The sequence below is a fragment of the Micromonospora sp. NPDC005252 genome (genome assembly GCF_042872475.1).
Classification (GTDB): domain Bacteria; phylum Actinomycetota; class Actinomycetes; order Mycobacteriales; family Micromonosporaceae; genus Micromonospora.
The window spans coordinates 1-57,671 of sequence record NZ_JBIAKN010000010.1; the positions used below are offsets into that span (position 1 = coordinate 1).

Annotated in this window: 44 protein-coding genes and 1 pseudogene (1 of these 45 running past the window's edge); 23 read left to right on the plus strand and 22 right to left on the minus strand. The window is 71.9% G+C overall.

The genetic code is table 11. The features are described 5' to 3' along the window. Nucleotides 1-153 precede the first annotated feature (153 nt). The 4 genes from ACFYPH_RS24475 to ACFYPH_RS24490 all read left to right on the plus strand — a co-directional run bounded on the left by ACFYPH_RS24475 (nucleotide 154) and on the right by ACFYPH_RS24490 (nucleotide 5,050). Nucleotides 154-1,200 (plus strand): sugar ABC transporter permease, encoded by a 1,047-nt coding sequence (locus ACFYPH_RS24475; protein ID WP_355066088.1) that lies wholly within the window; start codon nucleotides 154-156, stop codon nucleotides 1,198-1,200. Between the two features lies 1 nt (nucleotide 1,201). Continuing rightward, nucleotides 1,202-2,170: a carbohydrate ABC transporter permease gene (locus tag ACFYPH_RS24480; protein WP_354863136.1), complete on the plus strand. Its 969-nt coding sequence runs from the start codon at nucleotides 1,202-1,204 to the stop codon at nucleotides 2,168-2,170. A 67-nt stretch (nucleotides 2,171-2,237) separates the two neighbouring features. Next, a complete protein-coding gene (locus ACFYPH_RS24485; RefSeq protein ID WP_354863137.1) occupies nucleotides 2,238-3,284 on the plus strand; it encodes a LacI family DNA-binding transcriptional regulator in 1,047 nt (348 codons plus the stop codon). A gap of 95 nt (nucleotides 3,285-3,379) precedes the next feature. Further along, nucleotides 3,380-5,050: a glycoside hydrolase family 13 protein gene (locus tag ACFYPH_RS24490; protein ID WP_387185108.1), complete on the plus strand. Its 1,671-nt coding sequence runs from the start codon at nucleotides 3,380-3,382 to the stop codon at nucleotides 5,048-5,050. Nucleotides 5,051-5,373: 323 nt separating this feature from the next. Here the strand turns inward: ACFYPH_RS24490 and ACFYPH_RS24495 are convergent, their stop codons facing one another. The 3 genes from ACFYPH_RS24495 to xylA all read right to left on the minus strand — a co-directional run bounded on the left by ACFYPH_RS24495 (nucleotide 5,374) and on the right by xylA (nucleotide 9,687). After that, entirely contained in the window at nucleotides 5,374-6,807 is a 1,434-nt protein-coding gene (locus tag ACFYPH_RS24495; protein ID WP_355066086.1) for an MFS transporter, read from the minus strand. Between the two features lie 258 nt (nucleotides 6,808-7,065). Further along, nucleotides 7,066-8,490 carry a xylulokinase gene (gene xylB / locus ACFYPH_RS24500; protein ID WP_387184905.1) on the minus strand — a complete coding sequence of 475 codons (1,425 nt, stop codon included), beginning with the start codon at nucleotides 8,488-8,490 and terminating at the stop codon, nucleotides 7,066-7,068. A gap of 9 nt (nucleotides 8,491-8,499) precedes the next feature. Continuing rightward, complete coding sequence (gene xylA / locus ACFYPH_RS24505) at nucleotides 8,500-9,687, minus strand: xylose isomerase (RefSeq protein WP_354857007.1); 1,188 nt, start codon at nucleotides 9,685-9,687, stop codon at nucleotides 8,500-8,502. 78 nt (nucleotides 9,688-9,765) lie between these two features. Here xylA and ACFYPH_RS24510 point away from each other — a divergent pair, with 78 nt between their 5' ends. The 3 genes from ACFYPH_RS24510 (at nucleotide 9,766) to ACFYPH_RS24520 (ending at nucleotide 12,271) form a co-directional block, all read left to right on the plus strand. Beyond that, complete coding sequence (locus ACFYPH_RS24510; RefSeq protein WP_354857006.1) at nucleotides 9,766-11,004, plus strand: ROK family transcriptional regulator; 1,239 nt, start codon at nucleotides 9,766-9,768, stop codon at nucleotides 11,002-11,004. A 344-nt stretch (nucleotides 11,005-11,348) separates the two neighbouring features. After that, complete coding sequence (locus ACFYPH_RS24515) at nucleotides 11,349-11,795, plus strand: hypothetical protein (protein WP_387185124.1); 447 nt, start codon at nucleotides 11,349-11,351, stop codon at nucleotides 11,793-11,795. 20 nt (nucleotides 11,796-11,815) lie between these two features. Further along, on the plus strand, nucleotides 11,816-12,271 hold the full coding sequence (locus tag ACFYPH_RS24520; protein WP_387185111.1) for a PP2C family protein-serine/threonine phosphatase: 456 nt from the start codon (nucleotides 11,816-11,818) through the stop codon (nucleotides 12,269-12,271). A gap of 1 nt (nucleotide 12,272) precedes the next feature. On the opposite strand, the gene ACFYPH_RS24525 is transcribed toward ACFYPH_RS24520, so the two are convergent. Beyond that, nucleotides 12,273-12,914, minus strand: a complete 642-nt coding sequence (locus tag ACFYPH_RS24525; RefSeq protein ID WP_387184909.1) for a MarR family winged helix-turn-helix transcriptional regulator — start codon at nucleotides 12,912-12,914, stop codon at nucleotides 12,273-12,275. A gap of 96 nt (nucleotides 12,915-13,010) precedes the next feature. On the opposite strand from ACFYPH_RS24525, the gene ACFYPH_RS24530 reads away from it, so the two are divergent. Then, nucleotides 13,011-14,141 carry a PP2C family protein-serine/threonine phosphatase gene (locus ACFYPH_RS24530; RefSeq protein ID WP_354857003.1) on the plus strand — a complete coding sequence of 377 codons (1,131 nt, stop codon included), beginning with the start codon at nucleotides 13,011-13,013 and terminating at the stop codon, nucleotides 14,139-14,141. A gap of 10 nt (nucleotides 14,142-14,151) precedes the next feature. Here ACFYPH_RS24530 and ACFYPH_RS24535 read toward each other — a convergent pair whose 3' ends face one another. The 8 genes from ACFYPH_RS24535 to ACFYPH_RS24570 all read right to left on the minus strand — a co-directional run bounded on the left by ACFYPH_RS24535 (nucleotide 14,152) and on the right by ACFYPH_RS24570 (nucleotide 24,560). After that, nucleotides 14,152-15,636 (minus strand): sugar transferase, encoded by a 1,485-nt coding sequence (locus ACFYPH_RS24535; protein ID WP_354857002.1) that lies wholly within the window; start codon nucleotides 15,634-15,636, stop codon nucleotides 14,152-14,154. A 214-nt stretch (nucleotides 15,637-15,850) separates the two neighbouring features. Further along, entirely contained in the window at nucleotides 15,851-17,605 is a 1,755-nt protein-coding gene (locus tag ACFYPH_RS24540; protein WP_355066074.1) for a substrate-binding domain-containing protein, read from the minus strand. 164 nt (nucleotides 17,606-17,769) lie between these two features. Next, a complete protein-coding gene (locus ACFYPH_RS24545; RefSeq protein ID WP_387184913.1) occupies nucleotides 17,770-18,807 on the minus strand; it encodes a lactonase family protein in 1,038 nt (345 codons plus the stop codon). Between the two features lie 151 nt (nucleotides 18,808-18,958). After that, entirely contained in the window at nucleotides 18,959-19,561 is a 603-nt protein-coding gene (locus ACFYPH_RS24550) for an ATP/GTP-binding protein (RefSeq protein ID WP_355066070.1), read from the minus strand. Next, nucleotides 19,542-19,931, minus strand: a complete 390-nt coding sequence (locus ACFYPH_RS24555; RefSeq protein WP_354856996.1) for a DUF742 domain-containing protein — start codon at nucleotides 19,929-19,931, stop codon at nucleotides 19,542-19,544. Before ACFYPH_RS24555 ends, ACFYPH_RS24550 begins: the two co-directional genes overlap by 20 nt. Further along, nucleotides 19,921-20,343, minus strand: coding sequence for a roadblock/LC7 domain-containing protein (locus ACFYPH_RS24560; RefSeq protein WP_354856994.1), 423 nt, complete (start codon nucleotides 20,341-20,343; stop codon nucleotides 19,921-19,923). The genes ACFYPH_RS24555 and ACFYPH_RS24560 overlap by 11 nt, the downstream gene beginning before the upstream one ends. Beyond that, nucleotides 20,343-22,826: a nitrate- and nitrite sensing domain-containing protein gene (locus tag ACFYPH_RS24565; RefSeq protein ID WP_387184917.1), complete on the minus strand. Its 2,484-nt coding sequence runs from the start codon at nucleotides 22,824-22,826 to the stop codon at nucleotides 20,343-20,345. The genes ACFYPH_RS24560 and ACFYPH_RS24565 overlap by 1 nt, the downstream gene beginning before the upstream one ends. Before the next feature lie 243 nt (nucleotides 22,827-23,069). After that, the gene (locus ACFYPH_RS24570) at nucleotides 23,070-24,560 is read right to left on the minus strand and encodes a catalase (RefSeq protein WP_363940346.1); all 1,491 of its coding nucleotides are present in this window, start codon (nucleotides 24,558-24,560) and stop codon (nucleotides 23,070-23,072) included. Between the two features lie 232 nt (nucleotides 24,561-24,792). Between ACFYPH_RS24570 and ACFYPH_RS24575 the strand changes: the two genes are divergently transcribed. The 5 genes from ACFYPH_RS24575 to ACFYPH_RS24595 all read left to right on the plus strand — a co-directional run bounded on the left by ACFYPH_RS24575 (nucleotide 24,793) and on the right by ACFYPH_RS24595 (nucleotide 29,241). Further along, nucleotides 24,793-25,392: a hypothetical protein gene (locus ACFYPH_RS24575; RefSeq protein WP_354856988.1), complete on the plus strand. Its 600-nt coding sequence runs from the start codon at nucleotides 24,793-24,795 to the stop codon at nucleotides 25,390-25,392. Between the two features lie 11 nt (nucleotides 25,393-25,403). After that, nucleotides 25,404-26,531, plus strand: coding sequence for a hypothetical protein (locus tag ACFYPH_RS24580; protein ID WP_354856986.1), 1,128 nt, complete (start codon nucleotides 25,404-25,406; stop codon nucleotides 26,529-26,531). 226 nt (nucleotides 26,532-26,757) lie between these two features. Beyond that, nucleotides 26,758-28,416: a sodium:solute symporter family protein gene (locus tag ACFYPH_RS24585; protein WP_387184921.1), complete on the plus strand. Its 1,659-nt coding sequence runs from the start codon at nucleotides 26,758-26,760 to the stop codon at nucleotides 28,414-28,416. Between the two features lie 14 nt (nucleotides 28,417-28,430). Continuing rightward, complete coding sequence (locus ACFYPH_RS24590) at nucleotides 28,431-28,739, plus strand: hypothetical protein (RefSeq protein ID WP_354856983.1); 309 nt, start codon at nucleotides 28,431-28,433, stop codon at nucleotides 28,737-28,739. A gap of 118 nt (nucleotides 28,740-28,857) precedes the next feature. Next, nucleotides 28,858-29,241 carry a hypothetical protein gene (locus tag ACFYPH_RS24595; protein ID WP_354856981.1) on the plus strand — a complete coding sequence of 128 codons (384 nt, stop codon included), beginning with the start codon at nucleotides 28,858-28,860 and terminating at the stop codon, nucleotides 29,239-29,241. A 122-nt stretch (nucleotides 29,242-29,363) separates the two neighbouring features. Here ACFYPH_RS24595 and ACFYPH_RS24600 read toward each other — a convergent pair whose 3' ends face one another. After that, nucleotides 29,364-31,169, minus strand: coding sequence for a glycoside hydrolase family 6 protein (locus ACFYPH_RS24600; protein WP_387184925.1), 1,806 nt, complete (start codon nucleotides 31,167-31,169; stop codon nucleotides 29,364-29,366). Nucleotides 31,170-31,759: 590 nt separating this feature from the next. Between ACFYPH_RS24600 and ACFYPH_RS24605 the strand changes: the two genes are divergently transcribed. Together ACFYPH_RS24605 and ACFYPH_RS24610 are read left to right on the plus strand one after the other, a co-directional pair. Next, nucleotides 31,760-33,211: a hypothetical protein gene (locus ACFYPH_RS24605; RefSeq protein WP_387184928.1), complete on the plus strand. Its 1,452-nt coding sequence runs from the start codon at nucleotides 31,760-31,762 to the stop codon at nucleotides 33,209-33,211. Nucleotide 33,212: 1 nt separating this feature from the next. Then, on the plus strand, nucleotides 33,213-33,920 hold the full coding sequence (locus tag ACFYPH_RS24610; RefSeq protein ID WP_354856974.1) for a class F sortase: 708 nt from the start codon (nucleotides 33,213-33,215) through the stop codon (nucleotides 33,918-33,920). Between the two features lie 72 nt (nucleotides 33,921-33,992). On the opposite strand, the gene ACFYPH_RS24615 is transcribed toward ACFYPH_RS24610, so the two are convergent. Continuing rightward, nucleotides 33,993-39,074, minus strand: coding sequence for an NAD-glutamate dehydrogenase (locus tag ACFYPH_RS24615; RefSeq protein WP_387184931.1), 5,082 nt, complete (start codon nucleotides 39,072-39,074; stop codon nucleotides 33,993-33,995). Nucleotides 39,075-39,360: 286 nt separating this feature from the next. On the opposite strand from ACFYPH_RS24615, the gene ACFYPH_RS24620 reads away from it, so the two are divergent. Then, the gene (locus ACFYPH_RS24620) at nucleotides 39,361-41,325 is read left to right on the plus strand and encodes a penicillin-binding transpeptidase domain-containing protein (protein WP_363940469.1); all 1,965 of its coding nucleotides are present in this window, start codon (nucleotides 39,361-39,363) and stop codon (nucleotides 41,323-41,325) included. A 573-nt stretch (nucleotides 41,326-41,898) separates the two neighbouring features. Here ACFYPH_RS24620 and ACFYPH_RS24625 read toward each other — a convergent pair. From ACFYPH_RS24625 to ACFYPH_RS24650, 6 genes and pseudogenes are all read right to left on the minus strand, one after another. Continuing rightward, nucleotides 41,899-42,865 (minus strand): annotated as a pseudogene (locus ACFYPH_RS24625) (arginase family protein); the annotation flags it as partial. Between the two features lie 85 nt (nucleotides 42,866-42,950). Further along, nucleotides 42,951-43,874: a tetratricopeptide repeat protein gene (locus tag ACFYPH_RS24630; protein ID WP_387184934.1), complete on the minus strand. Its 924-nt coding sequence runs from the start codon at nucleotides 43,872-43,874 to the stop codon at nucleotides 42,951-42,953. A 163-nt stretch (nucleotides 43,875-44,037) separates the two neighbouring features. After that, nucleotides 44,038-45,726 (minus strand): methylmalonyl-CoA mutase, encoded by a 1,689-nt coding sequence (locus ACFYPH_RS24635; RefSeq protein ID WP_387184937.1) that lies wholly within the window; start codon nucleotides 45,724-45,726, stop codon nucleotides 44,038-44,040. A 95-nt stretch (nucleotides 45,727-45,821) separates the two neighbouring features. Beyond that, nucleotides 45,822-46,232 carry an Asp23/Gls24 family envelope stress response protein gene (locus ACFYPH_RS24640; protein ID WP_355066050.1) on the minus strand — a complete coding sequence of 137 codons (411 nt, stop codon included), beginning with the start codon at nucleotides 46,230-46,232 and terminating at the stop codon, nucleotides 45,822-45,824. A gap of 94 nt (nucleotides 46,233-46,326) precedes the next feature. Beyond that, entirely contained in the window at nucleotides 46,327-47,331 is a 1,005-nt protein-coding gene (gene meaB, locus ACFYPH_RS24645; RefSeq protein WP_387184940.1) for a methylmalonyl Co-A mutase-associated GTPase MeaB, read from the minus strand. Then, nucleotides 47,328-48,527 carry an acetyl-CoA C-acetyltransferase gene (locus ACFYPH_RS24650; RefSeq protein ID WP_354856959.1) on the minus strand — a complete coding sequence of 400 codons (1,200 nt, stop codon included), beginning with the start codon at nucleotides 48,525-48,527 and terminating at the stop codon, nucleotides 47,328-47,330. Before ACFYPH_RS24650 ends, meaB begins: the two co-directional genes overlap by 4 nt. Before the next feature lie 62 nt (nucleotides 48,528-48,589). Between ACFYPH_RS24650 and mce the strand changes: the two genes are divergently transcribed. The 4 genes from mce to ACFYPH_RS24670 all read left to right on the plus strand — a co-directional run bounded on the left by mce (nucleotide 48,590) and on the right by ACFYPH_RS24670 (nucleotide 54,718). Then, the gene (gene mce, locus ACFYPH_RS24655; protein WP_354856957.1) at nucleotides 48,590-49,063 is read left to right on the plus strand and encodes a methylmalonyl-CoA epimerase; all 474 of its coding nucleotides are present in this window, start codon (nucleotides 48,590-48,592) and stop codon (nucleotides 49,061-49,063) included. A gap of 381 nt (nucleotides 49,064-49,444) precedes the next feature. Then, on the plus strand, nucleotides 49,445-50,800 hold the full coding sequence (gene ccrA, locus ACFYPH_RS24660; protein WP_354856955.1) for a crotonyl-CoA carboxylase/reductase: 1,356 nt from the start codon (nucleotides 49,445-49,447) through the stop codon (nucleotides 50,798-50,800). Nucleotides 50,801-51,085: 285 nt separating this feature from the next. Further along, complete coding sequence (locus ACFYPH_RS24665) at nucleotides 51,086-52,348, plus strand: cell division protein DivIVA (protein WP_354856954.1); 1,263 nt, start codon at nucleotides 51,086-51,088, stop codon at nucleotides 52,346-52,348. A 177-nt stretch (nucleotides 52,349-52,525) separates the two neighbouring features. Then, nucleotides 52,526-54,718 carry a hypothetical protein gene (locus tag ACFYPH_RS24670; protein WP_387184945.1) on the plus strand — a complete coding sequence of 731 codons (2,193 nt, stop codon included), beginning with the start codon at nucleotides 52,526-52,528 and terminating at the stop codon, nucleotides 54,716-54,718. Nucleotides 54,719-54,807: 89 nt separating this feature from the next. Here ACFYPH_RS24670 and ACFYPH_RS24675 read toward each other — a convergent pair whose 3' ends face one another. After that, nucleotides 54,808-55,119: a hypothetical protein gene (locus ACFYPH_RS24675; RefSeq protein ID WP_363941481.1), complete on the minus strand. Its 312-nt coding sequence runs from the start codon at nucleotides 55,117-55,119 to the stop codon at nucleotides 54,808-54,810. A gap of 334 nt (nucleotides 55,120-55,453) precedes the next feature. On the opposite strand from ACFYPH_RS24675, the gene ACFYPH_RS24680 reads away from it, so the two are divergent. The 3 genes from ACFYPH_RS24680 to ACFYPH_RS24690 all read left to right on the plus strand — a co-directional run bounded on the left by ACFYPH_RS24680 (nucleotide 55,454) and on the right by ACFYPH_RS24690 (nucleotide 57,657). Beyond that, nucleotides 55,454-56,233: a helix-turn-helix transcriptional regulator gene (locus tag ACFYPH_RS24680; RefSeq protein WP_387185113.1), complete on the plus strand. Its 780-nt coding sequence runs from the start codon at nucleotides 55,454-55,456 to the stop codon at nucleotides 56,231-56,233. Beyond that, nucleotides 56,224-56,412: a DUF397 domain-containing protein gene (locus ACFYPH_RS24685; RefSeq protein WP_354856950.1), complete on the plus strand. Its 189-nt coding sequence runs from the start codon at nucleotides 56,224-56,226 to the stop codon at nucleotides 56,410-56,412. The genes ACFYPH_RS24680 and ACFYPH_RS24685 overlap by 10 nt, the downstream gene beginning before the upstream one ends. A 150-nt stretch (nucleotides 56,413-56,562) precedes the next feature. Further along, nucleotides 56,563-57,657: an AI-2E family transporter gene (locus tag ACFYPH_RS24690; RefSeq protein WP_387185116.1), complete on the plus strand. Its 1,095-nt coding sequence runs from the start codon at nucleotides 56,563-56,565 to the stop codon at nucleotides 57,655-57,657. A gap of 3 nt (nucleotides 57,658-57,660) precedes the next feature. Here the strand turns inward: ACFYPH_RS24690 and ACFYPH_RS24695 are convergent, their stop codons facing one another. Further along, nucleotides 57,661-57,671, minus strand: partial view of an alpha/beta hydrolase gene (locus tag ACFYPH_RS24695; RefSeq protein ID WP_387184948.1) — the end only. Its footprint extends 787 nt past the window's final position; the window shows 11 of its 798 coding nt (coding positions 788-798); its start codon lies beyond the right edge, outside the window; its stop codon occupies nucleotides 57,661-57,663.

A 57,671-nucleotide genomic window follows, 5' to 3' on the forward strand; every position in this document is an offset into this window, starting at 1 on the left:
CGTGGAGGGCCGTGGCCCCGGCGCTCACCGCCCCGCCGCCCCCCCGGGGCCCCCCGGGACCCAACACCAGCGGCCCCAGGGCACCGGGGGGGGGCCCGGGCCCGGGGGCGCGGGCCGGGCCACCGGCCGAACCGGACCCGGAAGGGAGGGTTGATGGAGTTCGACTTCGCCGATGAGCAGCCGAAGCTCCTCATGCTGATGTACGGGCTGGTCGCCTTCGTGGTGGTGGTGGGCGGTCTGCTCCTGCTGCTCGACGTCGTCCCGGCCTGGTTTGCCCGGCGACGGGAGGCGCAGCTCGTGGCCGCCTCGGTGAGTGGAGCTCCACTTCCCCGCCGCCCCCGGCAACGGGAGGGGATCTTCGCGCTCTTCTTCCTGCTGCCCACGCTGCTGCTCCTCACCATCGGCCTGGTCGTGCCGGCCATTCGCACCGTGCTGCTCTCCCTGATGGACGGGAGCAGCACCAGCTGGGTGGGGCTGCGCAACTACGGCTGGATGTTCTCCGACGACTCGATGCTCCGGGTCCTGATCAACACCCTGGTCTGGGTGGTTCTGGTCCCGCTGGTGGCGACCGCGTTCGGCCTGATCTACGCCGTCCTGGTGGACAAGGCCCGGTTCGAGGCCGTGGCCAAGTCGCTGATCTTCCTGCCGATGGCGATCTCCTTCGTCGGCGCCAGCATCATCTGGAAGTTCGTCTACGCCTACCGCGGCGAGGGCGACCAGATCGGTCTGCTCAACCAGATCGTCACCAGCCTCGGCGGCGAACCCAAGCAGTGGCTGCTGGAATCACCCCTGAACACGCTGCTGCTGATCGTCATCATGGTCTGGATCCAGGCCGGCTTCGCCATGGTGGTGCTCTCCGCCGCGATCAAGGCGATCCCCGGCGACATCGTGGAGGCCGCCCGGCTCGACGGGGTCAGCCCCTGGCAGATGTTCTGGCAGATCACCATGCCGAGCATCCGGCCGGCCCTGATCGTGGTGGCGGTGACGCTCACGATCGCCACGCTCAAGGTCTTCGACATCGTCCGGACCTCGACCAACGGCAACTACGACACCAGCGTCATCGCCAGCGAGATGTACAACCAGGCGTTCCGGTACGGCCAGAACGGGCAGGGCTCCGCGCTCGCGGTCTTCCTCTTCATCCTGGTCATCCCGGTCGTGATCTACCAGATCCGCAACCTCCGTCAACAGCGGGAGGGCTGAGATGACGACCGCAACGCCCACCGTCGCCGCCGGCGTCCAGAAGACCGACGGCACCGCGTCCACCGCCGCCGGGCGGGTACGTCGGCGACTCAACAGCCGTACGGCCACGCTCGTCTCGATCGTCATCGCGGTGGTCTGGACCATCCCGACCTTCGGCCTGTTCGTCTCCTCCCTCCGTCCGGAGGACGAGATCAAGACCACCGGCTGGTGGACGGCCTTCACCAACCCGCAGTTCACCCTGGAGAACTACCAGCAGGTCCTCTTCGGGCGGTCGGCGTCGTCCGGGCAGCTCGCCAGCTACTTCATCAACTCGCTGGCGATCACCATCCCGTCGGTGCTCTTCCCGCTCGCCTTCGCGGCCCTGGCCGCGTACGCGCTGGCGTGGATCAACTTCCGCGGGCGGGACTGGCTCTACATCGCGATCTTCGCGTTGCAGATCGTCCCGCTGCAGATGGCCCTGGTGCCGCTGCTGAAGTTCTTCTCCACCGGCGTCACCCTCGGCGGCGTCACCCTGATGCCGGCATGGGACTTGGTCGACGAGCAGAAGTTCGCCCAGGTGTGGTTCGCACACACCTGTTTCGCGCTTCCGTTCGCGGTCTTCCTGCTGCACAACTTCATCTCGCAGCTCCCCGGCGACCTGATGGAGGCGGCCCGGGTCGACGGGGCCACCCACCCGAAGATCTTCCGCACCATCGTGCTGCCGCTGATCACCCCGGCGCTGGCCGCGTTCGGCATCTTCCAGTTCCTCTGGGTCTGGAACGACCTGCTGGTCGCGCTGATCTTCGCCGGTGGCGGCAACGAGACCGCCCCGCTCACGGTTCGGCTGGCCGAGATGGCCGGCACCCGGGGCAACGAGTGGCAGCGGCTGACCGCGGGCGCGTTCGTCTCGATCGTTGTACCGCTCGTCGTATTCCTGTCCCTGCAGCGCTTCTTCGTGCGAGGTCTGCTCGCCGGCAGCGTCAAGGGCTGACCCGCTTGCCCGCCGCCGCCTGGCCCCTGAGGGCGGCGGCGGGCGACGGGTACCGAGCGGGGGAAGCATGACGAAGATTGATGATGTCGCCCGGTTGGCCGGGGTCTCCACGGCAACCGTCTCGCGGGCCCTGCGCGGGCTGCCGACGGTCTCGGCCGCCACCCGACGCAGAGTCCTCGCGGCCGCCGAGCAGCTCGACTACGCGGTCTCGCCGAGCGCGTCCCGGCTCGCCGGTGGCCGCACCGGCACGGTGGCGGTGGTCGTACCCCGGATCACCCGCTGGTTCTTCAGCACGGTCGTCGAGGCGGTCGAGGAGTATCTGCACCACTCCGGCTACGACCTGCTGCTCTACAACCTGGGCGGTCGGGAGCAGATCCGCCAGCGGGTGCTGCGTACCGCCAACCTGCACAAGCGAGTCGACGCCATGATGCTGGTCGCCACGCCGCTGCGCCCGGCGGACCTGACCGCGCTGGCCGCCCTGGACCTGCCCGGCGTGACCATCAGCTCGGGGAGCAGGGTGCCCAACTGGCCGTGCGTACGGATCGACGACGTGGCCGCCGCGCGGATGGCCACCCGCCACCTGCTCGATCTCGGCCACCGGCGGATCGCGCACATCTCCGGAGACCCCGACGACGAGCTGGCCTTCACCACCCACCTCGACCGGCGCCGGGGCTACCAGGCGGAGCTGCGGGCCGCCGGCCTGCGACCCGATCCGAGCCTGGACGTCGAGTCGTCGTTCACCATCGACGGCGGCAACCGGGCCGCCGCCGAGCTGCTGGCCCGCGGTGTTCCGCCGACCGCTATCGTCGCCGCCTGCGACGAGATGGCGATGGGCGCGATGACGGCGCTGCGCGACGCCGGGCTGCGCGTACCGCAGGACGTCAGCGTGGTCGGCATCGACGACCACGACCTCGCCGGCGTGCTCGGGCTCAGCACCATCGCCCAGCCGGCCGCCGAACAGGGCCGGCTGGCCGCCCGGATGCTGCTCGACCCGCTCGGGGCCCGCAACCTGAGCCCGATCGTCGGTCAACGAACCGCCGGCGGCGACACATCGGTGATCCTGCCCACTCGGCTGGTGGTCCGAGAGTCCACCGCGCCGCCGCGGGCACACTGAACCCCAACCATCCGCCGCCGGCCGGCGGCTGGCGGCGACGCGGCCGGCAGCAGCACCGCCGGCAGTCCACCCACCGCGCGACACGGGAGACGACCCTGAACACCGATCCGACGCAGCAGACCTCCTCCGGTCACCCGATCACCGGCTGGTGGACCGAGGCCGCCATCTACCAGATCTACCCACGCTCGTTCGCCGACTCCGACGGTGACGGCATCGGGGACCTGCCGGGCATCACCGCCCGCCTCGACCACCTGGTCGAGCTGGGCGTGGACGCGGTGTGGCTCTCCCCGTTCTATCCGTCCCCGCAGGCCGACGCGGGCTACGACGTGGCCGACTACCGGGACGTCGACCCGCTGTTCGGCACCCTCGCCGACGCGGACAAGCTGATCGCCGAGGCCCGCTCCCGCGGCCTGCGGGTGATCGTCGACCTGGTGCCGAACCACACCTCGTCGGCGCACCGCTGGTTCCAGGCCGCGCTGGCCGCCGCGCCGGGCAGCCCGGAGCGGTCCCGGTACATCTTCCGCGACGGCCTCGGCCCGGCCGGCGACCAGCCGCCGAACGACTGGCAGAGCGTCTTCGGCGGTCCGGCCTGGACCCGGACGGTCGACCCGGACGGCCGACCCGGCCAGTGGTACCTGCACCTGTTCGACACCGGCCAGCCCGACCTCAACTGGGACAACCCGGAGGTGCACGAGGAGTTCCTGGACGTGCTGCGGTTCTGGCTGGACCGCGGTGTGGACGGCTTCCGCGTCGACGTGGCGCACGGCCTCGTCAAGCAGGCCGACCTGGCCGACTGGCAGGAGCCCCAGGAGATCCTCTCCGGCAACGAGATCGACAAGCCGCGCCCGCCGATGTGGGACCAGGAGGGCGTGCACGAGATCTACCGGCAGTGGCGGCGGGTCCTGGACAGCTACCCCGGCGAGCGGGTACTGGTCGCGGAGGCGTGGGTGGAGCCGGCCGAGCGGCTGGCCCGCTACGTCCGCCCGGACGAGATGCACCAGGCGTTCAACTTCGAGTACCTGCTCGCCGCCTGGACCGCGCCGGCCCAGTACGCGGTGATCACCCGCTCCCTGGAGGCGACCGACTCGGTGGGCGCGCCGACGACCTGGGTGCTGTCCAACCACGACGTCGTACGCCACGCCTCCCGGCTCGGCCTGGCGATCGGCGGCGGCCGGCCCAACGGCATCGGCATCGGCGACCCGCAGCCGGACGCCGCGCTCGGCCTGCGCCGGGCCCGGGCGGCCACCCTGCTGATGCTCGCCCTGCCCGGCTCGGCGTACCTCTACCAGGGCGAGGAGCTGGGCCTGCCCGAGCACACCACGATGCCCGACGAGGCCCGGCAGGACCCGACCTGGGCGCGCAGCGGGCACACCCAGCGGGGCCGCGACGGCTGCCGGGTGCCGATCCCGTGGGAGGCCGACGCCCCGTCGTACGGCTTCGGGCCCACCGATGCCAGCTGGCTGCCGCAACCCCCGTCCTGGGCGGAGTACGCGCTGGACCGGCAGCGCGACGTGCCCGGCTCGACGTACGAGCTGTACCGCACGGCGCTGCGTCTGCGCCGTGCCCACGGCCTGGGCCGGGGCACGCTGGAGTGGCTGTCCTCCAACGACGAGGTGCTGACCTTCCGCAACGGCGAGCTGACGGTGCTGACCAACTTCGGCGACGCTCCGGTGCCGGTTCCGGCCGGCGCCGAGGTGCTCGCCGCCAGCGCACCGCTGGACGAGGGCGCGGTCCCGACCGACGTCACGGTCTGGCTCCGCGGCTGACCGGTCCGGTCGTGCCCTCTCCCGCCGCCGCGGCCTGCTCCGCTGCCGTTTGAATGGAGTCCGCCCCACCGCCCCACCGCTTTCCAGCGCCGGGCCGGTGGGGGGGTCGGGGACGGGGACCGCTGCGCATCACGTCCTTTGCTCTGCTTCAACCGAGGCGACAGTCGGTGCCCTTATGTGTTGCGTGGGTTGAAGCAGAGCAAAGGCGGCGCTGGCACTACGCGGACCTGGCGGCCGCCCGATGATCGGGTGATGAGAAGGAGGTCCAGGCCGCTCCGGAACAACCAGCCAACGAGCCGGCGCGGGTACGGGGCGAGGGCCCGTCAGAGGCGGTCGGCTCGGGTGTGCAGCAGGTCGTGCACGTTGTCGATGTCCGCCGGTGAGGTACGCGAGGCGAGCCAGTACATGATGCCGGTGGGAATGAAGAAGAGCTGGAACGCGGCCAGCCCGACGGCGAAGTTCAGCGGTGGCGGGAAGGCCGCGCGAAGACCCTGGAAGGCGACCCCGACCAGCCCGTTGCCGGCCGACCGGCCGACCCCGTTGACCAGGTTGCCGAGGCTGTAGACGGTCCCCCGGTGCTCCGGCGGGTTCACGTCGGCGATCAGCGCGAACCAGTTCGGCGAGTTGGCCGAGGTCAACGCGAGCGCCACCACGGCGGTGAGCAGGCTGAGTCCGACCGACGGCTCGGTGACCACGCTGGACAGCACCGCGCCGACCACCGCGCCGGCGCTGCCGCCGTCGGGCACGTCGATGGTCACCGGCACGAAGAACAGCACCAGGTAGAACGGCAGCGCGGCGAGGATGCCGACCGCCGCGACCAGGGCCCGACCCCCCGGGGTACGCCGCTGCACCGCGTCGCCGACCAGCCCACCCACGATGGAGAGCACCCCACCGAGCTGGAACAGCGTGGCGAAGACGCTGCCCACCACCACCGCGGTCGACTCCGAGTAGCCCTGGGCCTCGGCCCGTTCGGCGAACAGCACCGGCAGCCAGACCAGCGAGCCGAACGCCGCCTGCGCGGTCAGGCCCTGCAGGATCAGCCACCGGTTGGTACGCCGGGCCAGGATCCTCGGCACGTCGGCCCGACTGATCCGGTAGTCGTAGTCCGCGCCGGCGTCCAATGCGTCGGCCAGCTCCGGTTCGCTCTGGCCGCGCCGGACGTCGTAGGTGAACAGGTACGCCAGGGTGGCGGCCAGGCCCACCCCGGTCAGCAGCAGGAACGGCCGCCGCCAGTCGGCCGCGCCGAGCAGCCCGCCGAACAGCGTGCCGGCGAGCGTGCCGACGCCCTGGGAGAGCCCCCAGAAGCTCATCACCAGCCCGCGCCGGGTCGGCGAGATCAGGTCGGTGACCACCGAGAAGCCCACCGAGCCGACCGCACCGAGACCGACCGCCGCGACGAGCTGGGCGGCCAGGAACGTGAGGTACCCGCCGGCGAGCGCGCTGCCGCCGGTGCCCGCCGCCCAGAGCAGGGTGCCCACCATGAGCAGCGGTTTGCGGTTGCTCCGGTCCCCGACGTACGCCCAGCCGACCGCGGCCACCGCGCTGACCAGAAAGCTGACGGCGGTGACCAGCCCGAGCAGCCGCCCCGACACGTCGAACGCGCCGGCGATCGGCTTGTAGAGCGGTGGGACGAGCCCGATCGCCACGTTGTCGAGCGAGGCGAGCAGCACGAACACCACGACGCTGTACAGCCGGTGCGCCCGGCCGCCGCCCCGGCCACTCCGGCGCTGGCCGGGCCCGCCACTGGTCACGCTCATGACGGGCAGCCAACCAGACTCCGGTACGCAAGTCGCGGCGCGGGGGGGGGGCGGGGGGGGGCCCCCCCCCGCCCCGCCCCCCCCCCCCGCCGGGGGGGGGCCCCCCCCCCCGCGGGGGGGGGGGGGGGCCCCGCGCCGGGGGGGGGGGGCGGGCCCGGCCTTGGCTAGCGCGTTGGCCGGTCCCCCACCTCGCCCCGGGACGGATTGCCGCGCGGCGGGTGGGTGCCGGTCGGCTCCCACCCGCGTCGACTCCGACGGTCAGCGGCGGTCGAGGACCAACCCGCGGGCGGCGGCGTACTGGTCACGGACGGCGGGGACGGGCTCCGCCGCGTACTCCTCGGTGCCCTTGACCTCCCACTGCGGCGGGGTCGGACCGCCGAGGGCGACCCAGGCGGCCTGGCGGGCGGCGCCGTCGGCGACGTACTCCCCGGCGGGCGGAACGACCACCGGGCAGCCGAAGACCTGCGGTGCGATCCGGCGGACCGCGGCCGAGCGTGCCCCGCCGCCGACGAGGATGACCCGGCGGACGGTGGCGCCCTGCGCGGTAAGCGCGTCCAGGCCGTCGGCGAGCGCGCAGAGCATGCCCTCCACGGCGGCCCGGGCCAGGTGCGCGGCTGTCGACGTGCGCAGGGTCAGCCCGTGCACCGCGCCGGTGGCCAGCGGACGGTTGGGCGTCCGCTCACCCTCCAGGTAGGGCACCATGACCAGCCCGTCCGCGCCGGCCGGCGCGGAGAGCGCCAGCTCGGCCAGCTCGTCCAGGTCGACGCCCAGCATCGTGGCGGCGGCGTCCAGCACCCGGGCGGCGTTGAGCGTGCAGACCAGCGGCAGGAAGCGGCCCGACGCGTCGGCGAAGCCGGCCACCGCGCCGCTCTCGTCGGCGGCCGGCACGTCGGCCACGCTGAACACCGTGCCGGAGGTGCCGATCGAGACGACCACGTCACCGGGACCGGCGCCGACGCCGAACGCGGCGGCGGCGTTGTCGCCGGTGCCCGCGCCGAGCAGCGCGCCGCCCCCACCCAGCTCGTCGGCCAGCGTGCCGGCCGACTCGGCCGGGCCCAGCACCTCGGGCACCACGAGCTGCCGACCGAAGGCCCGTTCCAGCAGGTCCGGACGGTAGGAACCGGTGGACGGGGACCAGTAGCCGGTGCCGCTGGCGTCACCCCGGTCGGTCCGCAGCCCCGCCAGCCCCGGCGCACCGGCCAGCCGCCAGGTCAGCCAGTCGTGCGGCAGGCAGACGGCCGCCACCCGTGCGGCCAGATCCGGCTCGTGCCGGGCCAGCCAGCGCAGCTTGGTGATGGTGAAGCTCGCCACCGGCACGCTGCCGGTGGCCTCGGCCCAGAACCGTCGCCCTTCCGAGCCGCCGCCGGCCTCCTCGATGAGGTCGGCGGCGGCGTCGGCGGAGCGGGTGTCGTTCCACAGCAGGGCCGGGCGCACCACCCGGCCCGCCTCGTCGAGGCAGACCATGCCGTGCTGCTGGCCGGCGACGGAGACCGCCGCGACGTCGGCCAGCCCGCCGGCCTCGTCGGCGGCGCTGCGCAGCGCCTGCCACCAGGCTTCCGGGTCGACCTCGGTGCCGTCCGGGTGCGGTGCCCGGCCCTGCCGGAGCAGGGCGCCGGTCTCCGCGTCCCGGATGACCACCTTGCAGGACTGGGTGGACGAGTCAACGCCTGCGACCAACGGCATGGCGGGGCCTCAGCGAGCGCCGAGCAGGTGCTCGACGGCGAGCTGGTTGAGCTGGACGAAGGCGAAGCCCCGCGCGGCCACCGCGTCCACGTCGACGTCCTCGAACGCGGACCGGTCGGCCAGGAACTCCTCGTAGCCCTCACCGTCGCCGAGCGTCGGCGTGTTCAGCTCGTCGACCTTGCTGGCGGCGAGCGCCTCGACGACCTCGGGGTCGGCGCGGAACGCCGCGGCCCGCTCCTTGAGCAGCAGGTAGGTGCTCATGTTGGCCGCCGCGGAGGCCCAGACACCGTCCATGTCCTCGGTGCGGGAGGGCTTGTAGTCGAAGTGCCGGGGGCCGTCGTAGGTCGGCCCGCCGTTCGGGCTGCCGTTCTCCAAAAGGTCCACCAGGGCGAACGCGTTCATCAGGTCACCGTGGCCGAAGACCAGGTCCTGGTCGTACTTGATGCCGCGCTGACCGTTGAGGTCCAGGTGGAACAGCTTGCCCTGCCAGAGCGCCTGGGCGATGCCGTGGGCGTAGTTGAGCCCGGCCATCTGCTCGTGGCCGACCTCCGGGTTGAGACCGACCATCTCCGGGTGGGCCAGCTGGGAGATGAAGCCGAGCGCGTGCCCGATGGTGGGCAGCAGGATGTCGCCGCGCGGCTCGTTGGGCTTGGGCTCCAGGGCGAACCGCATGGTGTAGCCCTTGTCGATGACGTACTGGGTGAGCAGGTCCACCGCCTCGCGGTAACGGTCCAGGGCGGCGCGGACGTCCTTGGCGACGTCGTACTCGGAGCCCTCGCGACCACCCCACATCACGAAGGTGCTGGCGCCCAGCTCGGCGGCCAGGTCGACCTGGCGCAGCACCTTGCGCAGCGCGAACCGGCGGACATCGCGGTCGTTGCTGGTGAAGCCGCCGTCCTTGAAGATCGGGTGGGTGAAGAGGTTGGTGGTGACCATCGGCACCACGAGGCCGGTCTCGTCGAGCGCCTTGCGGAACCGCGCGATGCGCTGATCGCGGGTGGCGGCGTCGGCCCCGAACGGGATCAGGTCGTCGTCGTGGAAGGTGATGCCGTACGCGCCCAGCTCGGCGAGCCGGTGCACCGCCTCGACGGCGTCCAGCTCGGGACGGGTCGCGTCGCCGAACGGGTCGCGGGCCTGCCAGCCCACGGTCCAGAGCCCGAAGGAGAACTTGTCGGCGGGGGTGGGACGGGGTGCCATGAGCAACCTCCGGGGTGGTGGTGTCAGGTATTTGTTCAGCGATTGAATTATTTGCCCGCCCTATGGCACTGTCAAGGGGTGAGCCCCACCCACGCCCCGGCCGGCGCAGCCCGTCAGGGCAGCCTCCGCGAGCTCAACCTCGCCCTGGTTCTCGGCCGGATCGCCGCCGCCGAGCGTCCCCCGTCCCGGGCCGACCTGGCAACCGCCACCGGCCTGACCCGCGCCACCGTCTCGGCGGTGGTCGAGGACCTGCTCGCGGGCCAACTGGTCAGCGAGGCCGACCCGGCGCCCCGGGCGGGCGCCGGCCGCCCGGCCCGGGGGCTGGTCCTGGCCGACCAGGGCCCGGCCGGGCTCGGCCTGGAGGTCAACGTCGACTACCTGACGGTGTGCGTCGTCGATCTCGCCGGCCAGGTCCGGCACCGCACCGTGCACCGGGCCGACCTGCGCCCGGTCGCCCCCGCCGACGCGCTGGCCCGCCTCGTCGACCTGGCCCGGCAGGCCCGCGCCGACGCGGCCCGGCAGGGCCTCACCCTGGCCGGAGCCGCGCTCGCCGTACCCGGCCTGGTGGACGACGCCGGCCTGGTCCGGCTCGCGCCGAACCTCGGCTGGCGGGACGTCGCGGTGCCCGAACTGCTCAGCAGGCACCCGCCCCTGACCGAACAGGTGCCCGGCATCCCGGCCCTGGTGGTGGACAACGAGGCCAACCTCGCGGCGCTCGGCGAGCTGCACTCCCGGCCGCCCGGCCCGGCGAGCTTCCTGCACATCTCCGGCGAGGTCGGCATCGGCGCGGGGATCGTCCTGGACGGCGCGCTGTTCCGCGGCGTACGCGGCTGGAGCGGCGAGATCGGCCACCTCCCGGTCCACCCCGAGGGCCGTCCGTGCCGCTGCGGAGGGCAGGGTTGCCTGGAGCAGTACGCCGGTCAGGAGGCGATCGTGGCCGGCGCCGGGCTGGTACGGGCGGAGCTTCCCGCGGACACCGCGACGGCGCGACTGGCCGAGCTGGCCGAGGCCGGTGACCCGGACGCGCTACGGGCGCTGCACGACGCCGGTACGGCACTCGGGGTGGCGGTGGCCGGCGTGGTCAACCTGCTGGACCTGGACACCGTGGTGCTCGGCGGCGGGTACGCCCCGCTGGCGCCCTGGCTGTGCCCGCCGGTGCTCGCCGAGATCGCGGCCCGGGTGCTCACCGCCGCCTGGTCACCGGTCACGGTCCGGCCCTCGACCCTCGGTCCGGAGGCCGCCGCCGTGGGCGCGGCCGGCTCGGTGGTACGGCGGATCGTCGCCCGCCCCGCAGGCTGGCTGAACCGCTCCGGCTGACGCGCTCCGGGCGTGCGTCGGTGCGGCTCGGTACGCTTGCCGTGGAGCAACTATCGGCAGGCGAGGAGCGCAGAAGCAGCATGCGTAGAGGTCGTCGGACGCCCGGCAGCGTCGGGCGGTGACCACGACCCGACGGGGCGGCATCGCAGGTCCGGTCGGCGGCGACTGGCAGGCGTCGCGACCACCGACCCGCCAACGCGGCGGCGGTGCGCTGCCGGCCGACTCGCCACTGGCCCGCGAGCTGCTCGACGGGCTCGCCGAGGCCGTGCTGACGACCGACGAGACCGGCCGGGTCACCCTCGTCAACGCCCGGGCAGCCCAGCTGCTCCCGGAGATCGTCGCGGGTGTCGAGCTGTCCGAGTGCCCGGTGGCGGCACTGGCCCGGGCCCTGCAGGACGGCACCGAGAGCTTCGACGCCGAGCACCACGGCCGGCACCTGCGGGGCGGTCGACGGCGTACCCACCGAGCCGAGCCGCTGGCGGGACGCCGAGGCCGCGGACCTGAGCGCCGTGCTCCCACCCGGGTTCGGCCGGCCGGGCGCGCTGCTGGTCAGCCCGATGCCCGGTCCCGGGGGGTCAGCCGGTGCACTGCTGTTGGTCCGCCGTGCCGGCCGGGCCGGCTTCGACCCACGCGACGTCGAGCTGGCCCGCGAGTTCGCCGCGCGGGCCGGCGCGGCGCTGGCCGCCGCCGAGCTGTACGGCGAGCAGGCCCACCTGGCCCGGGTGTTGCAGACCAGCCTGCTCCCGCCGGAGCTGCCGACCGTGCCCGGCGGCAGCGACCGCTGGAGCTGATCCACCTGCTCAACCGCACCCTGTTCGACGCGCCCGACGCCGCACGGCGCAGCCAGCTCACCACCCTGCTGCTCGGATCACTGGAGCGCGGGGCGGCGGGGGTGGACATCCGGATCGCCGGCGGCGGGCACCCCGCGCCGCTGCTGGTCACCGCCGCCGGTTCGGTCGTCCCGGTTCCGGTCGGCGGGATGCCGGTCGGCGCACTGGCCGACGCCCGGTTCGCCGAGGCGCAGGTGCACCTCGACCCGGGCGACCTGCTCCTCGCGTACACCGACGGGGTGACCGAGGCGAACGGCGGCCCGGTCCACGCCGAGAAGTTCGGCGCGCACCGGCTGCGCGCCGCACTGGCCGCAGCGGCCGGGCTGCCTCCGGCCGCGCTGGTCGACAGGCTGCTCCAGGTGGTGGACGAGTGGCTGGGCAGGCAGGCTCACGACGACATCGCCGTGCTGGCGGTGTGCGCGTCGGCGCCGGCCTGAGTCAGGCCGTCCGGGCCACCGGCGGCTCACCGGTGGGCCATTCGCGCGGCGTGCCCACCGCCCGCTCGGGGCCGGTCTGCCACACCGTTCGGGTCGACCGCTCCGGGCGCTCCGACGAGTCCCCCGCCGGCCCGGTGGGCCGGTCCGGATCCCGCGGGTCCGCGTCGTCCGGCCAGTCGTCTCGCCCAGGCGGCCGGTCCCCGTCATCCGGCGCCGAGCCGCTTCGCGCCTGCTGCTGGCGGGCGGCCTCGTCGAACTCCCGCATCCCGCTCACCAGGGCGGTACGGCCCGCCGGAGTCATCGCCGCCAGCACTGTGGCAATTCGCTTCTGCCGGTCGGCGCGCAGCTCCGCGAGGAGTCGACGGGCCTCCGGGGTGAGGTGCAGGGAGATCTCCCGCCGGTCGAAGCGACCCGGCTCGCGCTCCAGCATGCCGGCCGCGACCAACCGGTCGCAGAGTCGGCTGGCGGAACTGAGCAACATGTCCAGGCGGGTGGCGAGCCGGCGTAGGTTGATCCCGTCGTGCTGCTCGACCACCATCACAGCCCGTAGTTGGGCTCCGGAGACCCGGCTGGCGGTCGCCTCGCGGGCGGAATCCCATACGCCCAGCAGGGCTCCCGCCGCCGCGTCCAACGCGGCAGCCATACTCGTCGCAGGGTCCGGTGGACCGTGTTCTTCGGCCATGGTGGCCCGAAACTACTCCGAAGCCACTGGTAGTCGAGCTTTGATCAAGGAGGCCTGATGAGTAAACCGGTCAATCGGGCACGTCGTACCCTGAACGAGACACCCGCCGACCTTCTCGTGGGCAGCATCGGGAAGATCTTCAAAGAGGCGTACGGGATCACCGAAGCGGAGCTGTACCAGGTCGACTACCGCCTCTCGGAGCTGTTGCCACTCACCGAGGGTGACTCCATCCGGGACGCCGGACACCCCGCCTGGCGGGCCTTCGACCACCAGGTGCCCCTGCTGGTCGACGGCACCGCCTGGGTGCCGGTCAGCATGCGCGGCGAACGGCGGGGCGTCCTGCGTCTCGCGCCGGTGGCCGACGACCCGGCAGTGCTCGGCGAGCTGGCCGACGTCGCCACCGCGCTCGCGCACGAGCTGGCGGCCGTCTCCGCCGGCACCGACGTCTACCGCGTCGCGCGGCGCAGCCAGCGGCTCACCCTGGCCGCCGAGATGCAGTGGGACCTGCTCCCCGGCCGCAGCCGGATCCGACCCTCGTTCAGCCTGGCCGGGCAGCTGGAGCCGGCGTACGCCGTGCGGGGCGACAGCTTCGACTGGGCCGACGACGGGCAGCGTCTCTGGCTCTCCACGGTCAACGGGACCGGTGAGGGTGTCGCGGCGTCCCTGCTCACGTCGCTGGCCACCCACGCGCTGCGCAACGCCCGCCGGGCCGGCCTCAGTCTGGGTGATCAGGCCGCCCTCGCCGACCAGGCCATCTACGACGAGTACCGGGGCAAGCGGCACCTCTCCGTGCTGTTGATGGAGCTGGACCTGCGCTCCGGGACGATGAGCGTGGTGGACGCCGGCTCGCCACGCCTCGTCCTGCTGCGGGGCGGAGAGGTCACCGAGCAACCGCTGGAGGCGCAGTTCCCGCTCGGCATGTTCGAGGCGACCGACTACCACGAGCAGACGTTCACGCTGGAACGCGGCGACCGGCTCTTCGTGGTCAGCGACGGCGTGGTGGAGGCCACCGGGAAGAACGTGCGCTACGGCGAGACGGCACTGGACCGGTTCCTGCGCCGGACGGGCCCGATGGAGCCACTGGACGCCGTGCGGTCGCTGATCGGGGACCTGCGCGCGTTCGTGGCCGGCGACCTCGTCGACGATGCCGTGGTGGTCTGCCTGGACTGGACCGGCCCGCAGGCGTGAGCGGCGGCGGTCAGTACGCGCCGCGGCTGTTCAGCACCGCGCCGGCGGTCTTCCAGAGGATGGTGAGGTCGGCGGCGAGCGACCAGTTCTCCACGTAGTAGAGATCGAGTCGGATGCCGTCCTCCCAACTCAGGTCGGATCGACCGCTGACCTGCCACAGCCCGGTCATGCCGGGCTTCACCAGCAGCCGCCGGGCCACGTCACCGTCGTAGCGGGCCACCTCCGAGGGCAGCGGCGGACGCGGCCCGACCAGGCTCATCTGGCCCAGCAGCACGTTGACCAGCTGCGGCAGCTCGTCCAGCGACCACTTGCGCAGCAGCCGGCCGACCCGGGTCACCCGAGGGTCGTCGCGCATCTTGAACATCAGGCCGTCGGTCTCGTTGCGGGTCGCCAGCTCGGTGAGCAGCGCGTCGGCGTTGACCACCATCGTCCGGAACTTGAACACGCCGAACTCCTGGCCGCCCCGACCCACCCGGACCTGCCGGAAGAGCACCGGCCCCCGGCTGTCCAGTTTGATGGCCAACGCGATGACCGCGATCAGCGGCAGCAGCAGCGCCAACGCCAGCGACGACGCCGACCGGTCGACGAACCCCTTGACCAGCTTGCGCGCACCACGGAACTCGGGCGCCTCGACGTGGATCAGGGGCAGCCCGGCGACCGGACGGGTGTGGATCCGTGGGCCGGCCACATCGGTCAGCGCGGGCGCCACGACGAGGTCGACGCCGGTCCCCTCCAGCTGCCAGCCGAGCCGACGCAGTCGGGCCGCCGTCAGCTCACCGGAGGCGGTCACCGCGACCGTGTCCGCGCCGATCGCGGTGGCGGCCTCCGGGATGCCCCGGAACGATCCCACCACCGGCACGTCACCGAGCCGCTGGGCGACCGGCGCGAGCAGCGCGTCGGGGATGCACGCGCCGACCACCTGATAGCCGGCGTACGGCTCCCGGCGCAGGGTGTGCACCAACTCCAGGACGTGTGCGGTGTCGCCGACCACGAGCACCTTGCGGGACCAGCCGGTGCCCTTCGAGCGGGCCCGGTGCAGGCGTTTGCGCGCGACGAACCGGGTCACCTCCAGCCCGACCGTGCCGACCGCGAACGAGATGCCGAGGAAACCACGGGAGACGCCGACGTCGGCGATGTAGCCGGCGATGGCGATCGCGCCGGCCAACCGCAGGCTCGCCGAGCTGACCCGCCGGTACTCGTCCGCCCCGTAGCCGACGACCCGGTCGTCGTAGCAACCGAGCGCCTTGAGGGAGATCAGCCAGGCCAGGACCAACCCCGGCGCCACCAGCACGTACGGAATCTTGGAGCCGACCGGCTCCTCGTCCCCGAACCGGCCGACGTACCCGACGAGCAGCGCGATGATGAGGATTGTGGTGTCCAGCACGACCAGGACCCGGACGTAGGACCGTTCGTCGGCGCGGGCCACCAGCCCGCTCGGCGGGCCCTCCGGCGTCGCCGAGGTGCTGGCGGGGGTCAACAGTGTCGCCGCGGTCACCGGCCCTCCCACTCTGCTCAGGACGGCCCCGGCCGACGAGTCGGACCGGAGGCGGACGGACGATGCCGGGACACGTCGACATCCTGCCTTGATAACTATGGCTGCCGATTGCTTCCGACGTATTGCCGTCACTTTTCTTCAACCCTGCGGCCATAAAAGGAACCCGCCGTACCGGCTGACGCGGTACGGCGGGTTTCTCCTGCTGTGCGGCCGGTCAGCGCGGCGCCGGGGGGCGGCGCGCGATGGCGGTGAGGAAGATGCTGCCGATCTCGTTCGGGTCCTTGGTGACGAAGACGTCGCCGCCGGTCACCTTGGTGATCGACTCCAACTCGGTCTTGCTGACGCCCTCGCCGATACCGATCATGATGACCTGCACAGGCCGCTCCGGGTCCGCGACCTGCTTGAGCTTGGCGAGCAGTTGCCCCTGGCTGAGGCCGTTGTCGTCCTCGTTCTTGCCGTCGGTGAACAGCACGATGGAGTTGACCCGGCCGGGCTGCCAGTCCTCCTGCACCGCCTGGTACGCGGCCAGCATGGTGTCGTAGAGGCCGGTGTCACCGCTGGACGGCTTGATGGTGGCGAGTGCCCCCTCCAACTGCGCCCGCTGGCCGGAGAGCGGCCCGATCGGGACCAGTTGCCGGTAGTCCCGGTTGCCGACCAGCTTGGTGGAGAAGGTCCACAGGCCGATGGACCAGGAGTCGTCGAAGAGTCCCAGGCCGCGGCGGGCCGCGTCCACGGTGACCTCCTCCCGGCTGCGGTTGTTTGCGCTGGGCACCAGGTCCTTCATCGAGCCGGAGACGTCGATGACGGCGAGCATCCGACCCGACTGGGTGGCGATCGACCAGCTGGAGACGACACGCTGTATCGCGGCCGGGTCCAGGCCGCCCGCCGCGGTGCCGCCGGCCGCCGGGGCGGTCGACGCGCCGCCGGCCGGGCTCGGGGCGCCCTGCGGCGCGTTGAAGCCGGCACCCCAGTTGCCGTCCGGACCGCGCAGCGACTGCGCCGCCAGCCGGTCGCGGAACTTCGGGGCGGTGAGCAGCTCGAACAGCACCTTTGCCGCCGCCGCCTTGGTCGGCTCGATGCCGGGCAGCACCGCGTACGGATAGTCCAGCGGCATCGGGGCCGGCTCCATGTAGAGCGCGGCGAGCGGCACCGGGGGCTTCTTGCTGTTGTAGGCGATCACGTCTTCTTCGGAGAGCGCCGCCGCACCGAGCGCGCTCGCGATGGACGTCGGGTCCGTGGCGGTCGGGAAGCGGGCCAGCAGGTCGTTGCGGAGCGAGGAGCGACCCGTGGCCAGCGCCCGAAGCGCGCCGACGGTGTTGCGCTGGGCGTCCCCGCCGGCACCGCTGGCGGCCGTGGTCAGCGAGAGCAGGCCGGACAGGCCGGCCGCGTCCCGGGTCGGCTCGACGATGCCGGTACGCAGCGGCTTGCTGCTGTTGACCTGCTTGAGCAGATCGGCCCAGGTGAACTTGGCGTTGGGCCAGCCCAGCCGCGTGGCCACCGGCTCGGGCATCGCCACGACGACGGGGCTGCGCGCGATGGAGGCGCCGTTGGTCGGCGCGAACGCGGTGGCGTCCTTCTTCAGTCGCAGCAGCCAGGTCGAGGAGTCCGGTACCCAGACGTCCGGAGTGACCGCCGTGCCGCTGGCCTGGCCGACGCCGGCCAGCACGGCACCGTGCTTCGCGGCCACCACGGCGGCCACGTCGACCGGGTCGGACGCCGAGACGTCCACCCGGATGCAGGTGGGGCCGACCGCGGCGCCGTCCTTGACCCACTGGGACGCGGCGGCGTCCACGGCGGGCGCCAGCTCGGAGGCGACCGCCACGGCGAGTCGGATCTCTCCCGAACAGCTGGGCTGGACCAGTTCCTTATAGCCGAACCAGACGCCGGTGGTGACGACGAGAACCGTCGCCGTCGCGGCGGCGGCTGCTAGATGAAGTTTTGTACGCATGCGATGGCGGCCTGCTGACACGCTGACCATCTTGCGTATTAGGTGCCGTCTCTGCCACATCCGTTCGGACTAAAGTTACGCAGGAGAAACAGTTGATCACCAATTAGCAACAGAGTGTGACGAGGCGGCCCCACGGCGTTGCCAAACCGGTTTCCCTCTCACGTCCGGTCCCGCCGCCGACCGACTCACGGCAGCACGCAGGTCGGGCTCGCCACCGGGACGGGCTCGCCGACCGGGGCCGGGATGCCGGTGCTCGCGTCCCGCCGGAAGGCCCGCACCATGTCCGCCCGCTCGTCGGCCACGTACAGGTGCTCCCCGATGAGGGCGAAGTGTCGCGGCCACTCACCGCCGGTGTCCACTTCGGCCACCAGATCGGGCAGCTCACCGGCCAGGTCGAAGACAGCGATGGTGCCGACCCCGCGGTTGGCGACGTAGAGGAAACGGCCGTCCGGGTCGACCGCGACCTCCGACGGCTGGACGTGGCCCGCTCGCTCACTCGCCTCGACCCGGCCACGCTGGTGCAGTGCCCCGTCGTCGGTCACCTCGTAGGCGGTGACCGAGGCGTCCAGCTCGCCGACCAGATAGCAGCGCCGGCCGTCGGGATGGCGGGCCAGGTGCCGGGGCCCGGTGCCGGGCGCCGTCCGCATCCGCGGACCGCGCGGCACCAGCCGCCCGCTCGCGCCGTCCAGGTCGTACCGGTAGACCGAGTCGGTGCCGAGGTCCACCGCGAGCAGCGGCCCCCGGCCCCGGCCCGGGGAGACCATGTGGGCGTGCGCCCGGTCCTGGCGTTCCGGGTCGGGGCCGTGCCCCTCGTGCACCACCAGATCGGTGCGCTCGCCGGGCACGCCCGCAGCGTCGAGTGGGAAGACCGCGACGCTGCCGCCGCCGTAGTTGGCCGCCACCAGGTGGTCACCGTCGGGCAGCACCGCCAGGTGACAGGGCTCGGCGCCGCCGGTCGACCGACTGCCGAGCGCGTCCAGCGCGCCGTCCGGCCCGACCTGCCAGGCGCTGACCTCCCCGTCGGTCAGCTCGTTGACCGCGTAGAGCACCGGACGGGTGGGGTGCCGCACGAGGAACGACGGTGACGGCGTGACCGCCACAGTGCCGAGGGGAGTCAGCGTCCCGGTGGCCGGGTTCCGGTGGGCGGCGACGATGCCGCTGCCCCGCCCTCCGCTCTGCGCGGTGTAACCCCCGATGTGGACGATCTCGCCCTGACCAGTCACGCTGCACCCCTTTGCCGGCATCCTGGAGTAGATCCAACCAGAGCTGCCCACGAAGCCGACCCGCTAACCGGCTTTCCGAGGACCGGATCGGCCCGCCGATCCCGCGTCGGCGGGCCGACGCCAGGCCGCCCGCCCGCGCGGCGGGACCGGGTCAGGCGGCCGGCACCGGCTCACCGCGCTGCCGGGCCACGTGCTCGACCAGGGAGATCAACACCAGCTTGCCGGACTGCCGGTCCCGGGCGTCGCAGAGCACCATCGGCACGTCCGGATCCAGGTCGAGCGCCCGGCGTACGGTCTCCAGGTCGAACCGACGGGTGTCCTCGAAGCAGTTCACGCCCACCACGAACGGGATGCCACGCTGCTCGAAGTAGTCGATCGAGGGGAAGCAGTCGGCCAGCCGCCGCGTGTCGGCGAGCACCACCGCGCCGAGGGCGCCGAAGGCCAACTCGTCCCAGAGGAACCAGAACCGGTCCTGGCCGGGGGTGCCGAACAGGTACACCTGAAGGTCGTCGTTGATGGTGATCCGGCCGAAGTCCATCGCCACCGTGGTGGTCGACTTGCCCTCCACCCCGGAGATGTCGTCGGTGCCCACGCCGGCGTCGGTCAGCACCTCCTCGGTCTGCAACGGTCGAACCTCGCTCAACGCGCTCACCAGCGTCGTCTTGCCGGCACCGAAGCCCCCGGCGATGAGGATCTTCAGTGCCAGCGGGACGGTGACCGAGGTGCCCGCCTGGTCATAGCGCACGGAGTCCACTGACCACCGCCTTGAGGATGTCGTCGTCGGGAAGGTCGCTGCCGGCCGGCGGCTCGTGCACCGCGACCAGCCCCTGAGCGAGGAGGTCACCGAGCAGCACCCGGATCACGCCGACCGCGAGGTCCAGCTCGGCCGCCAGCTCGGCCACCGACACCGGGCGACCTGCCAACGTGACCAGCCGCCGGTGCTCCGGCGGCAGCTGCGGGTGAGCCGCCAGGTCGAGGTCCGAGCCGGCCAGCACGAACGCGACCAGGTCGAACCCGTCGGCGGCCGAGCGCACCCGGCCGCCGGTGAGCGTGTACGGGCGGACCACCGGGCCCGCGTCGCCGTCCAGCCACTCGTGCTGGGGGCCGGGCGGCTCAGCCCGCATCACCGGCATCCGTCACCGGTCGGGCGGCGGCGGTGAGGTTCTCCCCCACGCGAATGACCAGCATCGCCATCTCGTACGCGACCAGGCCGATGTCCGCGTCGGCGTCGCTCACCACGGCCAGGCAGGCACCCTGCCCGGCGGCGGTGACGAAGAGGTACGCCGACTCCATCTCCACCACCGTCTGCCGGACCGGACCGCCGTCCACGTGCCGGCTCGCGCCCCGGGCCAGGCTGGAGAAGCCGGCGGCGAGCGCGCAGAGGTGCTCGGCGTCGGAGCGCTCCAGCTCGGCCGAGGCGCCGAGCAGCAGCCCGTCGGCGGAGAGCACCACCGCCTCCCGGGCGGCCGGTACCCGTTGCACCAACTCGTCGAGCAACCAGTCGAGGCTGGCGCTCTGCTTCGTCGTTTGCCGCACTAGGCGTCCCTCTCAGTCGCGGTCGGAGGTTCGGAGGCCGTCGGAGGCGCCGGAGCCGGGCCTGCCACAGCCGGGCCTGCCACAGCTGGGCCTGCCACAGCCGGAGTCGTGCCCGCGCGGTTCGCCGGAGCGGTCGTGCCGGGCGCACCGCGCCGAGCGGCCGAGCCCGGGGCGACGACGGTGGCCCGGCCGCGTGCGGTGCCGGCCTGGAGAGCCGCCATCACCCGGCGTACCTCCTCCGGCGAACGTGGCGTCGGCGCGTCGGTGACGGTGGACCGGGGCAGGGCGGTGGGGGTACGCCGTCGCACCCGGCGGGGCAGCCCCTCCAGGTCGTCAGTCGTCCCGTCGGAGGACGACTCGCCGTTGGCGCCCGGCGCGTCCGCGCCCGCCCCACCGGCGCCCGGTCCGTCGGCGGACGGGCGGTCGGGCGTCGGGCCCGTGGGTAGGGCGAGAGTGGGCAGGTCATCGGTGGCGGTCGCGGCCACGGCTGGGCTGGTACGGCCGGCGCGGGGCCGGGGCACCGCGCCTCGGCGCACAGGTCGGGCCAGGCGCCGGTCGCCCGCGGTGGCGGCCAGCGTGGCGGGGTCGGGGCCGGCCGGCGGCTCGGTGGTGACCAGGTCGGTGGGGACCAGCACCACGGCGGTGACGCCGCCCGCCTCGGAGGGCCGCAGCCGTACGCGGACGGCGTGCCGGGCCGCCAGCCGGGCCACCACGAACAGGCCGAGTCGGGCACTCTGCGCCGGGTCGAACTCGGGTGAGCTGGCCAGCCGGGTGTTGGCGCTCTCCAGCGCGGCGGCGGACATTCCCAGCCCCTGGTCGGTGACCTCCAGGACGTACCCGTTGGCGACCTGCTCCCCGCTGATGGTCACCCGGGTGTCCGGCGGGGAGAAGGCGGTGGCGTTCTCGACCAGCTCGGCGAGCAGGTGGATGATGTCGCCGACCGCCCGACCCAGCACGCCGACGGGCTGCACGCTGGTGATGTCCACCCGGTCGTACGCCTCGACCTCGCTGATCGCCCCGCGCACCAGGTCGACCATCGCGACCGGGTTGCGCCAGCCTCGGCCCGGCGCGGAACCGGCGAGAATGACCAGGTCCTCGGCGTGCCGGCGGAGCCGGGTGGCCAGGTGGTCCACCTGGAACAGTTGGGCCAGCTCGTCCGGGTCCTCGGCGCGACGCTCCATCCGGTCCAGCAGGTGCAGCTGCCGGTGCACCAGGCCCTGGCTGCGCCGGGCGATGTTGAGGAACACCTCGTTGAGCCCTCGGCGCAGGGTGACCTCGTCCACGGCGGCCTGGACGGCGGTGCGCTGCACCTCGGTGAAGGCCCGCCCGACCTCGCCGATCTCGTCGTTGCCGTACTCCAGGGGTGGCGCCTCCCGGGCGACGTCGACCTGCTCGCCGCGGCGCAGTCGGGTCACCACGTCCGGCAGCCGGTGCTCGGCCAGCTCCAGGGCGGCGGTACGGACCCCGCTGAGTCGCCGGACCAACGTGCGGCCGACCCGCAGCGCCACAAGCACCGAGACCACCACGGCGGCGAGCCCGAGCACACCGGCGGCGGCCAGCCGGACCAGGATCCCGACGGCCATCGGCACCGAACGGTCGGTGAGCCCGTCGGCCTCGGCCAGCTCGAAGTCGCGCAACTGCTGCTGTACCTCGTCGTGGCTGGTCTGCCACGACGCCGCGTCCACCGGTGGCCGACCGGACCCGTTGGCCCCGATCAACGCGTCCTGCATCGCGCGCAGGCTGGTGAACGCCGGGCTCTCGGTCAGTCGCTGGTACGCGGTGCGCCCGGCCTCGGGCAGGTCGGCCACCGCGCTCTCAATGAGCCACCGCTGGTTGCCGATGGCCTGCACGAGCAGGGCGTGCTCCCCCTCGGCGAACTTCCCGGCGGTCAGCACACCGGCCAGCATGGCGTCGGTCTGGCCGAGCAGCTCCCGGGAACGGCCCAGCGTGGTGAGGGCCAGCGCCTGTCGGTTGATGGCCGGATCGTTCAGATTCGCCATCGCGGAGAACGCCTGGAAGGCTGCCGAGACCATGCCGCTGTAGAGGCCGAGGGCCCCGGCGCGGTCCATCATGCCGTCGTCGATGAAGTCCCGTCCGGTCGGCAACGCCGCCAGGGCGGTGACCAGCCGGTCGACCCGGTCCTCCAACAACTCGTCGGCGGCGTCGCGCAACTCCTCCCCGTCGACCCGGCGACGCAGCTCGGCGACCGCCCGATCCGTACGCTGGCGCTGCTCGGCCAGGGCGGGCAGCTCGGTGGTGCCGGCGAGCTGCACCACCGACAGTCGACGCTCGCGTTGCAGCTCGGTGACGACCACCTCGCCGGGGCGGCCCAGGTCGTACAGCAAAGTGCGCGCGGAGAGCAGGTTCAGGGCGGGGCCGAACGTCAACGTCGTCGCGAAGATCCACAGCGCGAGGAGCGCGGTCACCGGGGCGACGACCAACGCGGTCAGCTTCGAGCGGATCGGCCAGTCGCGGGTTCTCATCAGACCTCGCCCGTACAGGGGTGGCAGGAGGGGCGCCGGCACCGCCGGGCAACGCGCTCGCCGGTCGCGCACCCGGCCGTCAGGCCGGGCACCGGCGCGGGCGCCTTGGGCAGGATACGTAATCGCGCCCGGTTGCACTACCGCCTGTCGCGCCGACATCGACGCTGCGGAACGCGCCTGCGCCCCGGCACGACGAGCGCCCCACCGGTGACCGGTGGGGCGCTCGTGCCGGCGCGGTACGGATCAGACGTGGTCGGCGATGCCGAGCCCTTCGGCGACGCGGCGGCCGTAGCTCGCGTCGCACTGGCTGAAGTGCCAGACCATCTTCTCCTGGATGTGCTTGTCACACTGGGCCAGCAGCGTGGTCAGGTTGTGCACCAGGTCGTCGCGCTCGGCGTCCGTCATCTCGCGGAAGCGCCGGCCGGCCTGCGCGTAGTTGTCCTGCCGCTCGATCGGGGCCTTCATGACGTGCCCCGAGACGAAGGGCCGGTACTCCCGGTAGGACTCGTCGGCCTCCTGGAGACCGGCCACCGAGGACGGCTCGAAGTTGATGTGCGGGTTGCCACCACGGTTGTCCACCCCGTACGACATCTGGCCGCCGCCCTGGTTGGTGCTGACCTGGACGTCCTCGCGCGGCCGGTTCACCGGGAGTTGGAGATAGTTCGGGCCGACCCGGTAGCGCTGGGTGTCCGAGTAGGAGAAGGTCCGCCCGACGAGCATCTTGTCGTCGGAGAAGTCGATCCCGTCGACCAGCACGCCGGTGCCGAAGGCGATCTGCTCGTTCTCGTTGTGGTGGTCGGTGATGTTGCGGTTGAGCGTCATCATGCCGACCGGCAGGTAGGGGAACTGCTCCTCCGGCCAGATCTTGGTGTCGTCGAGCGGGTCGAAGTCCAGCTCGGGATGCTCGTCGTCGCTCATGATCTGCACGTTGAGCTCCCACTGCGGGTACTCACCGCGCTCGATCGCCTCGTACAGGTCCTTCGAGGCGTGGCCCAGCTCGGTGGCCTGAATCGCATCCGCCTCGGCCTGGGTCAGGTTGTGCTCGCCCTGCTGGGTCAGCCAGTGGAACTTGACCAGCGCGCCCTCGCCCTGGGCGTTCACGAAACGGTAGGTGTTCACGCCGGACCCGCGCATGGTGCGGTAGTTCCGCGGGATGCCGTACGGGGAGAAGAGCCAGGTCAGCATGTGCATCGACTCGGGTGTATTGGACATGAAGTCGAAGATGCGGTTCGGCTCCTGGCGGAAGGTCACCGGGTCGGGCTTCAGCGAGTGGATCACGTCGGGGAACTTGATCGCGTCGCGGATGAAGAAGACCTGGAGGTTGTTGCCGACCAGGTCCCAGTTGCCGTCCTGGGTGCGGAACTTGACCGCGAAGCCGCGCGGGTCGCGGGCGGCCTCGGAGGAGTCCCGGCCACCGATGACGGTGGAGAAGCGGATGGTGACCGGGGTCTTCGCGCCCCTGGTCTGGAACAGTTTGGCCCGGGTGTACGTGGCCGCCGGCACGTCGCCGATCGTCCCGTACGCCTCGAACTCACCGTGCGCGACGAAGCCGCGCGCGTGCACCACCCGCTCCGGGATGCGCTCCCGGTCGAAGTGGCTGATCTTCTCCAGGAAGTGGTAGTTCTCCAGCGTGGCTGGCCCGCGTGAGCCGACCGTCCGTTGCTGCTGGTTGTTGTGCACGGGGTGACCCTGGCGGGTGGTGAGGGTCGGCCTGTCGGCCTGCGGGTCGCTCATCGGTCTCCTCCGGATGCGTGGTGCGGCGGGCCTGACCGGTCCCGGGGTGGCCGGGCCGGGTCGCTCGCGGGGCGTACGGCGGACACCACCCACCCAAGCGCGTTATCTGGAATGAGTCAAATTTTCGCCTCGAATTGTGGCGACACCCGACCAGGACCGGTGAGGAAAGTGCCTCGGATCGGGATTGGCGATCAGTACGCGGAGGGAATACCAGGTGACGAAGGAGGAGCCCATGTCGCCCACGCAGATAATCGTCATCGTGCTCGTCGTGCTGGTGATCGTCGCGGCGCTCGCCGTGGCCGTCCGGACGATCGGCCGTCGCCGCGCGCTGCGCAGCCGGTTCGGGCCGGAGTACGACCGGGTGGTGCAGGAGCAGGACAGCCGGTCCGCCGCGGAGCGCGAGCTGCGCGACCGGGAACGCCGGCACGCCGAGCTCACGCTCACCCCGCTCAGCCCGGAGTCGCGGGCCCGTTACGCCGCCGCCTGGGAAGAGCTCCAGATCCGCTTCATCGACTCGCCGGGCGAGACCGTGGGGGACGCGGACGAACTGGTCACCCGGCTCATCGAGGAGCAGGGCTATCCGACCGGGGACTTCTCCGACCAGATCGCCCACCTCTCCGTCGAGCACGCCCGCACGCTGACCAACTACCGGGACGCGCACGAGATCCACCTCCGCAACTCCCGGGGCGAGGCGAGCACCGAGGAGCTGCGCCAGGCGGTCGTGCACTACCGGGCTCTCTTCGCCGACCTGCTCGGCGAGGAACCGGTCGGTCAGCGCACGACCGAACAGGGTTCCCACCCGGACACTCCGCACGACGCCACGAGCCGCTGAGGAGGCCACCGATGCGCCACGAAGAGCAGCAGGTGAGCAACGACCATCCGGAGGCTGTCCGGTCCGCACCGGTGCCGGTGCCGCCGACCGCCGACCGGGCCGCCCGCTCGGACGTACCCGAGGACGCCCTGGACGACCGGGGCACCTTCGACGATCCGACCACCGACGACGAGCGGGCCACTGACCACGACCCGGCCACCGACCACGAGCGGGCCAACGGCACCGACCCGGGAGCGTTCCAGGACCGGGCCGACGACGACCGGACCGACGACGAGTGGGCCGACGACGACCGGGCCGACGACACCGACCGCCGGAACCGGCCCGACGACGAGGGTGGCTTCCACGAGCCGGGGCCGCTCCCGACCGCCTTCGGCGCCACCACGGTGGCCGACGCGGTGGCGGCGTCCGCACTGGCGAGCCCGAACCCGCAGGACCAGCCGGATCCGCGGGCCGAGCGGACCGCCCAGCCGGGCGACGGCGCCGAGGACGGCGAGCGGGAGGGTCTGCGCGCCGACCCCACCGCCGAACTGCACCGCCGTGACGGCGTTCCGGAGACCGACCGGGACGCCGCACCGGCGACCGACGAGGACGCCGACCTGAACGGCGACGGCCGGCGCGCGGACACCGAGACCTCCGCGGGCACCGTCGTCGCCGCGGACAGCACGGACGGTGCGCCCGAGCGGCGCGGCGACCTGACCGACTGGGCCGGCGATCCCGACGCGGCGACCGCGGGCGCGGCCGGCTATGGCAGCGCGTCTCCGGAGATGGTCGACCCGGACGCCGACGCCGAACCGGTCACCACCGGGGCGGCCGGCGCCTCCCTGGAATCCGCCGGGACGTCGCGGCCCGCCGGTTCGACAGTCGCCGCCGAACCGGCCACGCTCCTCGACGGGGACACCGCACAGGGATTCCGGGACCGCTGGCGGGACGTGCAGCTGCGTTTCGTCGACGATCCGCACGCCGCGGCCGGTGAGGCGCAGGCCCTCGTGGAGGAGGCCATCCAGGCTCTCGCCTCGGCACTGGCCGCGCAGAAGAACACCCTGGGCGGGTGGCAGGACGCCGGCTCGGCGGACACCGAGCAGCTGCGGATGGCCGTCCGCAACTACCGGGACTTCCTGGACCGCGTACTGGGTCGCTGAGGCGGCTCGATCGACGGGGCGCTCCGGCCTGCCGGCCGGGGCGCCCCTCGGCGTCCTGAGGGGTGGCGGCTGAGTGCTCGAGACCGGCCAGTCGCACGCCGAAGGCCAAGCCGCCCGAGCGGGCGCGAACGCAGCGGAGCGGACGTGCAGGCATGAAACCTCGCGGAGCGGGTAATAGGGCGCGCGCATCGAATCCGGTGTCAACGTCGGGACGAGGGGTGACGGGATGGACGGCGGCGGTCTGCGGCTCAATATGAACGGGCTGGACTACCTGATCCTTGCGCTGTACTTCGTCACCGTCCTCGGGGTGGGCTTCGCCGCCCGGCGGGCGATCCGGACCAGCGTCGACTTCTTCCTCTCCGGCCGCTCCCTGCCGGCCTGGGTGACCGGCCTCGCGTTCGTCTCCGCGAACCTGGGTGCGCTGGAGATCATCGGCATGGCGGCGAACGGCGCCCAGTACGGCGTCATGACGGTCCACTACTACTGGATCGGCGCGGTGCCGGCGATGGTCTTCCTGGGCATCGTGATGATGCCCTTCTACTACGGGTCCAAGGTCCGCAGCGTGCCCGAGTACCTGCGGCTGCGCTTCAACCGACCGACCCACCTGCTGAACGCGCTCAGCTTCGCCGTCGCCCAGGTGCTGATCGCCGGCGTGAACCTCTACGCGCTGGCCCTGGTCATGCAGGCGCTGCTCGGCTGGCCGCTCTGGACCGCGATCGTGGTGGGCGCGGCGATCGTGCTGGCGTACATCACCATCGGTGGCCTGTCCGGGGCGATCTACAACGAGGTGCTCCAGTTCTTCGTCATCCTGGCCGGCCTCATCCCGGTCACCGTGATCGGTCTGGTCAAGGTCGGCGGCGTGGACGGGCTGATGGACGCGGTCCGCGACTCCAAGCTCGGCGAGGCGGGTCTGCACGCCTGGCAGGACACCGCCAGCACCGACAACCCGCTCGGCGCGCAGTGGATCGGCATCGTGTTCGGCCTCGGCTTCGTGCTCTCGTTCGGCTACTGGACGACGAACTTCGCCGAGGTGCAGCGCGCGCTGTCGGCGAAGAACATGAGCGCCGCCCGGCGTACGCCGATCATCGCCGCGTACCCGAAGCTGTTCATCCCCCTGGTCACGATCATCCCCGGCCTCGTCGCCCTCGTGACGGTGAAGGGGCTCGGCGCGGAGAAGGGCGACCTGCAGTACAACAACGCCATTCCGCTGCTCATGCGGGACCTGCTGCCCAACGGCGTGCTCGGGGTGGCGGTCACCGGCCTGCTCGCGTCGTTCATGGCCGGCATGGCGGCCAACGTGAGCGGCTTCAACACCGTCTTCACCTACGACATCTGGCAGGCGTACGTCCGCCGCGGCCGGTCCGACGAGTACTACCTGCGCATCGGTCGGTGGGCGACGGTCGCCGCCGTGGTGATCGGCATCGGGACGGCGTTCATCGCGTCCGGGTTCAGCAACATCATGAACTACATCCAGGCGCTCTTCTCGCTGTTCAACGCGCCGCTGTTCGCCACGTTCATCATCGGCATGTTCTGGAAGCGGATGAGCGCGCTGGCCGGTTTCTGGTCGCTGCTGCTCGGCACGCTGGCGTCGCTGGCGACCTACCTGCTCTACAAGGGCGGCGTGATCGACTTCAACTCCGACCTGGAGGAGAGCTTCTGGGGCGCCGGCATCGCGTTCGTCACCGTGGCGGTGGTCGCCGCGATCCTCACCCCGCTCACCGCGCCCAAGCGCGACGAGGAGCTGCGCGGGCTGGTCTACGGCATGGGCGGCGTCGACCTGAAGGGCGACGTGCTCGCCGGGGACGCCGTCTGGTACCGCTCCCCCGTGCTGCTGGGCGTGATCGCGGTCGCGCTCGCCGCCCTCTTCTACATCCCGGTCTTCTAGAAAGGAGTCGGCAGATGAGCAACGACGGCCAGCCGGCGCAGGACCCGTTGATCGACGAGACGCAGGCCGAGGAGCGCCGCTCCGCCGCCGCCCGACTGTTCGACATCCGTCGGGTGATCGGTGGCCTCTTCGTGGCGTACGGGATCATCGTGACGCTGATCGGCGTCTTCGACAGCCGGGCCGAGATCGACAAGGCCGAGGGTGTCCGCATCAACCTGTGGGCCGGGCTCGTGATGCTCGCCTTCGGCCTGCTCATGCTGCTCTGGCAGTGGCTGCGCCCGGCCGAGGCGCCGACCCCGAACGAGCAGCAGCCCGACAGCTGACCTCAGGCCCGCCGCGCCGGCGCCGTCCACACGGACGGCGCCGGCGTCGCGCATGGGCTCTCGCGCACGGGGTACGCGAGGGGGATCAGGCAACGTGTCGGACACAGGAGGCAGCACCATGACCGATCGCGACCGCCGACCGCTGGAGGAGAGCCCGCAAACGGCCGCTGCGGTGGACGACGACAGCACCGTCCCGCAGCTGCGGACCGGAGGCGGGCCCGACCGTGACACGCCGACCTTCACCGAGCCCCGCGATCGGCCGGCGGACCTCGCTCCGGACACCGACGACCTGATCGGCGACCCGTACGCCGCCGGCACCGGCGCCACCGGAACGGGCACCGGCGCGGGCGGCGACAACATCCGTACCGGGGCCGAGCAGCCCTGGGAGCCGGAGGACCTGGTGATGGCCCGCGGGCAGGACCTCACGCCGGAGAACCTGGACAAGGCCCGTCGCGACCTGGCCGAGCAGGGCCGCGCGGCGATCGAGCGCATCGTGCCCTGACCGGGGCGGACAAAGGGGGGTCCCCGGCCCGACCGTACTGGTCGGACCGGGGACCCCGGGAAACCTGCCGCCGGCAGTGCCTCACCTACTGCCGGCGGCGGGTTGGCGCGTGAGCTACCCGATCAGAGAGCCGGGTACGCGTTGCGCATCAGCTCCTGGAACTGAGCCGAGAACCACGCACCGGAGATCGGCGCGTCCGGCAGGGCGCCGGTCGGGCTGTTGCCGTTGCGGGCGTTGCCGCCGTACGTCGGGTCGCACATCCGGTCGAAGCCCTTGCCCTCGTTGTTCGGGATCTCCTTGCTGGAGCCGTCCGACTCACCCGGGGGCTTCACCCAGACGTAGGCGTCGATACCCGTGGCCGGGTTCGCCCGGGGCCGCTCACCGAGACCGGCACCGGCCTGGTTGCACCAGTTGCCGGCGTGGGCCCGGCGGTCGATCCGACCACCGTTGACGTACGTGTCGACGCTTGTCGTCGCACCCGGGCCGGTGGGCCGGTTGGCGCCGCCCCAGCCGTTGCGGGAGGTGTCGATCAGCATGCCGATGTTGGAGTTGAAGCCGACCGAGATCAGCTTGGTACGGAACGCCTGGGCGAAGGACAGCTCGTCGACGTAGAAGTTCCAGTCGACCCACTTGGACTGCCGCACCGTCTGGCCGTTCACGGTGTCGGTGATCTTGAAGTACGGCTCCTGCAGCGCCGAGTAGTTCGCGGTGTTGGTGATGAAGCCGTGCACGTTGTTGACCGTGCTGCCGGAGGCGACCGCGGCGGTCTTCAGGATGTCGGCGGTCGGGCCGAAGTTGCTGTCCCAACCGAGCCAGCCGTGGTGCCCGGCGTCGATGTAGTTGTAGACGTTGCCGATCGCGCCCAGCTTGGCGAGGGCGTAGCCGACGCCGTTCACGTACGCGCCGTTGGCCTTGACCGTGTCACACATGACCGTGCCGCCGGCCTGACCGGACGTGTTGGTCACCAGGTTCGGCAGCGAGTCGATCTCGATGACGTTGATGATCCGCAGGTTCCGGTACTTCGAGTCGCTCTGGATCGCGGCGATCGGGTCGATGTACTCGGCCTTGTACCGGGGCAGGTCGTTCGGGCCCAGCTCACCGTTGGAGGCGAGCGCCGAGCAGTCCCGGCCGGGCAGGTTGTAGATCACGAACTGGATGTAGCCGGCGCCCTGGCGCAGCGCCTCGTCCAGGTGCTCCCGCACCCCGAACGCGCCGTTCGAGCTGCTGTTCGGAGTGCCGTTGATGGCGGCGATCCGGTCCAGCCAGACGGCGGTGGGGTTGTTCGAGACCCGGCTTCCACCCGGCTCGGCATCCGCCTTGGCCTTCCACTCCGGGTTCACGTACCCGCGCACACCGGCGTACGGGTTGTCGACCTTGGTGCCCGGCGGAGTCGTGGTCGGCGGGGCCGTGGTGGGCGGGGCCGTGGTCGGCGGCGCCGTGGTCGGCGGCGCCGTGGTCGGCGGGGCCGTGGTCGGCGGCGGGGTGGTCGGGTTACCGGTGCCACCGTTGCAGACCACACCGTTCAGGGTGAACGAGGTCGGCTTCGGGTTGCTGCCGCTCCACGCGCCGTTGAACCCGATGTTCGTCGACGCACCATTGGCGAGGGTGCCGTTGTAGGACAAGCTCCGGGCGGTGACCTGGTTGCCGGACTGGGTGTAGGTGGCCGACCAGCCCTGCTGCACCCGCTGGCTGGAGTTGGGGAAGGTCCAGCCGAGCGTCCAACCGTTGACCGGGTCGCCGAGGTTCTTGATGGTGATGTTGGCGGTGAAGCCGCCCTGCCAGTCATTGGTCGTGTACGCGATGTCGCACTGCGTCGCGGCCTGCGCCGCGGTGACCGGGATTGTCACCAGCCCGCCGGCGACCAGAACGCCCGCGCCTGCGAGCGCGAGGGTCCGGCGTGGGCCGGACAGCCTTCTCCACACATTCATGCCACTGATCTCCTTGGGCGAGACCGGGCTCGCGTACGGCCCGGCGAGACGGCCCGGCGGGCGTCCTGCACGGACGGCCTCCGGCGCCACGGGATTCATTGGGGGGTGCCCGACCCGGACGGGCGGTGGTGGTTGGTGGTGATTGGCCGGCGCGACACCGACCGCTCGGCGGCCGGTTGTCGTCCGGCGAACCGGATGCCCTCGACGACCTGCCTGCGCGGTGTGGCTCCCCGAACCGCGTGCGCCGATTCTTGCATGGGAGCGCTTCCATGGCAATGGCTCGATGCGCGGCCTGCCCTCGACTCGGACGATACCCCCGAGCAGCGCGAGCGGCACCTGCCGTCCGTTACCGGGATGACCGCCGCGGGTCGAGCACTGCGGGTCGGCAACAGCGCGGTGCGTACGCAAGGTCCTGCGGGACCCGAGACGGCACTACGGGCCGCGAAAGCCCCGTAGCACTCCTTTGCTACTTACTATTAGTAAAGGTGAGAACACGAATCTTTCACTTGATAAGTCATGAAACGGTCTAACGTCGGTCTTAGCTCGGTTGTCGCCGAGCTCAGGACAACAGGGATGGAGTGACGCAGGTCATGGCTAAGAAGATGCTCGGGAAGGTCGTTGCGGGCGCCGCACTCGGCGGCGCGTCGCTCCTGGTGTTCGCGCCGGGGATCGCGTTCGCTGACGGGCACCACGACGACGACGGCAAGGTCTTCGCCAAGCCGCACGTCGTGAAGGCCGGCGACGAGGTCAAGCTCCTCGAGATCTGCCCGGATCGGCAGGAGCACGCGTTCGTGTGGTCCAAGGTCACCGGCAAGGTCAAGCTCAAGCCGGTACGGGACGACCGGGGCGAGGACCGCGGCGAGTGGAGCGAGGAGGAGGACTCCTACGACCACGACGACAAGGGCAAGGACGAGCACGGCAAGGACGAGCAGGGCAAGGACGAGCACGGCAGGGACGAGCAGGGCAAGGACGAGCACGGCAAGGACGACAAGGGCAAGGACCACGAGGGCAAGGACGAGAACGGCAAGGACGAGCACGGCGAGGACGAGCACGGCAAGGACGAGCACGGCAAGGACGACAAGGGCAAGGACCACGAGGGCAAGGACGAGAACGGCAAGGACGAGCACGGCGACGACGAGTCGCAGCCGTCCGCCGATGACGCCCAGCCCGGTGGCCAGGGCGGCGGCGCTGCCGCCGACGCCTCCCGCGACGAGGACAGCAAGGACTGGACGGGCGAGGAGCACGGCCAGGACGCGGACGACAGCCGCGACAAGAAGGACTGGGAGTCCAAGGACGAGGACAAGAAGGACTGGGAGTCCAAGGACGAGGACAAGAAGGACTGGGAGTCCAAGGACGAAGACAAGAAGGACTCGGACTCCAAGGACAAGGACAAGAAGGACTGGGAGTCCAAGGACGAAGACAAGAAGGACTCGGACTCCAAGGACAAGGACAAGAAGGACTCGGAGTCCAAGGACGAAGACAAGAAGGACTGGGACTCCAAGGGCAACGAGTACGGCTCGGACGACGAGTACGGCTCCGACAAGGGCCGCGAGTACAGCTCCGACAAGGGCCGCGAGTACGGCTCCGACAAGGGCTGGGAGTCCAAGGGCCACGAGTACGGCTCCGACGACGAGTACGGCTCCGACAAGGGCCACGAGTACGGCTCGGACGACGAGTACGGCTCGGACAAGGGCTGGGAGTCCAAGGGCCACGAATACGGCTCGGACGACGAGTACGGCTCCGACAAGGGCCGCGACCACGGCAAGGGCGAGGACGGCTGGGAGCACGAGCGCGAGTTCGTGTACTACGGCGAGGCCAAGGTCGACAAGGACGCCCGGCCGGGTCGCTACGAGCTCAAGGGCTCGTGCGGCGAGGGCGAACTGGTCGTGCTGCCCCACGGTGGGGTCGACGGCGGTGACGGCGGCGTCAGCACCGGCACCGACCGTGGTCTGGCCACCGGTGGCGCGAGCCTGCTCGGCGCTGCCGCGCTGGGCGGGATCGTTCTGATGCGTCGTCGGCGGACCGATGGTTCCCTCGTCTGACGTGACGGCGACACGGGCCGGCGGCCGTCACGGGAGACCGTGGCGCGCCGCCGGCGCGGCCGTCGTCGTCACCCTGGCCATGATCGGCGCCGGCATGATCGGCGCCTCGTTGCAGACCGGGCCCGCTCCCCGCCCTCCGCAGCCGCTCGCCCAGGCCGGCCCCGAGGTCCCCGGGCCGACGGTCACCGGGAACGACGCCACGGCGCCGGACGATGGGGAGCACGCCGCGCAGGGCGACATTCCCGTCGGGCTGAACCGGGCTGCCCCGAGCACCATCGAGATCCCCCGCATCGGCGTCAACGCGACGATCATGTCGCTCGGCACCAACCCGGACGGCACCGTGCAGGTCCCCCCGTTGGAGCAGGCCGACCAGGCTGGCTGGTACGAACCGGGCCCGAGCCCCGGTGAGACCGGCAACGCGGTCATCGTCGGGCACGTGGACTCGGCGAAGCTCGGCCCGGCCGTGTTCTTCGACCTCGGCTCTCTCGTGCCCGGCGACACGATCACGGTGCAGCGGGCGGACGGCCAGCCGGCGACGTTCCGGGTCGACTCGGTGAAGGCGTACCCGAAGACGTCCTTCCCCACCGAGCTGGTGTACGGGCCGAACGACCGGCCCGGCCTGCGGGTGGTCACCTGCGGCGGCCAGTTCGACGAGGCGGCCAAGAGCTACCAGGACAACGTGGTCGTCTTCGCCACCCTGGCGGCGTGAGGCGGACGAACACGGACGCGGCCCGGCCGGTCGGGGTCACCCGATCGGCCGGACCGCGTCCGGCGTACCGAATCAGGCCGCGGCGGAGGTCCGCACCAGGGTGCGGATCTGGCGCAGCAGCACGGACAGGGCTGCGAGATCCGCCCGCGACTCGTCGAACTCCCCCATCGCCCGGCGGGCCCGGTGGATCGACGTGGCGTTCGACTGCTCCCACTGCTGCACCCGCTCGTGCGGCGGCTGATCCTCCGGGGTGGAGTCGAGCACCTCCGCCGTGAGCGCGGCCAGCGCGGCGTACAGGTCGTAGCGCAGCGCCATCCGCGCGAGGGTCTGCCAGCGGTCCTCGCGCGGCAGCAGGGAGATCTTCGACAGCAGCGAGTCCACCCGGAACAGGTCGGAGAGCACGAAGTAGACCGAGGCCACCTCGCTGACGTCCCGTCCGCTGCGGGTCGCGGTCTCCACGACGTCCAGCAGGCCGAAGCTGTACATCAGCCGGGTCGCCTGCTCCGCCAGCTCGCGGGGCAGCCCACGGTCGGTCATCGAGTCGATGTGCGCCTCGATGGCCTGCCGCTCGCCGCCGTAGAACAGCTCCTCCAGCCCCGGCAGGAGCCGGGCCACCCCGTCGCGCAGCCGGGAGATCTCGGTCGGCACGTCGATCGGCGAGCGCCGGTTGGTGACCAGCCAGCGCACCGCCCGGTCGAGCAGCCGGCGGGTGTCCAGGTAGACACTGGTCTGCAACTCGGGCGCGACCTTGTTGTCCAGCGCCTCCACCGCGTCCCACAGGTTCCGCAGGCCGAACACCTCGCTGACCACCACGTACGCCCGGATCACGTCCGCCGCGCTGGCCGCGGTCTCCTCGACGACCCGGAAGACGAACGAGATGCCGCCCCGGTTGATCGCCTCGTTGACCAGCACGGTGGTGACGATGTCCCGACGCAGCCGGTGCCGGCCCATCCGGTCGGCGAACCGCTCGCGCATCGGCGTCGGGAAGTAGTTGACCAGGACCTCGGTCGTCCACTCCTCGTCGGCCAACCCCTCGGTGAGGATCTCCCGTTCCAGGACGATCTTCACGTACGCGAGCAGCACCGCGAACTCCGGCGCGGTCAGTCCGGACTCGCTGCGGACCGCCAGCTCCTCGTCCGGAGGCAACGCCTCCAGCGCCCGGTCCAACCCGCCCGACCGCTCCAGCTCGTTGATCATCCGGCGGTGCACCGGGAGCAGCGAGGCGGCCTGGGCCTGGGCGTTGTTGATCGCCCGAGCCTGGTCGTAGTTGTCCCGCAGCACCAGCTCCGCGACCTCGTCGGTCATCCCGGCCAGCAGCTCGTCCCGCTCGGCGGTGGTCAGCTCACCGTCGGCCACCGCGGTGTTCAGCAGGATCTTGATGTTCACCTCGTGGTCGGAGGTGTCCACGCCGGCCGCGTTGTCGATGAAGTCGGTGTAGATCCGGCCGCCGGTCAACGCGTACTCGATCCGGCCGAGCTGGGTCCAGCCCAGGTTGCCGCCCTCGCCCGCCACCCGGCAGCGCAGGCTGCGCCCGTCCACCCGGATCGCGTCGTTGGACTTGTCGCCCACCTCCGCGTTGGTCTGGGTGGACGCCTTGACGTACGTGCCGATGCCGCCGTTCCAGAACAGGTCCACCGGAGCGGTGACGATCGCCTTCATCAGCTCCTGCGGCGAGAGCTGGGTGACGTCGTCGTCGAGGCCGATCGCCGCCCGGACCTGCGGCGTGATCGGAATCGACTTCGCGGTACGCGGGACGATGCCGCCCCCGGCCGAGATCAGCTCGGGGTTGTAGTCCTCCCACGACGAGCGGGGCAGGTCGAACAGTCGACGACGCTCCGCGTACGAGGTGGCCGCGTCCGGATCGGGGTCGAGGAAGATGTGCCGGTGGTCGAACGCGGCCACCAGCCGGATGTGCTCGGAGAGCAGCATCCCGTTGCCGAAGACGTCCCCGGACATGTCGCCGACGCCGACGACTGTGAAGTCCTGGGTCTGGGTGTCCAGGCCCAGCTCGCGGAAGTGCCGCTTGACCGACTCCCACGCCCCCCGGGCAGTGATGCCCATCTTCTTGTGGTCGTAGCCGGCGGAACCGCCGGAGGCGAACGCGTCGCCCAGCCAGAAGTTGTGCGCCAGGGAGATCTCGTTGGCGATGTCGGAGAACGTCGCCGTCCCCTTGTCCGCCGCCACCACGAGGTACGGGTCGTCGCCGTCGTGCCGGACCACGTCCTCGGGCGGCACGATCTGCCCGCTGACGATGTTGTCGGTGACGTCCAGCATCGCGCCGACGAACTCCTGGTAGCAGGCGACCGCCTCGTCCCGGTCGCCCGGCTTCTGCTTCAGCACGAAGCCGCCCTTGGCACCCACCGGCACGATCACGGTGTTCTTCACCATCTGCGCCTTGACCAGGCCCAGCACCTCGGTGCGGAAGTCCTCGCGACGGTCGGACCAGCGCAACCCGCCCCGGGCCACCGGCCCGAACCGCAGGTGCACGCCCTCGAACCGCGGCGAGTAGACGAAGATCTCGAACTTCGGCCGGGGCGCCGGCAGGTCCGGGATGGCCTGCGGGTCGAGCTTGAACGCCACGTACGCCTTCGGCCGCCCGCCGACCGGCTTCTGGTAGAAGCTGGTCCGCAGCGTCGCCTCGATCAGCGTGAGGTACGAGCGCAGGATCCGGTCCTGGTCGAGGCTCGCCACGTCGTCCAGCGCGCCTCGGATCGTCTCCACCAACTCGCCGCTGCGCTGCTGCCGCTGCTCGGCGGTCAGCTCGCCCGGCGCGAAGCGCGTCTCGAACAGCTCCACCAACAGGGTGGCGAGCTTCGGGTACGCGATGAAGGTCTGCTCCATGTAGTCCTGCGAGAAGACCGTGCCGGCCTGCCGCAGGTACTTCGCGTACGCCCGCAGCACCACCACCTGCCGCCAGGTCAGCCCGGCGCGCAGCACCAGCTCGTTGAACCGGTCCACCTCGGCCTCGCCACGCCACGCCGCCGCGAACGCGTTCTCCACGTGTGGGCGCACCTCGGACAGCTCGTGGTGCCCCTCGGGCAGCCTGAGGCCGAAGTCGTACAGGTAGACCCGACCGTCGATCCGGTCCACCTCGTACGGGTGCTCGTCGACCACGCGGACGCCGAGCGAGTGCAGCACCGGGAGCACGGCGGAGAGCATCATCGGCTCGCCGTACCGGTAGACCTTGAACCGGACGTCCATCGCCTCGGCCAAATCGGCCCCCGGCATCCGGGTGCCCGGCCGAGGGGCCAACTGCTTGCGGAACAGGTGCATCTCCAGCTGACCGGGCTCCTCCAGCAGCTCCAGCTTCGCCAGATCCTTCATCGCCTCGTACGGCGTGTGCCCGTCCTTGTAGCCCTCCGGGAACGCGTCGGCGTACCGGGTGAACAGGTGCTTGGCCTGCTCGTCGCCGAGCTTGCGTTCCAGCACCAGCCGGTAGTCGTCGTCCCAGAGCCGGGTGGCGTCGGCCAGCTCCTCGGCCAGCAGGTCGGCGTCGATGTCGCCGGGCGGCCGGGTCGGGTCGGTACGGACGATGAAGTGCACCCGAGCCAGCATCGACTCGGTGACCCGGGTCGTGTAATCCACCCCGACGCCGTTCAGCTCACGCAGCAGGATGTCCTGCATGCGCAGCCGGTTCTGGGTGGTGAACCGGTCCCGGGGAAGGTAGATCAGGCAGGAGATGAACCGCCCGTACGCGTCGCGGCGCAGGAACACCCGCAGCTGCCGGCGGCCCGCCATCCGCAGCACGCCGATCACCGCGTGGTACAGGTCGTCGGTCTTGATCTGGAACAGCTCGTCGCGCGGGTAGGTCTCCAGGATCTGCAGCAGATCCTTGCCGGAGTGGCTGCGCCGGCTCAGGCCGGAGCGGTCGAGCACCTCCGCGACCTTACGACGCACCACCGGCAGCTCCCGGACGCTGGTCCGGTATGCCGCGGTGGAGAACAGGCCCAAAAAGCGCCGCTCCCCGATGACCTCGCCCTCGGAGTTGAAGATCTTGAACCCGATGTAGTCCAGGTACGCCGAGCGGTGCACGGTGGCCCGCGAGTTGGCCTTGGTGATGATGAGCAGGCGCTTCTCCAGCACCTTCTCGTGTGCCTCGTGCGTCATCGACGACAGCGACCGGGCCTCCGGGGAGTCCGAGCGCAGGATGCCCAGGCCGGTGCCGAGCACCGCCTCCAGTGCCTTGCCGTCCACCTGGTCGGCGGGGTTCCCGTCCGGGGCGTCCACCAGGCGGTACTCGCGGTAGCCGAGGAACGTGAAGTGGTCGTGCGCCAGCCAGCGCAGCAGCTCCACCGAGTCGGTGATGTCCTTCTCCGGCACCGGCGGACGGTTGTCCGAGGTGCGGGCCGAGGCCAGCTCGTCGGCGAGCGCGAGCGCACGCTGACGCATCTTCGGCCAGTCCTCCACGGCCTCCCGCACGTCGGTGAGCACCCGTTGCAGCTCACGGCGCAGCCGGTCGCGTTCGGCGGCGTCCCGGACCGGGTCGATCTCGATCCGCATCCAGCTCTCGATGATGTCGCCGGCGATCGCGTCGTCCGGCTCCACGTCCGCCGAGACCTCGGTGAGCCGGCCCAGCGGCTCGCGCCGGACCACCACCAGCGGGTGCACCAGCAGATGCACGTCCAGGTGGTACGAGTTGAGCAGCGCGGTCACCGAGTCGACCAGAAACGGCATGTCGTCGGTGACGATCTCGACAACGGTGTGGTGCTGGTCGGCGTGCGGCTCGTGGATCCGCAGCTTCAACTCGCCGGGCACCCGCTGCTGGGCCAGGTCCCGGTGCGCCCGGGCCGCGTCGAGCATTTCCTCCGCCGTGAAGCCGACCAGCTCCTCGTCCGGGGCGAACCGCCAGAAGCGACCGACCAGGGTCGCCGCGTCGTGGTCGTCCCCGGCGAGCGCGACAGCCTGGGCCACCAGGCGCTCCGCGTTGGGGACCGGTTCGTCGAGCTCGGCATCCTCCACGTCGTCGGCCAACGCCTCGGTCGGCAGGCCCAGATCGTAGATGGTGTCGATGCTCGACCCGGTCAGCCCCGTGACGCCCGTGTCGAGCCGGCCGTAGCCGTCCCCGTCGGTCGCCGAATCGAAGCTGTCGTCGTCCCGGCCGGAGTCATCCTGCCGGAGGTCGGGTTCCGGTTTGATCGCCGGACGCCGGTCCATCGGTGCCACTCCCCTCGACCCACCGCGTTGTGGGTCACTCTGCCGCCCAGCGTAGGCCTGCCGTTTCGCGCCTTGGTCGGCGGACCACTGGCCGGACGTCCGGATCCGGACTTTGTCCTTTCACCCGTTGCGGGTCCGAGGTTGGCCGGTTGCGGGATACCCCGCCCCGCGATGTTCATCACACCGGCCCGGCCCGTCTTTCCGCACGTCGAGCGCCACACGGGACGTTGGGGACACCCTTCGCGTACTACCGTGCAGGGCAGCCCGAGACCGGAAGGACCGCTTCATGACCTTGTCCTACCCCCGGCCCCACCGGCCGAACCGCGCCCGACGGGTCGCCGCGCTCACTGCGACCCTGCTCACCGCTGGCGTCCTGGCGGCGTGCTCCGGCGACGACGGGCCGGAGCACAGCGCCGACGCCTTCCTCGCCGGCTGGCGCAGTGGCGACCTGCAGGCGGTCGCGATGGTCGACACGACCGGTGCCAAAATGCCGGCGGCCGAGGTGACCAAGGAGATCAAGGAGCTGTCCGGCGAGTTGGCGGCCACCCCGCCCACCCTGACCCGGCAGGGCGAGCCGAAGATCACCAAGAACATCGCGACCACGACGATCCGGGTCGACTGGCCCCTGCCGGGCCAGACCCACTGGACGTACGACCGGGAGCTGCGGCTCGTCCAGGGCGACGACGACCAGTGGCAGGTGATGTGGGAGCCGCGGGTGATCCACGAGCAGCTCACCAAGGGCGACCGGCTGGGGCTGCGCCGCGACACCGGCCCCCGGGCGGGCCTGCTGGACGCGGCCGGCAAGCCGATCGTGGCGCCCCGCCAGGTGGTGCGGGTGGGTGTGCAGCCGAACCAGGTCACCGACATCAAGAAGCTGGTCAAGGATCTCGACGCGGCCTTCAAGGCGATCCGCCCGGCCCTGGTTCCCGCCGTCGACCTGGCCGACCTGCCGAAGCGGGTGGCCGAGGCCGACCCGGGCGCGCTCGTCGAGGTCGTGACCCTACGCGAGGACGCGTACCGGCAGATCAAGCCGCGGATCTACGACCTGCCCGGCACCAAGTTCGTCTCCGACAAGCTCGACCTGGCGCCGACCCGGGAGTTCGCCCGCGCGCTGCTCGGCTCGGTCGACCCGGCGCAGGCCGACGACCTCGCCGCCCACCCGGACCGGTACGTCGCCGGCGACCTGGTCGGGCACGGCGGGTTGCAGGGCCGCTACGACGAGCGGCTGCGCGGCGCCCCCGGTCTGACGGTCGTCGTCGAGCGGCCCGCCGAGGACGGCAAGCTGGCAGCCACCGGCACCGAACTGTTCCACCGGGAGCCGCAGCCCGGTCAGGCGCTGAAGACCACCCTGGACGTGGCCACCCAGAACGCGGCCGACGCAGCCCTGCGCGCGGAGCCGCGCCGAGCCGCCCTGGTGGCGGTACGCATCAAGGACGGCGCGGTGCTCGCCGCCGCCAACGGTCCCGGGCCGGCCGGCGAGAACCTGGCCTTCACCGCCCAGGTGCCGCCGGGCTCCACGTTCAAGATGGTCAGTGCGCTGGGTCTGCTGGACCGGGGCGCGGTCACCCTGGACGGGCCGGTGGAGTGCAAGAAGACCTTCACCGTCGATGGCCGGTCCTTCAAGAACTCGGACAACTTCGAGTTGGGCTCGGTGCCGTTCCGCACCGACTTCGCCAAGTCCTGCAACACGGCTTTCGCCTCGTTGGCCCCGAAGCTCGGCGGTGACGGGCTGGCCGCCGCCGGCCGCTCGCTGGGCCTGGAGGGGCAGTGGGATCTCGGCACGGACGCCTTCACCGGCAAGGTGTCGACCGGCGGCAGCCTGGCCGAGCAGGCCGCCGCGTCGTTCGGCCAGGGCACCACGCTGGTCAGCCCCCTGGCCATGGCCGGCGCCACCGCGGCCGTCGCCCGGGGCCGCTTCGAGCAGCCGAAGCTGCTGGTCGACCCGGCACCGGCCAAGCCGGCCCCGCCCGGCGAGCAGCTGAAGCCCGAGTCCGTCGCGGCGCTGCGCACGATGATGCGCGAGGTGGTCACCGCCGGCACCGGGAGCGCGCTCAAGGACGTTCCGGGCGGCGAGGTGTACGGCAAGACCGGCACCGCCGAGTACGACGACAACCCGGCCCACACGCACGCCTGGTTCGTCGGCTGGCGGGGTGACGTCGCGTTCGCCGTGTTCGTGGAGAAGGGCGGGGCCAGCACCGCCTCAGCCGTCCCGATCGCCGAGCGCTTCCTCCGGGCCCTGCCCGCCACCTGACCCGCCGCACGCCGCTGGTCGCCACCCGCGCCCAGCGGTGATCCACCCGGTTCCGCGGAAACCGGGGTGTCCAGGCCATCCGGACACCCCGGTTTCGCTGATTCCGGGGTGGATCGCGGCGAGGTGGGCCGGGACCGGATCAGGCGGAGTCGGCTTCGTGCCTCTCCGGCGGGGTCTCCGTCGGCGGGGAGGGTCGTCGGAGCAGACCCGGGCCGGCCGACGCGGGCGGACCGACCGGTTCGCGCTCGACCGTGGCCGCGATCTGGGCCGCGAGGCCGGATGGCTCGGCTGGGGCCCGCCCGCCCGCGCCGGGTGGCGCCACCGCCGGCGCGACGCCGTCAGCCACCGCACCGTCAGCCACCGCGCCGATCGACGAACGGACGCCGGAGGGACCGACGCCGGCAGACCCGACGCCCGGGGGCTGGCTGCCGGAGGCGTCGCCATCGGAAAGGTCGTCGCCGCCGCGCTCGTCGACCCGATCGGGGCCGTCGCGCCCGGCGAGGCGCGCGGCACGATCGAGCCCATCACGCCCGGCGAGCCGCTCGCTGGCGGTCGCGGCCCGGCCGTTGCCTCGCCGCGGGGAGGGCGTGGGCCGGGGCGACAGCAGTCGGGGTGGCACCGCCTCCGGGGCGGTGACCGGGGCCAGGCCGGCGACCACGGTGTTGACGATCTCGGCGGCGTACGAGCCGTCCGGGTCGTAGTCGGGGTCGAAGACGGTCAGCTCGACGCCGAGGCAGTGTGGGGTGTCGACCAGGCCGGCGAGCAGGATCTCCAGCTCGGCGAAGGCGATGCCACCCGGGTCGGGGGCGTCCACGGCCGGCATCACCGCCGGGTCGAGCACGTCGACGTCGATGTGCACCCAGTAGCCCGCGCAGTCGGCGAGCTGCTCGTGCGCCCACTGGGCCGTCCGGGCGGCGCCCTCGGCGCGCAGCGCCGGCACCGGTCGGGTGGTGATGCCCGCGGCCTGGAGGTCGAGGCGGTACTCGTCCTGCGCCCGGATGCCGAGCACCACCACGTCGATGTCGCGGAAGTAGGGTCGACGGCCCTCCAGCGCGGCCAGGTCGGCCTGCCCGCGCCCGGTGACGAGGGCCAGGTCCTCCCCGGCGGCCGCGCCGACGTACGAGGCGTTGCCGGGGTGCCGGAAGTCGGAGTGCCCGTCGACGAAGACCAACCCGATCCGCCCGCCGACCGCCTCACCGAGGCGGTGCATGGCCAGCGCGGAGCCGAGCAGCACGGAGCAGTCGCCGCCCAGCACCACCGGGAACTCGCCCCGGTCGATGATCGAGCCGACCCGCTCGGCGAGGGCGAGGGAGTAGTCGGCGATCTCCCGGGCGTGGCACACGCCGTCACCGGGCCGCCAGTCGCCGGGGTCGTACCGGGGTGGGGTGACGCAGCCGGCGTCCCGGGCCCGCAGCCGGGCCAGCAGGTCGTGGTCGCGCAACGCGCCGGGCGCCTTGGCGCAGCCCGGCACGGAGGTGGACGTCGGCGGTCGCAGGCCGAGATTTGTCGGCGCGTCGAGGACGGCGATCCGGCGCATCATGAGCTCCCGTCCTCGGTGGTCGGGCGGGCCGGCGAAACGCCGGCCCGCGCTGGCGTACTACGAACTCACGATCCGTGCGGCGAACTCAGAACAGGGCGCTGGCCAGGGCCCGTCGGGCCGAGGCGACCGCCGGGTCGTCCGGGGCGGCGATGGAGAACAGCGACACCAGGTGCTGGCGGACCGTCTCACGGTCCTCACCGGCGGTCCGCCGGACCAGGCCGACGAGCCGGGCGTACGCCTGCTCGGCCAGGCCGCTGAGCACCTCGATGTCGGCGGCCAGCAGTTGGGCCGCGACGTCGTCGGGGGCGCTCTCGGCGGCGGCGAGCGCGGTGGCCGGGTCGGCGCCGGCCACCCGGCGGGCCACGCCGACCTGGGCCAGGCCCGCCGTGGCCGCGGCGTCCGCCGGGGCGTCGGCGAGGATCTTGCGGTACGCCTGCTCGGCGGCGTCCAGGTCGCCGCTCATGAGCGCGTCGTCCGCCTCGTCGAGGCGCGGGTCCTCCGGTTCGGCGACGGCCACGCCACCGGCCTTGAGCACCGCCTGGATCCACTGGCGGAGTTGGGCCTCGGGCACCACACCGGAGAAGGCGTCGATCGGCTGGCCGCCGACGACCGCGTAGACCATGGGGATGCCCTGGACCCGGAACATCTGGGCGATCCGCGGGTTTTCCTGCACGTCGACCCGGGCGAGCACCCAGGTGCCACCGCTCTCGGCGGCCAGCCGCTCCAGCACCGGGGCGAACTCGTCGCTCTCCGGGAAGCCGGCCGCACCGAAGAAGACGATGACGGGCATGGCCATCGACCGTTCGAGCACATCGGCCTGGATGGTCGCCTCGGTGACGTCGACGATGGCGGCGTTGCCGCCGGCGGTCTGCGCGCCGGGCACGCCGGCGGACGGGCCGCCCTGCGGGGGTGTGCCGGGGCGGGTACTGGCTGGTGCGGGGCCGCGCAGCGTGCTGAGGTCGACCGCGCCGCGGGTGAAGATCGACGAGGTGATCCGTGGGTCGCTCATGGTTACCTAGTCTCGCACGCGAGCCCGGAATCCCGGCTCACCCACAACTGCGACGTTGCGACTCTCACGCCCCATTCCACCCCCGGCGATCGGGCAGTTCCGCCGCCGAGACGGGGCGTCCGTCCGGCAGCGACCGCGCGATCGACGGGGGTGGTGGTATGGGTCAGAAACGGGCGGGTTCGCGGTAGGTGCCCCACTCGGCCCGGAGGGCGTCGCAGATCTCGCCCAGGGTCGCCTCGGCGCGGACCGCGTCGAGCATGGCGGGGACCATGTTCTCGTCGGTGCGGCTGGCCTCGACCATCCGGGCGACCGCGGCCTTGACCGCGGCGTCGTCCCGTCCGGCCTTGCGCTCGGCGAGCACCCGGCGCTGCTCCAGCTCCACCTCGTGCGAGATGCGCAGGATCTCCAGCTCCTTGGCGACCGTGCCGGTGTGGCAGTTGACGCCGACGATCTTCTTGTCGCCCTTCTCCAGGGCCTGCTGGTAGACGAATGCCGACTCGGCGATGTGCCCGGTGAACCAGCCGTCCTCGATACCGCGCAGGATGCCGGAGGTCATCGGGCCGATCTGGTGCGGCGCGTCGCCGCCGAGCTGCCGGATCCGGGCGAAGATCTCCTCCGCCTCGGCCTCGATCTTGTCGGTCAGCGCCTCGACGTACCAGGAGCCGCCGAGCGGGTCGGCCACGTTGACCACCCCGGTCTCCTCCATCAGCACCTGCTGGGTACGCAGGGCGATCTCGGCGGACTCGTCGGTGGGCAGCGCCAGGGTCTCGTCCAGCGCGTTGGTGTGCAGCGAGTTCGTTCCGCCGAGCACCGCCGCGAGCGCCTCGACGGCGGTGCGTACGACGTTGTTGACCGGCTGCTGGGCGGTCAGCGACACCCCGGCGGTCTGTGTGTGGAACCGCAGCCAGAGGGCCTTCTCGCTGGTCGCGCCGTAGACGTCGCGCAGCCAGCGGGCCCAGATCCGGCGGGCGGCGCGGAACTTGGCGATCTCCTCGAAAAAGTCGAGGTGCGAGTCGAAGAAGAAGCTCAGCCCCGGCGCGAAGACGTTCACGTCCAGGCCGCGCGAGAGGCCCAGCTCCACGTAGCCGAAACCGTCGGCCAGGGTGTACGCCAGCTCCTGCGCGGCGGTCGAGCCGGCCTCGCGGATGTGGTAGCCGGAGACCGACAGCGGCTTGTAGCGCGGGATCTCCGCCGCGCAGTACTCCATCAGGTCGCCGATCAGGCGCAGGTGCGGCTCGGGGTCGAAGAGCCACTCCTTCTGCGCGATGTACTCCTTGAAGATGTCGGTCTGCAGCGTGCCGTCCAGCTTGGACAGGTCGGCGCCCTGCCGCTCGGCGGCCACCAGGTACATGCAGAACACCGGCACGGCCGGGCCGGAGATGGTCATCGAGGTGGTGACGTCGGCCAGGTCGATGCCGTCGAAGAGCGCCTGCATGTCGGTGGCGGTGTCGATGGCGACGCCGCAGTGGCCGACCTCGCCGAGCGCCTGCGGGTCGTCCGAGTCGCGGCCCATCAGCGTCGGCATGTCGAACGCGACCGACAGGCCGCCACCGCCGGCGCCGAGGATCATCTTGTACCGCTCGTTGGTCTGCTGGGCGTTGCCGAAGCCGGCGAACTGCCGGATCGTCCAGGTCCGCCCGCGGTAGCCGGTCGGATGAAGACCCCGGGTGTACGGGTACTCGCCCGGCCAGCCGATCCGCTCGAAGCCCGGGTACGCGCTGCCCTCAGGCGGCCCGTAGACCGGCTCCACCGGCATCCCGGAGAGCGTGGTGAAGTCGGCGTCCCGCTTGCGCGCGGAGTCGTACCGGGCCTGCCAGCGTGCCCGTCCGGCGTCGATCTCGTCGGCGTCCATGCGCAGGGCTCCTCCTCGGTTCCTCGACTGCACGTCGAGTGTAGAGCCCTGGCCTGAACGATCGCTAAGTAAGCTCGTACCGACGGGTAACCAGGTCAGAGCGTGGGAGCGGCGGAAGCGCCCATCGCCACGTCGTCGACCCGGATGTTGACCTCGTCGACCCGCAGCCCGTACGCCTCGACGGCCTCGGTGACCCGGGCCCGCACCTGCCCGGTGATCTCCGGCACCGGCTGACCGGCCTCGATCACCAGCACCAGGTTGACCACGGCGGCGTCGCCGGTCACGTGTGCCGAGCAGCCCCGCCGGGCGTCGCCCACCTGGTCCAGCCCGACCCGGTCGAGGACGGAGTTGAAGAACCGGGCGACGTCGCCGCCCAGCTCGGCAACCCCGGGCACCGCGCGAGCCGCAGCGACGGCGATCTTCTCGATCACCTCGTCGGCGACCTGCGTCGTGCCGCCGGCCGGCGCCGTCGTCGCGCTCAGCTCCTGGGTCGCCTCGTGATCCATGCCCACTCCCCCTGCTCCTCACGCCGACCCCACCGCCGTGGGGCGGTGCGAGCCTACAAGGGTCGGGCAGCGCAGGGCTGTCCGGCGTGGACGGTCACCGGGCGAGCTGGGCGAGCAGGGTGTCCGCCGCCGCGTACGGGTCGAGACCACCCTCGGCCACCGTGGCGGCGAGCGTGCTCAGCTCCGTACCGTCGCGCAGTGAGCCGATCCTGGCGCGGAGGGCGCCGAGCGCGATGGCCTCGATCTCGGCGGCGGCCCGCGCCTCCTGGCGGCGGCGCAGCTCGCCGTGCTCGACCAGCCAGCCCCGGTGCTTGTCGATGGCGGCGGCGATGTCGTCGATGCCCTCGCCCCGGGCCGCGACCGACCGGACCACCTGAGGCCGCCACTGCCCCGGGCCGCGCTCACCCAGGGCGATCATGCCCTGGATGTCGCGGACGGTGGCGTCGACGCCGTCCCGGTCGGCCTTGTTGACCACGAACACGTCGGCGATCTCCAGGATGCCGGCCTTGACCGCCTGGATCGCGTCCCCCATGCCGGGGGCGAGCAGCACGAGCGTGGTGTCGGCCAGCGAGGCGACCTCCACCTCGGCCTGCCCGACGCCGACGGTCTCCACCAGCACCACGTCACAGCCGGCGCCCTCCAGCACGCGGACCGCCTGCGGTGTCGCCGCGGCCAGCCCGCCGAGGTGCCCGCGGCTGGACATCGACCGGATGTAGACGCCCGGATCGGTGGCGTGGTCCTGCATACGCACCCGGTCGCCGAGGATCGCCCCGCCGGTGAACGGGCTGGACGGGTCGACCGCCAGCACGCCGACCCGGTGCCCACGTGCCCGCAGCGCGCGGACCAGCTCGTTGGTGGTGGTGGACTTGCCCACCCCCGGCGAGCCGGTGAGCCCGACGACCTGGGCCTGCCCGGCGTACGGCGCCAACGCGGCGGCGATCGCCGGCAGCAGGGTGTCGCCGTTCTCCACCAGGGTGATCAGGCGGGCCACCGCACGGGGGTCACCGGTGCGGGCCCGCTCGACCAGCAGCGGCACGTCCCGGCTGCGGCGCACGGACGTGGGGGCCGCCGCCGGGACGCCCTCGATCGCATCGCTCACTGTGCAGCCGCTGCGCTTCCCGGCACGTGGATGATCAGCGCGTCGCCCTGGCCGCCGCCGCCGCAGAGAGCGGCCGCGCCGGTGCCGCCGCCGCGCCGCTTCAGCTCCAGGGCGAGGGTGAGGACGAGACGCGCACCGGACATGCCGATCGGGTGGCCCAGCGCGATCGCGCCGCCGTTGACGTTGACCTTGTCGGGGCTGATGCCGAGGTCGCGGGTGGACTGGATGCCGACCTGCGCGAACGCCTCGTTGATCTCGATGAGGTCCAGGTCCTCGACGCTCAGGCCGCCCTTCTTCAGGGCGTGGTTGATCGCGTTGGACGGCTGCGAGTGCAGGGAGTTGTCCGGGCCGGCGACGTTGCCGTGGGCACCGATCTCGGCCAGCCAGGTCAGGCCCAGCTCGTTGGCCTTGGCCTTGCTCATGACGACCACGGCGGCGGCGCCGTCGGAGATCGGCGAGGAACTGCCGGCGGTGATCGTGCCGTCCTTGGCGAAGGCGGGACGCAGCTTGGCCAGCGACTCGACGGTGGTGTCCGGGCGGATGCCCTCGTCGTCGCTGATCACCAGCGGGTCACCCTTGCGCTGCGGGATCAGCACCGGGGTGATCTCCTCGGCGAAGTGGCCGTTCTTCTGCGCGGCGGCGGCCCGCTGGTGGCTGGCCGCGGCGAAGGCGTCCTGCTCCTCGCGGGAGATGCCGTGCTTCGTGCCGAGCCGCTCGGTCGACTCGCCCATGGAGCAGCAGTCCCAGGCGTCGCTGAGCCCGTCGTGCGCCATGTGGTCCTTGACCACCACGTCGCCGTACTTGTAGCCGGTGCGCTGGCCCATCAGCAGGTGCGGGGCGTTGGTCATCGACTCCATGCCGCCGGCCACCACGATGTCGAACTCGCCGGCCCGGATGAGCTGGTCGGCCAGGGCGATCGCGTCCAGGCCGGAGAGGCAGACCTTGTTGATGGTCAGCGCCGGCACCGACATCGGCACGCCGGCCTCGACCGCCGCCTGCCGGGCCGGGATCTGCCCGGCGCCCGCCTGGAGCACCTGGCCCATGATCACGTACTGGACCTGGTCCGGGCTGACGCCGGCCCGCTCCAGGGCCGCCTTGATGGCGATCCCGCCGAGCTTGGTGGCCGGGAGGTCCTTGAGGTTGCCCAGCAGCCGCCCCATCGGGGTCCGCGCGCCGCTGACGATCACCGAAGCCATGCCTGCCTCCGAGGGGGGTGCCGAGCTGTACGCCTTAACGATTGTTCGGCCAGACTAGCGCCATGGCTGAGAACTCCCCCGTCGAGCCCGGTGCGGACTACGTCACAGACATCGGGCTTCGCAAGATTGACCACGTCGGCATCGCCGTCGCCGACCTGGATGCCGCGATCGACTTCTACCAGCGGACCTTCGGGATGCGCTGCGTACACACCGAGACCAACGCCGAGCAGGGCGTACGGGAAGCGATGCTGACCGTCGGGCCGACCGCCGAGGGCGGCTGCGTGCAACTGCTGGCCCCGCTCACCCCGGAGTCGACGATCGCGAAGTTCCTCGACCGCAACGGGCCGGGCGTGCAGCAGGTCGCGTACACCGTGGCGGACATCGACGTGGCCTGCGCGGCGCTGCGCGAGCGGGGCGTACGACTGCTCTACGACGCCCCGCGCCGCGGCACCGCCGACAGCCGGATCAACTTCGTGCACCCCAAGGACGCCGGCGGCGTCCTGATCGAACTGGTGGAACCCGCCCCCACCCACTGACCCGCCCACCCCGGCCCACCGACCCCCGCCCACCCCCGGTGATCAAGAGGTTTGCGTCAATCCGCGGTTCGCAGATGACGCAAACCTCTTGATCACGGGGGTGGGGTCTGGGGTGGGGCATGGGGTGGGTCGTGGGTGGGGCAGGGGGGTGGGCGCGCACGTCTGTGCGTGGTTGGCGGGGCGGCCGGGCACCTTCACGCATTGGTGGATGCAGTTTTTCACAGAGGACTTCCCGCCCTAGCTACCGTTCAGTAACGTCCCGGCCCACAGGAGCGCGACCGGGGCCGGATGTGTCGAATGCCGACATGGTGGTCGTGTCCATCGGCCCCGACGATGGCAGCACCCGGCCCGTGCGGGTGCGGGGACGAACCGGAGGTCACCGTGCAGGACATCCTCGAAGCGATCATGGCGGCGGAGGAATCGAACGATCCGGACCGCGAGCTGGCGGGCGTCGCCGGACTGCCCGTGCCGGAGAGTTACCGAGGCGTGGTCGTCCGCGCCGAGGAGGCCCGGATGTTCGACGGCATGGCCACCCGGGACAAGGACCCTCGCAAGGCGCTGCACGTGCAGGAGGTGCCGACGCCGGAGCTGGCGCCGGGCGAGGCGCTGATCGCGGTGATGGCCAGCGCGATCAACTACAACACGGTGTGGACCAGCATCTTCGAGCCGGTGTCCACCTTCAAGTTCCTCCAGCGCTACGGCCGGGTCTCCGAGCTGACCCGCCGGCACGACCTGCCGTACCACGTGGTCGGCTCGGACGCGGCCGGCGTGGTGCTGCGTACCGGCCCGGGGGTGACCCGGTGGGCGGCCGGCGACGAGGTCGTCGCGCACTGCCTCTCCGTCGAGCTGGAGGACGCCGCCGGCCACGACGACACCATGCTCGACCCGCAGCAGCGGATCTGGGGCTTCGAGACGAACTTCGGCGGCCTAGCCGAGCTGGCCGTGGTCAAGGCCAACCAGCTGATGCCCAAGCCGCGGCACCTCAGCTGGGAGGAGGCGGCCAGCCCCGGGCTGGTCAACTCCACCGCGTACCGGCAGCTCGTCTCACACCACGGCGCCAACATGAAGCAGGGTGACGTGGTGCTGATCTGGGGTGCCTCCGGCGGCCTCGGCGGGTACGCCACCCAGATGGCCCTCAACGGGGGCGCGATCCCGGTCTGCGTGGTCTCCTCGCCGGAGAAGGCCGAGCTGTGCCGCCGGATGGGCGCGGAGCTGGTCATCGACCGGGCAGCCGAGGGCTTCCGGTTCTGGAAGGACGAGCAGACCCAGGACCAGGACGAGTGGCGGCGCTTCGGCGAGCGGATCCGCGAGCTGACCGGGGGCGAGGACCCGGACATCGTCTTCGAGCACCCGGGACGGGAGACGTTCGGCGCGAGCGTCTACGTGGCCCGCCGTGGCGGCACCATCGTCACCTGCGCGTCCACCAGCGGGTTCCAGCACCAGTACGACAACCGCTACCTGTGGATGCACCTGAAGCGGATCGTGGGCAGCCACTTCGCCAACTACCACGAGGCGTGGCAGGCCAACCGCCTGGTCGCGCTCGGCAAGGTGCACCCGACGGTGTCGCGTACCTACCCGTTGGAGCAGACCGGTCAGGCCGCGTACGAGGTCCACCGCAACGCGCACCAGGGCAAGGTCGGGGTGCGCTGCCTCGCGCCCGCCGACGGGTTGGGCGTCCGTGACGGGGAGTTGCGGGCCCGGCACGAGGAAGCGATCAACCGGTTCCGGGGGCACTGAGCGGGCCACCGGCCGGACGGATGAGCAGCCGGTGGCCAATGCGGTGATCGGCCATTGTTCTTCCACCCCCATTAGCGGGAACCCATCCGGATCGAACAAAGGGCCACGGGGCGCACCCGTGGCCCTTTTTCGTGTCACGCTGCGTGGCGCCCGTCCCGCCCGGGACCTGCCAAGATCGCCGATTGGTCCGGCCTCGGCGGCCAGGTCAGTTGACCATGTAATGAGGACACGAAAGCTCCGCACCGCTCTTGCGAAGCACCCTGGGGCGTCTGCCAGTATGTCCCAATGCCCCAGCAGCAGTCCTCCCCTCTCGCGTTCTTCGATAACGCGAACTCGCAGCCAGATTTCACCGTTGGCCTGCGCGGATACAACACTCACCAGGTCGATGACTTCATCGGCCGGATGACCGCCGCGCTGACCCAGTCCGAGCAGGCCCGTGCCGAGGCTGAGCAGCGGATGAACGACGCCCAGCGTCGCCTCCGCCAGGCCGAGCAGCGCATGAGTGCGCTGGAGCAGAAGCTCACCGACACGAACAAGCAGCTCGAAGAGAACAGCCGGCCCACCCTCTCCGGGCTCGGCACCCGCGTCGAGCAGATCCTCCGGCTCGCCGAGGAGCAGGCCAACGACCACCGCAACGAGGCCAAGCGCGAGTCCGAGGGCATCCTCTCCGCCGCCCGCCTCGAGGCCCGGGAGATCACGGACAAGGCCCGCGCCGAGGCCGCCGCGATGAAGGCCAGCGCCGAGCGCGAGGCCGGCAACCTGCGCACCGCCGCCGAGCGCGAGGCCGCCGAGGTCCGGGTGCAGGCCCGCCGCGAGGCCGACACGCTGCGCGCCGACGCCGACCGCGAGACCAAGCAGCTGCGTACGGTGACGGCGCACGAGGTGGCCGAGCTGAAGTCCACCGTCGAGCGGGAGGTGGCCACCCTCCGGGCCACCGCCGAGCGGGAGATCACCCAGCACCGCTCGAAGGCCGCCCGCGAGGCCGAGGAGAAGCGCGCCGAGGCGACCAAGCTGCTCACCGACGCACGGGACAAGCGCGACAAGGACCTGCAGGCTCTGGAGCTGCAGCTGGCCGAGCGGCGCGAGAAGGCCGAGCGCGAGGAGTCCGAGCGGCACGCCGCCCAGGTCGCGCAGACCCAGAAGATGGTCAGCGAGGCCGAGCAGCGCGCCCGGGCCGCGCAGGAGCGCGCCAAGGAGATCGAGCAGCGCGCCGAGGCCCGCCGGGTCGAGTCGGAGCGCAACGCGGCCGAGACGATCGACAAGGCCAAGGCGCACTCCGAGAAGACGCTCAACGAGGCCAAGGCCGAGTCGCAGCGCCTGCTCACCGAGGCGCGCACCGAGGCCGAGCTGACCACGCAGGCCGCCCGCCGCGAGGTCGAGGACCTCACCCGGCAGAAGGACGCGGTCACCTCGCAGCTCGGTCAGATGCTCTCCGGGCTCGCCGGCATCGTGCCCGGCATGCCGGCGGCGGCTGCCCCGGCGGCCAAGCCGGAGGCGAAGAAGACCGACGGCGGGCAGGAGCGGGTGACCGCGGAGACCGCCGGCTGACGCGAGGCGTCAGGTCGGGGCATCGACGGCGCGAGGTGACACCGGGTGACCGGTGTGACCTCGCGCCGTGTGCGTTTCCCAACCCTTGGTGTGGCGCCCTCGCCACGGAGTGAAGTAGGTCCCACAAGGGGCGTCCGTATCGCCCCAGCAGGGGGCGATGCGTGTGAGGATGGGGGCATGTCGCACGGCGAGGAACTGTTCGCTCTCGGCGGGGACGTGACCACGGAGCCCAGCTTCGAGTCCGCTCTGCGGGGGTACGAGAAGAAACAGGTTGACCGGTACGTCGCGCGTGCCGAGCACGAGATCGCGACCCTCGCCGCCGAACGGGAACAGGCCTATACACAGATCCACAAGCTCGCCGGCCAGGTCGAGGTGCTGCAACGGGATCTGACCCAGGTCCGCAAGCAGATGAACGTGGTGGACCGGGCCTCCTTCCGGCACCTGGGTCCCCGCGTCGAGTCGATCCTCACCCTCGCCGAGGAGCAGGCCGAGCAGATCCTGTCGGCGGCCAACGAGGAGATCGACGCCCGTCGCGCCACCGCCGAGCACATCATCGAGGAGGCCCGCGAGCAGGCCGCGCGGGCGTTGAAGGACTTCGAGATCGCTCTCGCCGCCCGGCGCCAGGAGGAGGAGCGGCACAGCGCCTCCCGCCGCGCGGAGGCGGACGCGACCCTGCGGTCGGCCAAGGACGAGTCGGCGAAGCTGCGCAAGACCGCACAGGACGAGCTGGCCAAGGCCCAGCAGGAGGCCACCCACCTGCGGGACACCGCCAAGGAGATCCACACCCGGGCACAGCAGGAGGCCACCAAGCTGCGCGAGGCGGCCCGCGAGGCGCTGACCACCGCCCGGCAGGAGGCCGGCGAGCTGCGCGAGGCGGCCAAGGAGGTGCACGCCAAGGCACAGCAGGAGGCCAAGCGGCTCACCGACACGGCGACCGAGGCGGGCCGGGCGACCCACGCCAAGGCACAGCAGGAGGCCAAGCAGATCATCGACGACGCGTCGATGGCCGGCCGCGCCACCCGCGCGAAGGCCCAGCAGGAGGCCGAGCGGCTGACCACGCAGGCGTCCGAGTCGGCCAAGCGCAGTCGGTCCGAGACCGAGGCGTACGTGCAGCGGATGCGCAGCGAGACCGAGGCGTACGTGCAGCAGTCCCGGGCGCAGACCCAGCAGGAGCTGGGCGCCTGGCGAGCCGGCGTGGAGCAGGAGGTCAACTCGCGGCGCGAGGCGGCCGACCGCGAGCTGGCCCAGCGACGGTCCACCGCCGAGCAGGAGTTCGCGAAGCGGCGCGACGAGCTGGACAAGCAGCACGAGTCCCGCAAGCAGGAGCTGGAGTCCACGTTCGCCAACCGCCAGCAGGAGCTGGAGTCGGGTTGGGCTGCGCGCAGCGCCGAGCTGGAATCCGAGTTCACAGCCCGCAAGAACGAGCTGGAGACCGAGTACACCGCCCGCAAGAACGAGATCGAGCAGGGCGCCGATGCGATCCGTCAGGCGGCCGAGCGGGACGCGTCGGCCCTGCGCCAGCGCGCCGAGACGGAGTCGGCCGAGCTGTTGAGCCGCGCCGCGACCGAGGCGGGTGACAAGCGCCGCAAGGCCGACGAGCACGTCGCGGCCTCGCGCCGCCAGTTCGAGGAGTACGCGGCCACGACCCAGCAGCACCTGGCGACCACGCAGCAGCACCTGGCGGCGACGCAGCAGGAGGCGGCCGCCGGCCGGCAGCAGCTCGCCCACGTGATGTTGGAGATCGCGCAGGCCCAGCAGCAGCTCGCCGACCTGCGGCAGGAGACCTGGAAGGCGCGGCAGGAGTCCGACGAGCTCGAGCGGCAGATGGCCGAGGTGCGGTTGCGCAGCACCACCGGCCCGATCGACGGCCCGACCGCACCGGCCACGGACGACCGCCCCGACCCGACGGCCGTGACCGAGCCGGCAGGCGGCCAGGCCGCGACCGGGTCCGGTATCGGTGACGACGGCGCTACCACGCCCGACGACGCTGGTGCGCCTGTCGGCGCCGGCACGGCGAGCGGCCTCACGACCGAGCCCGACGACGCTGGTGCGCCTGTCGCGGCCGGCACGGCGCTCGGCCTCACGACCGAGCCCGACGACGCCCGGCAGCCGGCGAACGCCGCCGCGGCCGGCGAGTCCGAGCAGTCCACGGCCCGCCCGGTGGCCGAGCCGGTGACCACTGTCGACGGCGGCGCGGCCAGCGCCGGGGTGGACGGCGAACCGACCGTGGCGGCCGTTCCGGGCGAGGGTGGCCGGGGCGCCAAGCCGACGAAGATCACCAGCACCGGTGAGAACGGCAAGCGCCCCAGCAAGCCGACCACCGACGAGCGCAGCGCCAAGCCCAGCAAGGTCACGATCGAGAAGGACTGACGGGCACCCACCCGTCCGAGCTTCGAGATCTTGGACAGTTTCCGTTCAACAGGAACGGAAACTGTCCAAGATCTGCGCGTCGGCCGGGTCTAGTCGATGATCGGGCGGCGGAACGGGCCCCACGCGACGAACCGTTCGAACAACTCCCGGGGCGTCGGCCCGTCGTAGGGGTTGAGCTGGTACAGGTCGTGTGCCGCCTCATGGTAGAGGCCGGCCAGGTAGATGGTCAGGGCCACCGGGTCCGCGTCAAACTCCGCCTTGAGCAGCAGCCGGGCGTCCGCGCAGGGCCATGGTCGGCCGTCGGCCCGGCAGCACCACAGAGGCCGCAGCGGGGTGTGCGGCGTCCGATCGCCGCAGGCTCGGGGAAACAGGGGGTACGGCCCGAGCCGCGGCAGCGGCAGCCCGGACGTACGGGCCCGTTCCTGTGGACCGGAACCCGACGGCGTGCAGCCGGCGGGCGACCTCGGCACCGGGTGAACGGGGTCGGACCGACCGGAACGGCGAAGGCGCGGCATCGATACCTCCTCGACTGACTCAGAACGGACGCGCCGCCGGTTGGGGCGACAGCGGCGACCGGGTACGTGACAGTCTGCTGAGAACACCACTACGGTCGGAAGGCATCGTCGTGTCCGCCGGCGTGACTGGGGTAACGGCGTGGTCCGCCGGGTCGACCGGTGGCGATCACCAACAACCTGCGGAGGCACTGTGGAAGGCGACGCCGCGCCGACGGCCGACATGATCCGCGCCCAACTGCGCCGGCTGCGGACCGCCGCCGGGATGAGTCAGGAGGAGTTCGGTCGGCTGGTGCACTACTCCGGCTCGATGGTGTCCGCGCTGGAGCTGGGCCAACGGCCGCTGGACCGGCTCTTCCTGGCCCGCGCCGACGAGGTCCTGACCACCGGAGGCTTGCTCGTGCACCTGCTCAAGCTCGCCGAGCGCGACGGCCTGCCGAGCTGGTTCCGGCCCTGGTTGGACGCCGAGCGGACCGCCCGCCAACTGCGCTGCTTCCAGCCCACGCTCGTCCCGGGTCTGCTGCAGACCGAGAACTACGCCCGCGCGGTGATCCGCTGCGACGATCTGCTCAGCGACGACGAGGTCGAACGCCGCGTGCAAGCGCGCCTGGACCGCCAGTCCATCCTCACGCAACCCGACCCACCGCAGCTCATCGCGGTCGTGGACGAACACGCGCTGCGGCACACCGCTGAGCACATGCGTGGGCTCATGGTCGAGCAACTCACCCAGTTGATCACCTACGCCCAACGCCCGCCGGTCAGCGTGCACGTCATTCCCGCCGAGGTTGGAGTGCACGTCGGGATGTCCGGACCCTTCACGCTTGCGCGCGGCGCCGACGGTGGCTGGGTCGGCAACCTCGAAAACCAGCTTGCCGGCGTCGTGGTTGACCGAGATGGTGACGTAGCTACGCTGCTCTCACGATGGGAGACGCTGAGAAACGAAGCGCTCTCTCATCGGCACTCGATTGACCTGATGAAGGAAGCAGTGAATTCATGCACCTGAGCGGCGCGGTTTGGCGCACCTCCACTCGCAGCGGTAACAGTGAGTGCGTCGAGGTGGCGGACAATCTGCCCGGACTGGTGGGGGTGCGGGACAGCAAGGACCCGTCCGGCGCGGTGCTGGTGTTCGCGACAGCCGCGTGGCGGGCGTTCGTGGCCGCCGCCCGCCATCCCACCGCCTGAGCCGGGAGGTCCCTGGTGCCGCAGCACGACCCGTCCGGCGACGACCCGGACGTGACCCCAGGTCCCCCGCGAGCGGAAACGCCACCGCCGGCGGAAACGCCACTGCCGGTCGAGACGCCGCCGCCGGACGAGACGCCGCCTCCCGTGCCGGTGCCGGCACCGGGGATCGACCCGGAGGAGCCGCCTGCCGTGCCGTCCGGGAAGTTCGGCACGCCGGGGCGTCCACTGCGACGCAGCAGCTTCCTGGTCGGCTTCACGGGCGCGCTGGGCGTGCTGCTGGCGTACACCCTCTATCTGGGGATTCGCAATGCCGGCGGCATCCTCGTGCTGGTGGTGATCGCGCTCTTTCTCGCGGTGGGCCTCAACCCGGCGGTGGTGCGGCTACGCACCTGGGGTGTGCCCCACGGCCTGGCGGTGACGGTGGTGGCGTTGACCGTGGTGCTGCTGCTCTGCGGGGGTGTGGTGGCGCTGGTCCCGCCGATCGTGACGCAGTCCGGGCAGTTCATCGACCAGATCCCGAGCCTGCTCGACGAGCTGCGCCGCAATCCGACGGTCAATGACCTGGTGGAGCGGTACGACGTGGTGGAGCGGGTGCAGGGCGCGGCCAACGCGGCCACCATCGGCCGGGCGCTCGGCGGGGTGCTCGGGGGCGCCCAACTGATCTTCGGCACGGTGTTCCGGACGTTGACCGTGCTGGTGCTGACCATCTACTTCCTGGCCTACTTCAACCGGCTGCGCTCGCTGGGCTACTCGGTGGTGCCCCGGTCGCGGCGGGAGCGGGTGCAGCTGATCGGCGACGAGATCCTGGCGAAGGTCGGCGCCTACATGGTCGGCGCGCTGAGCATCGCCGTGCTGGCCGGCGCGACCACCTTCGTCTTCGCGCTGATCGTCGGGCTGCCGTACCCGTTCGCGCTGGCCGTGGTCGTCGCGGTGACCGACCTGATCCCGCAGATCGGCGCGACCCTGGGCGCGGTGATCGTGAGCCTTGTCGGTTTCGCCGCCGACCTGCCCACCGGCGTCGCCTGCGCGGTCTTCTTCCTGATCTACCAGCAGATCGAGAACTACCTCATCTACCCGAAGGTGATGCGGCGTTCGGTGGAGGTCAACGAGGTCGCCGCCCTGCTGGCCGCGCTGCTCGGGGTGGCGCTGCTGGGCGTGGTGGGCGCGCTGATCGCCATCCCCACGGTGGCCGCGTTGCAACTGATCCTGCGCGAGGTGGTGCTCCCCCGCCAGGAGCGGAGTTGACTGTCAGTCGGCCC

What these genes read in the sequence shown, in the direction of transcription:
- ACFYPH_RS24555 (WP_354856996.1), bottom strand. Translation starts at nt 19,931, where the DNA reads ATGCGGGCTGAGCCGCCCGGCCCCCAGCACGAGTGGCTGGACGGCGAC.
- ACFYPH_RS24585 (WP_387184921.1), top strand. Translation starts at nt 26,758, where the DNA reads ATGGACGGCGGCGGTCTGCGGCTCAATATGAACGGGCTGGACTACCTG.
- xylB (WP_387184905.1), bottom strand. Translation starts at nt 8,490, where the DNA reads ATGCCGTTGGTCGCAGGCGTTGACTCGTCCACCCAGTCCTGCAAGGTG.
- xylA (WP_354857007.1), bottom strand. Translation starts at nt 9,687, where the DNA reads ATGGCACCCCGTCCCACCCCCGCCGACAAGTTCTCCTTCGGGCTCTGG.
- ACFYPH_RS24670 (WP_387184945.1), top strand. Translation starts at nt 52,526, where the DNA reads ATGTCGCACGGCGAGGAACTGTTCGCTCTCGGCGGGGACGTGACCACG.
- ACFYPH_RS24575 (WP_354856988.1), top strand. Translation starts at nt 24,793, where the DNA reads ATGTCGCCCACGCAGATAATCGTCATCGTGCTCGTCGTGCTGGTGATC.
- ACFYPH_RS24615 (WP_387184931.1), bottom strand. Translation starts at nt 39,074, where the DNA reads ATGGACCGGCGTCCGGCGATCAAACCGGAACCCGACCTCCGGCAGGAT.
- ACFYPH_RS24595 (WP_354856981.1), top strand. Translation starts at nt 28,858, where the DNA reads ATGACCGATCGCGACCGCCGACCGCTGGAGGAGAGCCCGCAAACGGCC.
- ACFYPH_RS24525 (WP_387184909.1), bottom strand. Translation starts at nt 12,914, where the DNA reads ATGGCTGCCGCGTTGGACGCGGCGGCGGGAGCCCTGCTGGGCGTATGG.
- ACFYPH_RS24650 (WP_354856959.1), bottom strand. Translation starts at nt 48,527, where the DNA reads ATGGCTTCGGTGATCGTCAGCGGCGCGCGGACCCCGATGGGGCGGCTG.
- ACFYPH_RS24495 (WP_355066086.1), bottom strand. Translation starts at nt 6,807, where the DNA reads ATGAGCGTGACCAGTGGCGGGCCCGGCCAGCGCCGGAGTGGCCGGGGC.
- ACFYPH_RS24665 (WP_354856954.1), top strand. Translation starts at nt 51,086, where the DNA reads ATGCCCCAGCAGCAGTCCTCCCCTCTCGCGTTCTTCGATAACGCGAAC.
- ACFYPH_RS24580 (WP_354856986.1), top strand. Translation starts at nt 25,404, where the DNA reads ATGCGCCACGAAGAGCAGCAGGTGAGCAACGACCATCCGGAGGCTGTC.
- ACFYPH_RS24605 (WP_387184928.1), top strand. Translation starts at nt 31,760, where the DNA reads ATGGCTAAGAAGATGCTCGGGAAGGTCGTTGCGGGCGCCGCACTCGGC.
- ACFYPH_RS24590 (WP_354856983.1), top strand. Translation starts at nt 28,431, where the DNA reads ATGAGCAACGACGGCCAGCCGGCGCAGGACCCGTTGATCGACGAGACG.
- ACFYPH_RS24565 (WP_387184917.1), bottom strand. Translation starts at nt 22,826, where the DNA reads ATGAGAACCCGCGACTGGCCGATCCGCTCGAAGCTGACCGCGTTGGTC.
- ACFYPH_RS24475 (WP_355066088.1), top strand. Translation starts at nt 154, where the DNA reads ATGGAGTTCGACTTCGCCGATGAGCAGCCGAAGCTCCTCATGCTGATG.
- ACFYPH_RS24530 (WP_354857003.1), top strand. Translation starts at nt 13,011, where the DNA reads ATGAGTAAACCGGTCAATCGGGCACGTCGTACCCTGAACGAGACACCC.
- ACFYPH_RS24630 (WP_387184934.1), bottom strand. Translation starts at nt 43,874, where the DNA reads ATGAGCGACCCACGGATCACCTCGTCGATCTTCACCCGCGGCGCGGTC.
- ACFYPH_RS24680 (WP_387185113.1), top strand. Translation starts at nt 55,454, where the DNA reads ATGATCCGCGCCCAACTGCGCCGGCTGCGGACCGCCGCCGGGATGAGT.
- ACFYPH_RS24640 (WP_355066050.1), bottom strand. Translation starts at nt 46,232, where the DNA reads ATGGATCACGAGGCGACCCAGGAGCTGAGCGCGACGACGGCGCCGGCC.
- ACFYPH_RS24685 (WP_354856950.1), top strand. Translation starts at nt 56,224, where the DNA reads ATGCACCTGAGCGGCGCGGTTTGGCGCACCTCCACTCGCAGCGGTAAC.
- ACFYPH_RS24480 (WP_354863136.1), top strand. Translation starts at nt 1,202, where the DNA reads ATGACGACCGCAACGCCCACCGTCGCCGCCGGCGTCCAGAAGACCGAC.
- mce (WP_354856957.1), top strand. Translation starts at nt 48,590, where the DNA reads ATGGCTGAGAACTCCCCCGTCGAGCCCGGTGCGGACTACGTCACAGAC.
- ACFYPH_RS24485 (WP_354863137.1), top strand. Translation starts at nt 2,238, where the DNA reads ATGACGAAGATTGATGATGTCGCCCGGTTGGCCGGGGTCTCCACGGCA.
- ACFYPH_RS24635 (WP_387184937.1), bottom strand. Translation starts at nt 45,726, where the DNA reads ATGGACGCCGACGAGATCGACGCCGGACGGGCACGCTGGCAGGCCCGG.
- ACFYPH_RS24600 (WP_387184925.1), bottom strand. Translation starts at nt 31,169, where the DNA reads ATGAATGTGTGGAGAAGGCTGTCCGGCCCACGCCGGACCCTCGCGCTC.
- ACFYPH_RS24620 (WP_363940469.1), top strand. Translation starts at nt 39,361, where the DNA reads ATGACCTTGTCCTACCCCCGGCCCCACCGGCCGAACCGCGCCCGACGG.
- ACFYPH_RS24570 (WP_363940346.1), bottom strand. Translation starts at nt 24,560, where the DNA reads ATGAGCGACCCGCAGGCCGACAGGCCGACCCTCACCACCCGCCAGGGT.